The organism is Deinococcus misasensis DSM 22328, assembly GCF_000745915.1.
GTDB classification, from domain to species: domain Bacteria; phylum Deinococcota; class Deinococci; order Deinococcales; family Deinococcaceae; genus Deinococcus_C; species Deinococcus_C misasensis.
On record NZ_JQKG01000026.1, the window covers coordinates 1 to 57,608 of the forward strand.

Sequence of the window (57,608 nt, forward strand, 5' to 3'; positions counted from 1 at the left end):
TGGGCTTTCATGCGTCTCTCCTCCAGTACAGCAAAGATGTGGATGTTCTTTCATTGTGCAGCAAGAGGGAAGCGAATAAAAGGTGCATGGACGCAACCAGATAGGGTCAGCCTAAAGTCTGACTTTTGGCATGTCACTTGAAGAAGCGTTCAGCCATCAGCCATCAGCTTTCAGGAAAAAGCTCACCAAAAGGCTTTTGCGAACAGCAAAGTAAAAAGACACAAACGGAAAGCCACTCAGACTTTCCGTTCAAAAGGCAGCCAGAAAACTGTCCTGATTGCTGACGGCTGATCGCTGACGGCTGATGGCTCTTGGTGTTGGCATGGCCTGACAGCGACTTTGCGCTTACCCTGTGCAAACAGAGAACCCATCCTTACACCTGAAACACCCCGGTTTTGAATTCTCCAATCGGGGCTCCAGAGCAGGCTTCGAGGGTGCGGATCAGGCGTTCGCGGGTGGTCTCTGGCCTGATCACCTCATCCACCCAGAGGCGGGCTGCGGCATATCTGGGGTCCAGTTCCTGATCGTACTTGGCTTTCACCTGTTCAAAAAGCGAAGCCAGATCTTCATCGGTGGGTTCCTGTCCCTGACGCTTGAGGGCCTGAAGCTGGATGTCCAGCAGGGTTTTGGCAGCGGCATTTCCGCTCATCACGGCGTATTTTGCGCTGGGCCAAGCGAACAGAAACCTCGGGCTGTAGGCTTTGCCATTCATGGCGTAGTTTCCGGCCCCATAACTGCCTCCGGTGATCAGGGTGATTTTGGGAACCACCGTGTTGGACACCGCGTTGACCATTTTGGCCCCTTTGCGGATGATGCCTTCGTACTCGCTGTCTTTGCCCACCATGAATCCGGTCACATCAGACAAAAAGATCAGGGGAATGCCCATCTGGTTGACTTCCATGATGAAACGGGCCGATTTGTCGGCGCTGTCCCCGTAAATCACCCCTCCCACCTCGATGCGGGTTTGCAGACCGGGCACATCCGATTTCAGTTTCTTGCGGATCACCTGACGGTCGTTGGCCACCACCCCCACCGGATACCCTCCAAGCCATCCCAGAGCGCACACGATGCTCTGGCCGTAATCCGGTTTGTACTCCTCAAAATGGCTGTCGTCGAGGAGGGCTCTCAGCACCTCCCGCACGTTGTAGGTTTTGCTGCCGTCCAGACTGACCAGTTCGGTGAAGTCCTGCTGGCTCTGGGGGGCCTTGGGGGCTTTGCGTTTCTGTGCCCACGGTGCGGTGTATTTGCGGGTTTGCATTTCGGCCAGAGCACGGATCCTCTGGATGGCGCTCAGGTCGTCTTTTTCTTTGTAGTCCACCGTGCCAGAGATTTCAGCGTGAACGGCTGCCCCGCCCAGACTTTCGGAATCGATGTTCTGTCCGATGGCGGCCTTCACCAGTGCAGGTCCGGCCAGATACAGCCCTGAGCCTTCGGTCATGATCAGGGTGTCGCACATGACCGGAAGGTAAGCCCCACCTGCCACGCAGTTCCCCATGATGGCAGCAATCTGGGGAATGCCCAGAGCGCTCATGCGGGCATTCAGGTAGAACACCCGTCCAAAATCGTCCTGATCCGGGAAAATCTCGTCTTGCATGGGCAGGTAAACCCCTGCGGAATCCACCAGATAGACCACTGGAATGTGGTTTTCCAGAGCGATGGTCTGTGCCCGGATCACTTTTTTGGCGGTGATGGGAAAGAAAGCCCCGGCTTTCACGGTGGCGTCGTTGGCGATGATCATCCACGGTCTGCCCTGAATGGATCCGATGCCTGCAACCGTTCCTCCAGAGGGGCATCCACCCACGTCCTGATACATTTCAAACCCAGCAAGGGTCATCAGTTCATCAAAGACGGTCCCCTCGTCGATCAGGTGGGCAATGCGTTCTCGGGCAGTGAGACGGTTTTTCTGGTGTTGCCGCTCAATGGCTTTTTTTCCACCGCCCAGATGGGTTTGGGACACCGTTTGCTGCAACAGTTCAAGGGCCTCGGGCCAGTTCTTCGGTTGTGAAGTCATGCTTAAAGTATGACAGATTTTGTGTCTGTCGTGAAGAAAATGTCATGGATTTGAGCCTGCGGTTTGCCGAGGGCCGAGCGCAGAAGGCAAAACCATGGATCCCTCCGCAACACGCTTGTTTCACCCTCGGGACTCCCGATGATCTTCATGCCCCTCTGTCACCATCTGTAAAAACACTTTTGCCACCTCAGGATCAAAATGGGTGCCAATGCCCTGCTGGATGATCTGAAGGGCCTCTGGGACCGTCATGGCCTTGCGGTAAGGGCGGTCACTGGTCAGGGCGTCGTACACATCGGCCAGAGCGAAAATCCGGGCATACAAAGGAATGTTTTCGCCTTTGAGACCTGCGGGATATCCCGAGCCGTCCCATTTCTCGTGGTGGTGGTAAGGGATGTCTCGGGCCTCGCCCAGAAAACCGACATGCTCCAGCCAGCGTCGGGCATAGACAGGGTGCTGCTGCATGGTTTGGAATTCCTCTGGGGTCAATTTGTCGGGCTTGAGCAGGATGCTGTCAGGAACAGCCATTTTCCCGATGTCGTGCAACAATCCACCCCAGTAAATCTGCTGGAGTTGTTTTTCGTCCAACCCGAGTTTCTGGCCCAGCTTCACACTGATTTCGGTCACCCGGCGCGTGTGTTCATGGGTTTCATCGTCACGCAGTTCCAGCGCATGGGTCCAGCCTTCCACCGCAGCCGTGTAGGTTTCTGCCAGTTGCTGTTGCTGTTCTTGCAAAGTGCTCAGGGAAACGGACAACTCCTGATTGGCATGGGTGAGTTTGTGCGTGGCCTGCTGAACCAGCACAAAAATCAATCCTGCGGATGCCAGCACAAAAAAGATCCCTTTGGCGGTGCTGACCTGTTCCAGAAAACCCTTGAAAGCAGGAATTTCGTACAACAGGTGATCGGTCACCAGAATCCACAACACCGACACCAGCAGATACACCCCAGCAACCCTTGCTGCTGGTCGCCAATTGGGGGTGCCAGAGGGGACTTTGACGGGCCTCTGCATGTCCGGTTGTTCCACTTCGGGGGGATGCACCATGTCAATTCCCTTCGTGTTTCTGAAGTCTGGATCACATTGTTTCATCAGCATAATTCAGAAACCCTCACACAAAGGTGATTGCCCCTGTTGAAGCCAGGGTCAACCCAAAATCTGACCTCTGGCATGTCATCGGAAAAAGCATTCAGCTTTCAGCAAAAAGCTCACCTTCAGGCTTTTGACAACATCAACACATCAAGACTCAAAATGAAATCCCATCAGATTGAAGCTCAAAAGGCAGCAAGAAAACTTTCCTGCGGGCTGACCGCTGATCGCTGACGGCTGATGGCTCTCTGTTTGTATTGCCCGAACATCAACTTTGCGTTGACCCTGCTGTTGAAGCTCGGCATTCCAGCAAGCCTCACCGTGTGGAACGTGCAAATGGGTTAGACTCTGCCTATGACAGAGGCCCGTACCGAAACGCGGACCCAGACCCAGCGTCCGCCCCTGTACAAAGTGATTTTGCTCAATGATGATTACACGCCCATGGATTACGTGGTGCGCGTCCTGATTGACTTTTTTCGCAAGAGCCCGGCGCAGGCCACCCGAATCATGATGGCGGTCCATCAGGAAGGCTCGGGGGTGTGTGGGGTGTATCCCTTTGAAGTGGCAGAAACCAAAGTGCATCAGGTGAATTCCGATGCCCGTCAGCATGGCTTTCCCCTCAAATGCATCATGGAGGCAGAATGATCACCGAAACCCTTGAACAGAGCATCCAGAGGGCGGTGCAACTGGCCCACAGTTATGGCCATGAGTACATTACCTTGGAGCACATGCTCTATGCCCTGATGGACGACGAAGATGCCCGTCCGGTGTTGCTGGCCTGCGGCATCGACCTGTCCATTCTGGAAGACGCTCTGGAAACCGAGTTCGACAACATGGAAGGCTTCGACGATGCCCGTCCGACATCCACGCTGGCCTTTGACCGGGTGCTGCAAAGGGCTTTGCGCCAGATGCGCTCTGCCCAGCAGGAACAGGTGACGGGGGCACAGGTGCTGGTGGCCCTGCTCGATGAAGACACCTCGGTGGCCCGGTTTCTGCTGGAAGAACAGGGCATGACCCGTCTGGATGCCATCGAGTTCATTTCACATGGCAAGCGCAAGCACCAGGTCACCACCGAACAACCCGGAATGCCCACCCAACTGCCTTTGGGCAATCCAGAGAATGACCCTCTGAAGCTGTACTGCGTGGACCTCACCGAAAAAGCCAGAGACGGTCAGATTGACCCGATGATTGGCCGGGATGCCGAAGTGGAGCGCACCATGCAGGTGCTGGCAAGGCGCACCAAAAACAACCCGGTGCTGGTTGGGGAACCCGGTGTGGGAAAAACCGCGATTGTTGAAGGATTGGCCCGCAAAATTGCCCTGGGGGAAGTGCCCGAGTTGCTTTCCGACATGACCCTGTATTCTTTGGACATGGGGGCGTTGCTGGCCGGAACCCGTTACCGTGGGGATTTCGAAGAACGCCTGAAAGCCGTGATTGCTGCTCTGGAAGGGCGCAAGGTGATCCTGTTCATTGATGAGATCCACACCATTGTGCGGGCTGGAGCCGTGGAAGGTGGGGCGATGGACGCCAGCAACCTGCTGAAGCCTGCCCTCAGCAAAGGGCATTTGCGCACCATCGGGGCCACCACCTACGAGGAGTACAAGCACCTTGAAAAAGACCGTGCCCTCGGGCGACGATTCCAGAAAATTGATGTTCCAGAACCCTCTCAGGAGGATGCAGTCAAAATTCTGGAGGGCATCGCCCCTTATTATGAAAAGCACCACAACCTGAAATTCACCCGGGCCGCTTTGCGTGCTGCTGTTGAACTCAGTTCCCAGTACATCACCGACCGGCGTTTGCCAGACAAAGCCATCGATGTCATCGATGAAGCGGGGGCTCTGGAAATCCTCAAGCCCCCCTCCAAACGGGCCAAAACCATCACGCCAAAACACATGGAAGCGGTGGTGGCCAAGATTGCCCGCCTGCCTCTGGGGGCCATCCAGAAAACCGAGCAGACCAAATTGCAGGACCTCGAAGCTGAACTCTTGCAGGTGGTTTACGGTCAGGATCAGGCCGTCAAAGAGGTCTCCGACACTGTGAAACTGGCCCGAGCAGGCCTCCGTCAGGAAGGCAAACCTGTGGGTGCTTTCCTGTTCGCAGGCCCCACTGGAGTGGGCAAAACCGAACTGGCCAAACAACTGGCCAAAGTGCTCGGGGCGGAATTTCTGCGCTTCGACATGTCCGAGTACATGGAAAAACACAGTGTGGCCCGCCTGATTGGTGCTCCTCCCGGCTATGTGGGCTTCGATCAGGGAGGTCTCCTGACCGATCAGGTGATGCGCTATCCCCAGAGCGTGGTCCTGCTGGACGAGATCGAAAAAGCCCACCCTGACGTGTACAACATCCTCTTACAGGTCATGGATTACGGCAAACTCACCGATCACAACGGCAAACACATCGATTTCCGTGGTGTGGTTCTGATCCTGACCACCAACGCTGGGGCAGAGGAGAGCGCAAAAAGCCCGGTGGGTTTTGGGCGCACCCTTCGGGTTGGCGAGGACATCGAAGCCATCAAACGCACCTTCACCCCTGAGTTCCGCAACCGACTGGACGCCATCGTGTCCTTCAAACCTCTGGCCCGCGAAACCATGGGTCTGGTGGTCAACAAGTTCCTGCGTGAACTTCAGGGCCAACTGAAAGCCAAAAACGTGGTTCTGAACGTGAATGAACTGGCTGTTCAGTGGTTCTCTGAAAAAGGCTACGATCCAGCCATGGGTGCCCGTCCTCTGGCACGGGTCATTCAGGAGCACCTCAAAAAACCTCTGGCAGATGCCATTTTGTTTGGCAAGTTGAACAAAGGTGGAGAGGTGCAGGTGACGGTGAAAGAGGGAAAATTGTCGTTGGACATTGCTGAAAATTGACCTTCAGCAATGGTTTTGCTCTGGCAGATGTCAAGACCATTCTGCACATCCCTCAAGTCCGTCACACTTTTCAGGCTGCAAACCCAGCAAACTGAAGGTGGGCAGTTGTGGCCATTCGCAGAAGTGCATGGTGCACATTGAAGATGTTCTGAATTTCATGGACATGGGGTTCGCCTCATGTCCATCTGACTGAAGTCCTGCCAAACCCCTAGAGGTGGAACGCTCTGGAATGCTGATTGACCGATTGATCCGCCAACTCAAAACCGACCCACAACACAAGGTGTCGCGTCCACGCATGTATGAACTGTTCATGATGCGGGGTGAAGTGCTGCCTTACGATTTGCGGTGGTTTTACAACCAGTGCGGAGAGGTTCGTTTGTTTTTCAGGCAAGAGCGGTATTTGACTCTGCTGGAACCCACAGATCTGGTGCAGGCCAACCTGAAAATCACCGGCAAGGACTATGAATACGACATCTCCTCTTACTGGTATGTGTTCGCACAGGATGCAGATGGAGAGTACCTGTCCATTGACCTGCACCCCGAGCGTCTGGGGCACATTTACGACACCAACCATGTGAACCACGCTCTGGAGGGTTACACCCCGATCATTGCCCTGTCGTTCAGTGAATTTCTGGAGCGCACTCTGGAATCCCGCCCCAATTATTACTGGCTGAATCGGGAATTCAGGGGGTATGGGGATGCTTATGACAACATCGAAGAAGAATGGGATGAAGACGCCATTTATTGAGAAATGGGACCCAAAAAGAAATCAAGGGCTGAAATTTTAAGAGAAATCGAAAGATCAATGACACTTGAACTTCGCCATGAGCATTTTCTGGCCTTTTGTAACAATTTGATGTATGAAGTGATATAGATGTGTGAATTCTCCTCCCCAATGGTTTTAGCGATTGAAGCGTCAAACTCCACCAGACATCAAGCTAGACAAATTCAGGTCTGGAAAACATCCCACCCTGCCCTTAGATTGTGGAAATGTCTCCCCTTCATTTTCCCAAACGGCTTTTCCTGATGGTCTCTGCAAGCGCTCTGGTTTTTGGACTGGCGACTGCCCAAAATGTTTCTGCCTTGGAAGACCGGATTCTGGGCATGGCCACCGAGCCCCAGAAATTCAACGCTTCTGCACCTTCAGAAGTCAGCAACATCACCGCCACCGCCAGAGGGGTGTCTTACAGCTTTGAAGAAGCTGGAGATTTTGGATATGCAGAATTGCAGGTGCTGGAGCAGGACCCTACCGCATGGAAACTGGATTTGCTGGAAGCCACTCTGGACAACCTGAAATTTGCCAGTGCCCCAGAGTTGCTGTTCACCCTCAAGGATGCAGAAGGGGATGAGACCCTCGAAGGCTTTGCTTTTTCCAGTGGTCCACTCAAAGATGTGGTTCTGCTGCGCAAAAATGAAGGCACCTCAAAGGGATATCCTCAGTTCGCAACAGTTGCTTATTTCAAAGCAGTGGCGAATGATCCTCAGGAAAGGGACCTCCTGTACGACGAATTGCAAGAATACAAGCTGGCTCCGTTCTACTTTTATGGCAAGAACAAAGCCGATTTTTGCCAGAAGTCCTTCGTGACCTGCGCGAAATAAACCAATTGAAACAAATCTGACCCTGCCATTGGCAGGGTTTTTTGCTGTCCCCTCCCGAGTTCACCCTTTTCTTTGAATAATCGTATACGATTATATCAACACTTGAGCTTCCCCACGGAGGAACCATGACCCGGAAATCCCTGCAAAGCCTGACCCAGCAAGACGACTTCATCTCGCGCCACCTTGGCCCCAGTGAACACGAAATTCAAGAGATGCTTTCCACCCTCGGGGTGAACAGCCTTGAAGAACTGGTGGATTCCACCCTGCCAGAGAGCATCCGCTTCAACGGCGAATTGAAAGTGGGCCGCACCTTCACCGAAGTGGAGGCCCTCGCAGACCTGAAAAGCAAGGCCAGCAAAAACAAAGTCTTCAAAAGCTACATCGGCATGGGATATTACGGAACCCTGGTTCCCAACGTGATTTTGCGCAACATCCTGGAAAATCCCGGCTGGTACACCGCCTACACCCCTTATCAGGCAGAGATTTCTCAGGGCCGTCTGGAAATGCTGCTGAATTACCAGCAAGTGGTGATGGACCTGACCGCCATGGAAGTGGCGAACGCGAGCCTTCTGGACGAGGCCACCGCTGCCGCAGAAGCCATGACCCTTGCCAAACGCTCCAACAAAAAGAGCAAGAGCAACACCTACTTCGTGGCCAGTGATGTGCACCCCCAGACGCTGGACGTGATCCAGACCCGTGCACAGTATTTCGGCTTTGACGTGGTGGTGGGCAACCCCGAGACCGACCTCCAGAACCATGATGTGTTCGGGGTGCAACTGCAATATCCCAACACCTACGGCGAAGTGAAAGACCTGACAGGCGTCATTGAAGCGGCCCACAAAAAAGGCGCTCTGGTGACGGTGGCCACCGACCTGATGGCCCTCACGGTGCTCAAAGCCCCCGGCGAAATGGGCGCAGATGTGGTCATTGGCAACTCCCAGCGCTTCGGGGTGCCCATGGGCTTTGGTGGTCCCCACGCTGCCTTCATGGCCTGCCGTGACGAGTACAAACGCAGTGCCCCCGGACGCATCATCGGGGTGTCCAGAGACACCAGAGGCAACACCGCCTACCGCATGGCCATGCAAACCCGTGAGCAGCACATCCGCCGTGAGAAAGCCACCAGCAACATCTGCACCGCTCAGGCTTTGCTGGCCAACATGGCTGCCGCTTATGCTGTGTACCACGGTCCTGAAACCCTGAAAACCATCGCTGAACGCATTGAGCGCTTCACCTCTCTGGTGCGCGTGGCCTTGCAGGAAGCCGGGTTTCAGCCCAACACCACCTACTTTGACACCCTCACCTTCGAAGGCAACTCCACAGAAATCCAGAGCCGTGCTCTGGCCGCCGAAATCAACCTGCGTTATGAAAACGGCAAAGTGGGCCTCTCCCTTGATGAGACGGTCACCCTGCAAGACCTTGCTGTGCTGATTGAAGTGCTGACCGGCAAACCCGCAGACCTGAATGCACTGGATCAAAAAGTGGTCTCAGAGGACATCTCGGGCATTCCTGCAAGCTTGGTTCGCACCAGCAGTTACCTGCAACACCCCGTCTTCAACACCCACCACAGCGAACACGGCATGCTGCGTTACCTCAAGCACCTGGAGAACAAAGACTACAGCCTCGTGCACGGCATGATTCCTCTGGGCTCCTGCACCATGAAGCTGAACGCCACCGCCGAAATGATCCCTGTGACGTGGCCCGAGTTCGGCAACATTCACCCCTTTGCCCCCGTAGACCAGACCGAAGGTTATCTGGAGATGATCACCGAACTGGAAAACTGGCTGGCCGATGTGACCGGCTACGACGCGGTTTCCATGCAGCCCAACAGCGGTGCTCAGGGTGAATACGCTGGCCTCTTGGTCATCAAGAAGTACCACGAAGCCAGAGGAGAAGGCCACCGCAACATCTGCCTGATTCCCTCCAGTGCCCACGGCACCAACCCCGCCACCGCCAGCATGATGGGCATGGACGTGGTGGTCGTGAAGTGCGACGACAACGGCAACGTGGACCTTGAGGACCTGAAAGCCAAAACCGAGAAACACAGTGCCAACCTTGCTGCATTGATGGTGACTTACCCCTCCACCCACGGGGTCTACGAAGAGGCCATCACCGAAATCTGTGACCTGATCCACCAGCACGGCGGTCAGGTGTACATGGACGGGGCCAACATGAACGCTCAGGTGGGCCTTGCCAAACCCGGTCTCATCGGGTCAGACGTGAGCCACCTCAACCTCCACAAGACCTTCGCCATTCCCCACGGTGGTGGTGGCCCCGGCATGGGACCCATCGGCGTGAAAGCCCATCTTGCCCCCTACCTGCCCAACCACAAGGTGCGCCCTGTGAACGCCAGCAGCACCGGAGCGGTCAGTGCAGCCCCTTACGGCAGCGGAGCCATCCTGCCGATCAGCTGGATGTACATCAAGATGCTGGGCAACGAAGGCCTCAAAAAATCCACAGAAGTGGCCCTGCTGAACGCCAACTACATCGCCCGCAAACTCTCTGGACACTACCCTGTGCTGTACACCGGACGGCATGACCGGGTGGCCCACGAATGCATCATCGACATCCGTCCGCTCAAGGAAGCCACTGGCATCACCGAAGAGGACATCGCCAAGCGCCTGATGGACTACGGATTCCACGCCCCCACCATGAGTTTCCCTGTGCCCGGAACCCTGATGATCGAGCCCACCGAGTCCGAGCCCAAAGCCGAACTGGACCGCTTCATTGAGGCGATGGTCAGCATCCGTCAGGAAATCCGCGAAGTGGAAGACGGCCTGATCAAAGCCGAAGAGACCGCCCTGCACAACGCCCCCCACACCATGGCCGACCTGACCGACGCAAACTGGGACCGAGCCTACACTCGGGAAACCGCTGTGTTCCCCAGCCGTCACACCAGAGCCAGCAAATACTGGCCCAGCGTGAACCGCGTGGACAACGTGTACGGAGACCGCAACTTCGTGTGTGCCTGCCCACCCATCAGCGAATACGAAGAAGAGGACCTCACCCCGTCCCTCTCCTGACAGATGGGGATTAACCTTCACTGCGAGCTGTGCTCGATCCTCTCCCTGTCAGGGAGAGGATTTTTTTGCTCTGGCCCGAGCTTCCCACCCTCTCCCAAAATGGGAGAGGGACGGGGTGAGGGTACCCTGCTACTGCTCTGGCTTCCCAGCAATCTCCTGACGAATTTGTTCCAGCACCCCTTCCAGATTGCGGTGAACTTCCCAGTTCTGAAATCGGAGCACCTTGCACCCCCTTTGCTCCAATTGCTGGGTTCTCCAGAGGTCGTATCCTTCACGCCCCAGGTGGCTGCTGCCGTCCAGTTCGATCACCAGCAGGTGTTCTGCACAGAAAAAGTCAGCATAAAAGGGTGGCAGGGGATGTTGTCGCCTGAATTTGGCTCCCAGTTGTCGGTTGCGCAGGTGTTGCCAGAGGGTTTCCTCGGCAGGTGTGCTCTTATGTCTGAGGGTTCTGGCCCTCTGCGTCTGAAGGGATGACATGAAGGTGTTTTACTGGACCACCCGCACAACACGCATCTGGAGGATGCCTGAGGTGTTTCTCATGGAAATGGTCAGGAAAAGCTTAAGTGTAAACCTCTCCCGCCCCCAGAGCCCCTGAAACCGTCACCCGATTGCGCCCCTCTTTCTTGGAGGTGTACAGCGCTTCGTCGGCCTTGCCAATCAACTCATCCAGAGATTTCGCGGCCCCCTGCACTGCCACGCCCAGACTGGCCGTGATGGAGATGTGCTGGTCTGGCAGCAGGATGGGGGTTTCCTCCAGAGCCTGACGCAGTTTCTCAGCAATGTGCTGGGTGTCAGAGGCATCCTCGCCTTGCACCAGACAGATGAACTCCTCGCCCCCGTAACGGGCAAAGAGGTCGGTCTGGCGCAGGTTGTTTTTGCACACTTTTGCCACGTGCCTCAGCACCTCGTCGCCAATCTGGTGGCCGTAGGTGTCGTTGATTTTTTTGAAGTAATCCACATCCAGCATGACCACACCCAGTTGCCCACCCAACCCTCGGGCTTTCTGGAACTCGGGTTCGGCCAGTTCAAAGAAGTGACGGCGGTTGGTGACCTGTGTGAGGGCATCGGTCCGGGCGATGTGGGCCAGTTGCATCTCAGCCTGCTTGCGTGCGGTGATGTCAAAGAGCACCAGCACATGTCCGGCCACCTGTCCACGCTGTTCGCGGATGGGAGAATACTGCACAGAGAAACAGGCGTCCTGATCCCCTTGTTTTAAAGTGACTTCCTCTGGAATGCTGTCCAGAGACTGGATTTGCAGCCGTTCGCCCAGAATCTCTCTGGGGGTTTTGCCGATGCTGTCCTGCGCCTCAGGCCCCACCAGTTTCTGTGCGTAGGGATTGAGGTCCACGATTCGGCCCATCAGGTCCAGCACCACGATGGCTGCGTTGATGTTTTTCACCACCAGATGGTGGGCAATCGGCACCAGTTTAAGGGCCCCATACCTGAAAAGCGCCAGTGCAAAGAACACCCCAGAGAACAGGAAGAAGAAAATCACCTCGTCGATTTTGGGAATCAGGTCCATCCCGAACACATCCTCGGTCATGCGTCCGGCCAGAGGAATGAACCCGCCCAGCAGCAACCAGAGGGCCTGTTTTTTGAAGAAGGGGGAAGTGGTGCGGTAAAAATTGAAGTACACCACCACGCTGGACAGGATCCCGAGGTAGCAGGTGGCAGCGTAAATCCAGAAGTAAAACCCGTGTCCGCTCTGGGTTTCAGGGAAGCCGGGTTTTGTTTCGATGAAGGTCCACATCCAGTTGTGCAGTCCGTGGGTGAACACCACGCCCCAGGTGGTCAGCACCGAAAGCACCATCAGGGGGGTCAGGGCGGTTTTGAGGAGGTGCTGCTGGTTGCTCATCACCAGTGAGAACACGAGCCACAGGAGGGGGGCCGTGGCACTGCCCAGGTATTTGATTTTCAGCCAGAAAATTTTGCCTTCCAAGGTCACGCTGGAGAGTTCCATCAGGTAGCAGAACGTCCAGATGCCCAGAGAGGCCATCACCAGTGCAAAAAGCCGTGCTGCCGTGTTGGCTTTGGGCAGGGCATAAAGGGCCAGTCCGACCATGATGCACAGGGAAAAGACAAAAGGCAGGATGTATGGGGTGTATTCCAACTGCATGTCCACCTCGTGGGGTCAGAAAATTAGACTCATGGTAGCACTGCTTACGATTTGAGGGCAGAAGGCGTTCAATTGAAGATGTTCAAGGCAGTTCAGGCCAGCTTGGAAGAAGCCAAAGCATGAAGCACAAGCTTTGCAGCTGGCCTTCTGCTTTCTGCCTTCTGCCCTCAGCCCACACTGTCACCCCCCTGTTTCTGGGTATCATCAACCATGTCACGATTCAGAGCGGTCTGGATTGCCATTTTCTTTCATTCAAGTGCGCTGGCGGCAGGTCCGTTCGAGCCCCTCTCTGGCAGTGAGATCAGCACTGCGGTCAATGTCCTGAAGCTGTATGGCAAAGCCTATTCCTCCACCCGGTTTTCCCTGATCACCCTGCAAGAACCCGAGAAAACCGAAGTGTACCAGAACAAAACCTCCTTCAGAAAAGCCAGAGTGGTGCTTTACGAGCGCAGCAAGAACCTGACGGCAGAAGCCACCATCGATTTGCAAAAGAAAACCATCCTGAGTTTCACAGAGCTTCCGGGCACGCAGCCGGGTTTCATGACCGATGATTTTGTGATTGCGCAGCAACTGGTGGGCCGCGATCCACGCTGGTTGGAAGCCATGCGCAAAAGGGGCATTTCTCCGGCTCAGGCGATGCTGGAAACCGCTGGAGGCCGGGTCTATGAAGACGATGGAGATGCCAGAGTGCTGGTGGTCACCTCGTACCTGCGTGCAGGCGCATGGAATGGTTATGCGAGGCCCATTGAAGGGGTGGTGGCCCGTGTGGATGTCGCCAGACGGGTGGTTCTTTCGGTGACCGACTCGGGAGAGGTGCCCATTTCCAGAGACCGTGGCGAGGTGACCCCTGCTGGAACCCCCCTGAAGCCGCTGGTGGTCAAACAGCCCTCTGGGAGCAGTTTCACTTTAAATGGCCATGAAGTGCGCTGGGACAAATGGAAACTCAGTTATGCCCTGCATGCCCGAGAAGGTCTGGTGATCCATCAGGCTGGGTGGATGGAAGGGAAAACCTTTAGGCCCATCCTGTACCGGGGCTCTCTGGCTGAAATGGTGGTGCCTTACGGGGACGCAGACCCCAACCACAACTGGAGGCAGCCTTTTGACGCTGCCGAGTATGGTCTCGGGAGCACCGCTTCACCTTTGACACTGGGCGCAGATGTGCCCGAGCATGCCCTTTTGCGCAACGAAACCCTGTTTTCCCAGACAGGTGCCCCACAACAGATGCCCAGAGCCGTTGCCATCTACGAACGGGATGGGGGAGTGCTGTACCGCCACATGGACCCTGCCACAAAGAAAGTGATTTCCAGAAGGGCCAGAGAGTTGTGTCTCTCTGCGGTTTCCACGGTGGGCAATTACGATTACCTGCTGACGTGGGTGTTCCGACAGGATGGCACCATCAAAGTGGAAATCCACCTGACCGGCATCATGGCCGCCAAAGGCAGTGCACAGCCTGAGATGTCTGGCATGAAGGTCGCAGAGGGGGTGGTGGCCCTGCACCACCAGCATTTCTTCAATTTCCGTCTGGATCTGGATGTGGACGGGATCAAAAACACCCCTCTGGAAATGAACACCATGGCTCTGGATTTCTCTCCTGAAACCAATTCCACAGGAAATGCCATGCATGCCATGCTTGACTCCATTTCCAGCGAGTTGAATGGCATTCGGGAGACCAGTTCGGACACGGCCCGCAACTGGGTGGTCCAGAGCAACCGCAAGAATGCTCTGGGAGACCTGACCGGTTATGCCCTGATGCCCGGCAAAAGCTCCCCTTTGATCGCTGCACCAGAGGCCCCTCTGCGCACACGGGCTGCTTTTCTGGAGCACAGCCTGTGGATCACCCGATTCAATCCTCAAGAGCGTTATCCAGCAGGGGAGTACCCCACCAACAACCCTGATCCCGGTGGTTTAAAAGATTACGTCCAGAACGATGAACCCTTGCAGAATCAGGATGTGGTGCTCTGGTACACCCTCGGGGTGACGCACATTCCAAGGCCAGAGGAGTGGCCGATCATGAACAGCCATGTGGCAGGTTTCAGCTTGGAACCTCTGGGCTTTTTCTCGCAAAATCCGATGGTCAAGTGATGACGCTGGGATCCAGCGTGTAGAATTTGAGGAACACAAGGACCTGCAATGTCAAAACGCCGCATCACCATCAAAGATGTTTCCGCTCTGGCCGGGGTTTCGGTCTCCACCGTTTCACGGGTGCTCAATGCCAGTGGCCCCATCTCCGAAGACACCCGCAAGGTCGTCGAGGAGGCCGCAGCCCAACTCAAATACCAGCCGAACCCTCTGGCCCGAGGTCTGGTCAAAAACCAGCTTGGTGGGGTGGGGGTGCTGATCCCGTGGTTGGCTGGCCCTTACTTCGGAGGCTTTCTGGAAGGGGTTCAGGGGGTGGTGCGCACCACATCTTTCCGTCTGGTGGTGTCCAGCGAGGAGGCCATCAAAGAGCGTGAACACGCTGCCATGGCTTACCTGCTGGAAAATGACGCGGATGGGGTCATCTATTATGGGGACTCTTTGCGCCCATCAGACATCGCTGAAATCAACCCTTTTGGGAAGCCTGTGGTTCTGATCGGACAACCTGCCACAGATGCCCACCCTTGCGTCTCCATCAACGATGAGATGGGGGCTTTTCTGGCCACCCGTTACCTGATTGAAAACGGACACCGCCACATCGCCCACATGACCGGGCACCCGGACGCCCACGTGACCCGCACCCGCATTTTGGGGTACAAAAAGGCTCTGGAACAGGCCGGTTTGCCTTTCGATCCAGAGCGAATCGTGCATTACCACTACAGCGAAGAAGGCGGATACCGCTGCGTGCAGGAATTGATGGGCAGGGGCGTGGAATTCACCGCCATTTTCTGTGCCAACGACCAGATGGCCATTGGAGCCTACCAGAGCCTGCGAGAATTCAACAAGCGCATTCCAGAGGATGTGTCTCTGGTGGGTTTTGATGACATCATGTTCACCCGTTACATGGACCCTCCCTTGACCAGCATCCGGGTGCCGATTGTGGACATGGGCGCACAGGCAGCCCGCAAATTGATTGCCCTGATTGAAGGTCGCGAGATGGCCCTTCCAGACGTGCCCACTGAACTGGTGGTCCGTCAATCGGTGCGCAGGTTGCCCCACTGATTCAGTGATTTAAGCCAGCCAATGCCAGACCAGAGGGGCAAGCAGGGCTGTCAGGGCTCCATTCAGGCCCATCCCGAGGCTGCTGGCAGCGGTGTTCAAGGGGCCTTCTTGCACCATGCGGGCGGTTCCAAGGCCGTGGGACAACAAGCCCATGGTCAGCCCGCGCACCAGAGGAGAACGAACCCCCAACCATGACAGCCAAGGGGGCAAGAAAACCGCTCCCAGAATGCCAGTCCAGATGCTCACAATCGCGGAAAGGCTGCCGGAAAATCCCTGTTTCTGGGCAATCGCCAGAGAGATCGGTGAAGTGCTGCTCATGGTGCTGAACGCCAGCCTGAGCTCTGGGGTTAGGTGCAGCCATTTGCCCAGCACAAAGCCCAATCCCAAGGCCACACCACCGCCCACCAGCAAACCCAGCACAATGGTCAGCAAATGGGTTTTCAGGATGTGCCGTTGCAGGTACAGGGGAACGGCCAGAGCGACCACCGCAGGTCCCAGCAAATATTGCAGGAAGTGTGTGTGGCTCTGGTACTCGGGGTAGGGAAGCCGGGTCAGGCCCAGATACAGCACCACCAGCACGATGCTGATCAGGGTGGGATTGACCAGAGGGTGAGGGAAGCGTTTTTGCAGTTCCAGACCCAACAGAAACCCTCCGATGGTCACCAGCAAAGAGGCTTCATTCATGGGGCTTTTCCAGTCTGGAAGTGGTTTTGCCCACCAGAAAAGAAGTCAGGAGCAGCACAACCATCACGCCCAGCAGGACCATGCCCAGAGGGGCCAGATCCCTCTGGTACAGCACAATCCCTACTCCTGCAGGCACAAAAAGCAAGCCCAGCACCGAAAGCAAATGCTGGCTGGTTTGCTGCACCCATTCCAGACGGATCAGGCCGGTCCCAAGGGCAGCCCAGAGCATCAACATGCCCACAATGGATCCGGGAATGGAGAGGTTCAGCCCATGGGTGATGGCCTCTCCCAGAGCATAAAAGCCCAGCAGAATGCAAAATCCCCTCAGCAGGCCAAACATGCTTGCTCTGGGTTCACATGCGTTGCAGCATGCCGCGCACCACGCTCTTGGCCCGGATGGCCACCAGAGGCATGAAGGAGCGGTAATCCACGTTGGCTTCTCCATCTGCGGTGTCGCTGAGGCTGCGGATCACCACAAAAGGGACGCCCCATTTGCTGGCCACCTGTGCCACAGCAGCCCCTTCCATTTCTGCTGCAGCAATCTGGAAGGTTTCGAACAGCCAACGCACCTTGTCTTTGCTGGCAATGAATTGGTCTCCGCTGGCAATGCGCCCCTTGACTGCATGGATGCCTTCAATCTGGCTGGCACTTTCCAGTGCAAGGGTTTGCAGGGTTTCATCGGCGGTCCAGCTGAAGCTTTCATCGGGAATCAGGCCAAGCTGGTAATCCAGAGGGGTCACGTCCACATCGTGCTGCATCAGGTCGGTGCTGATCACGATGTCTCCAACCTGCAAGCCGGGTTGTACCCCTCCGGCCACTCCGGTGAAAATGACTCTGGACACGCCCAGAGACAGCAGGGCCTGTGTGGTCATCGCAGCATTCACTTTGCCAATCCCGCATTTGGTGATGAGCACCTGTTGTCCGAACAGTTTGCCCTGATGGAAGGTGCTTCCCTGATGGCTGAAGGTTTGGCCGTCCAGCAAATCGGCGGTCAGTTGGCGGATTTCTTCATCCATCGCACCAATGATGCCGATGGTGTTGTGTTGGGTGGTTGGGTCAGCGGTCATGCCTAAGATCATAGCGAACTTCTTGGCCCCTTCCCCTGAACGGTCTGAGAGACAAAAAAGAAGCCCCCCAATTGGGGGGATTGCTTTGCCGGTACAGGGTAGAAGGTGTTGGCAAGTTGATGCACGACGCTGGCAAGAAGTTGGAGAAGATGTCAGCACATTGAAGACGTTGCTAAGAAGTCGTACCGAACTGTGTTTAGTATACTGTGTTGCTGGAAGCGTTTCAAGAGGGTGGAAACAGCAAGTTGTGTAAATCACTCCTTCATGATGTGCGAAAAAGGCATGAACACTCACCCAGAGCGATTTACTGTAAATATGCTTCATGAAAGTGCATTTGTTTCTGAAGGAACAACAGTTGCAAACCGTTTACAATTGTTCACTTTGTTTAGCAGTGTTGTTTACAAATGCTCAAAGCTTTTCACGGCTGCGGTGCTGGTAGCCTGAGGGGGTGTCTCCAGCCTCAGAGAACAGGGTGGTGCTCAGGTAACGGGCACCTGTGTCACAGGCAATGGTCACCACCCGTTTGCCCGGCCCCAACCTGCGGGCCACCTCCAGAGCCGCCAGCACCATCCCACCAGAGGACATGCCCACAAACAGGCCTTCATGCTGGGCCAGTTCTCTCGCCAGAGGGAAAGCGTCTTCCTCCCACACCTGAATGATGTCATCCAGCAAAGCAAGGTCCATGTTGCCCGGCACAAAACCCGGACCCATGCCCTGAAAACCGTGCTCTCCGCGCTGCCCCCCAGAGAGCACATTGCTTCGGGCAGGTTCGGCTGCGATCAGCAACAAATTCGGATTTTGCTCTTTCAGAAAGCGTCCGGTGCCCATGATGGTTCCCCCCGTGCCAGAGCCGTACACGAAAGCATCCACCCGACCTTCCATCTGCGCCCAGATCTCTGGACCGGTGGTGCGGTAGTGGGTGAGGGGGTTGGCTGGGTTGTTGAACTGGTTGGGCATCCATGCCCCGGTTTCCCGTGCGATGCGCTCGGCCTCTTCAATGGCCCCCTGCATGCGGGTTTGCGGATCGGTGAGGATCAGTTCGGCCCCGTAAGCCCGGAGGGTCCGTTTGCGTTCTTCGGACATCTGGGCAGGCATGGTCAGGGTGAGGTGGTACCCTCGGGCGGCTGCCACCTGTGCCAGACCGATTCCAGTGTTGCCACTGGTCGGCTCCACAATCCGGCCACCCGGTTGGAGCAGGCCTTTTTCTTCGGCGTCCAGCACCATGCCCAGAGCGGTGCGGTCTTTGATGGAGCCTCCGGGATTCAGGCCCTCCAGTTTGACGTGCACTTCGGCCATCTCGGGGGTGACGTGGTGACGCAGTTGCAAAATCGGGGTGTTTCCGATGAGGCGGTCAATCATAACAGGGGTATTCTAACCGCTTTCCCTGAAATGAAAGGGAATCCCGGCCAGCATCAACACTTCATGCTTTTGAAGGCACAAACCCGAAGGACAGACTGAACCACAGGACATCAAAGGCATTTCAGGAGTGGCTGTCTGTTTGAGCCACATGAACCAGAGGTTGGAGGCCATGGCTTTCACGCTTCAGCGTGTTTGTTCCTGGATCTCCTCTGATGAAACCCGATATGCATGTTTGCTGCCTTCATGGAAAACCCGGAAAACATCAGAGGTGACTTCGTAGATGCTCAGTTTGTAATGGATGCACTGTCGTACACCATCTGGCACCCCGGTCAGCAGCAAGGGAAAGTCCAGTTGCAGGTCTTTTTTGTCCCTTTCCATCTTCAAGCCTTCTTGCAACAACTGGGCGCACCGGAAGGCCCTCTGGTCGGCCACTTTCAAATCCGCTTCTGTGGCAGCAATGCCCATGCCCAGTGCATCTGCTTCATGCTCGGGCATGGTGTAGATGGTTTTGCCAGCAACTTCAATTTCCTGTCCCATCACAAAAAAGAGGGTGGGGCTGCGAGGATCATTCACTTGCACGTGCAAGGTGGGGCTGGGCTGGTCCTGCCCGGAGAACAAAGCCCTGGTGGTCCCACAGGCTCCTGTCCACAGGTGGCTGTTGTAAGCCTGTGACATGGAGGGAAAACCCTGCTCAGGGTGTCGCAATTTCAGGGCATGGGCTGCGCGCTGGAGGGCTTTTGCACATTCCAGACTCATGGCATCAATCAATTGCAAGATGGTTTGGTGGTCTGGAGAAGGTCTGTTGGCATGGGCCAACTTTTGTTGTCTTTCAAAAACTCCCTGTGGCCGAACCTCAAAAGTTCGGTGGCCCTGTGCATGATGCACGGAATACAGGTAATCTCCAGGCATGTTTCCTTTGCCCTGCAAAACGATGTCTTCTCCATTGCATGCTGAAAACTCTGGATGGGATTGAGCAGGGTATTGTGCTGCAAGCAGCAGCTGGACAGCTTCAGGATAATCAGCGACGTCAAAGTTCTGGATCCTCCACCACCGGACGATGGTGGGCAGCATTTTGGCGCACTTCAAAGCCTCTTGGTCCGGGGTGGATTGTATGGTGACTGGTGAAGAGACCTTTGGGGAAGTCTGCTTCACCTGTTGAACGCTTTGTGGTGTGACCAGCAACTTGAAGTCCAGAGCTTCGTGCTTCAGGGTGTACTCAAAGGGGGTGTCAGCCCCCACTTTGCTGGTGATGCTGAGATGGTAACTCAGACAGGACATTCCTTCCGGTGTGCTGGCGAGCAAAGCCAGATGGGGGTAGCCTTGACCATTGGAATCCAGGGTTTGCCACTGCAGGGCTGTTTTGTGCAGGAGCCCGGCACAGTTGCGGGTGAAGGTTTCCGCAGCCTGTTTTTCCTCTGCAGAAGGGTCAAGCTGGCGGGCCAGACGTTCTCCTTCGTGCTCTGGCATCTGGTACACCGTGTTGAACCCACTGCGTATGGTTGTGGAGGTGACCGTGTAGCGTTTGCTTCCTTCAGGAGCCCACACCTCCAGACGCATGTTGCCAGACTGGTAGGCTTCTTGGATGCGGACATCAGGATGAAAGCACAACACAATCTGGTAATACTCGTCCCCAAGCTGCAGGGTCTGGTACTGGGGGCTTTGCTTGGCTGTAGGATTTTGCAATTTCCAGATCTGGTGGGCCCGGATCAGGGATTTGCCACACTCCAGAGCCAGACGGTCCATCACCTGTGTCATTTGTTCAGCACTGGGCACCTCACCTGTGGTTTTTTCCAAGAACCTTCCATCCTGACGGATGTTCTCTGGAGTCACTTCAAATGTTTTTTTCCCCAGTGCATGCTTGATGGTGTAGGTGTAAGGTCCTTGTGTGGCGGCACCTGTGAAGGTCAGATTGTTGTTGTTGCAGGGATGGTTGGCTGTTTTCCATGCCCCCACCATCAGGGTGGACAAAGCTGGATAACCGCGGGCTGTGGGATTGCGCATTTTCCACAGGTGGGCCATTTGCGGAAGGATCCGGGCACAGCTCAGTGCCTCTGGATCGGCATTGGATGCAGCTTGCACAGGTAGAACAGGGGTGGTTTCTGTTGGTGAAGGAAGGTTTTCTGCTTGGTTTGGGGCGCTTGACGGAGCTTTCTGGTGGGTCAAGGTGAATCCCAGACCAATCAACAAGAATCCCAGTCCCAATCCCAGCAAGGTCCATTTGGGCCTTGGTCGAGCAGGGGAAGGCTGAAGACCATGAGGGGTTTTCTGTGCTGCCATTGGTTTTTCGAATTTCAAAGGCTTTTGATCATTTTTTTGAGGATCCATTTCATTTCCCATTGTGCCTCATGGAGGATTTGGGGATGTGATTTTTCGTGTTTTTGATCTGAAGTCTTGCGTGCAAGCATGAAGATTGATTTTGAACCAGGTTGAGACTTGTTCTCACCTCTGAAAAGGAAAAGGGCATGAAGAAGAGGAAAGTGCATTTTTTAAACTTCGTGTGGGCTTACGGAATTGAATTGGTGAATAAAAACAACCCAAACCATAAATGGATTAAAATAATTTACCAAATTTATAAAAGTGGTTTTGATTGTTGACAAATGTCCCGATTTTGGTTAAAAATCTGTATACACTTATGCAACTCGATGAACTGGATCGCAAGATCCTGGATCTTTTACAGCAAGATGCAAGGAACACCTTGCAAGACATCGCCCGTCAGGTGGGACTCAGTGCACCCGGACTGCAGAAACGCCTGACCAAACTGGAAAACTCTGGCCTGATCCTCGGGCACCACACCCTCCTCAACCGCGAAATTCTGGGCTACGACCTGATGTGCTTTGTGCAAGTCCACCTCAGTCACCACGAACTTTCACGGGTGCACCAGTTCAGGGAAGCCGTGCAGCACATGTCTCAGGTGCTGGAGTGTTACCACCTGACCGGAGACACCGACTACCTGCTGAAGGTGGTCGCCCGCAACCGCAAAGACCTTGAGCATTTTCTGGTGGAGGTGCTCACCCCGGCCCCCGGCGTGGACCGCATCCGCACCAGTCTGGTCCTGAACGAAGTGAAAGCCACCACTGCACTGCCTCTGGACCCCGAGAAACCCTGAAGCACACACCACGCACACCGCTGCCCCCCAAGGCAGCTTTTCAAGGAGGAGCACCATGACCCAAATTGCCAACCGTCCCATGAACGAGGAAGCCGATTTCCTCAAATTGAAAAACGTTGACCACGTCCATTTCTGGGTGGGCAACGCCAAACAGGCCATGTTCTACTACTGGAAGGGCTTTGGATTCAAACCCATCGCTTACAGCGGTCTGGAAACCGGAAACCGTGAATACGCCAGCTACGTGCTGGAAAGCGGAAAAATCCGTCTGGTGGTCAGTGCCCCTTACGGCCCCACCAGCGAAATTGCTGCCCACCAGCACCTGCACGGCGACGGCGTGAAAACCATCGCTCTGGGTGTAGACGATGTGGAACAGGCCTACAAAGTCACCACCGAACGCGGAGCCAAATCTGCATGGGCACCCCGCACCGAAAAAGACGAGCACGGCGAGTACCGCACCGCTGCCATCTACACCTACGGCGAAACCCTGCACGTTTTTGTGGACCGCAAAGACTATCAGGGAGCCTTCGCCCCCGGTTACAAAGCCCTGACAGAGATGCCCTTTGAACCCACCGGTCTTGCTGCCGTGGATCACATCGTGGGCAACGTGCAACTCGGGAAAATGGAGCACTGGGTCAAGTACTACCACCATGTGATGGGTTTCCGCCAACTGATGCACTTCGATGATGAGGACATCTCCACGGAATACAGCGCCCTGATGAGCAAAGTCATGAGCGATGGGCGCATCAAATTCCCCATCAATGAACCCGCCGATGGGAAACGCAAAAGCCAGATTGAGGAGTACCTCGATTACTACATGACCCCCGGCGTGCAGCACCTCGCCCTGATCACCAAAGACATTTTGGGCACCGTGCGAAAACTCCGCGAAAACGGCATTGAGTTCCTGCGTGTTCCAGACGCCTATTACGATGCCCTTCCAGAGCGGGTCGGCCAGATCAAAGAAGACATGGACACCATCCGCGAACTCGGGATTCTGGTGGACCGCGACGACGAAGGTTACCTGCTGCAAATCTTCTCGAAGCCTGTGCAGGACCGTCCCACCGTGTTCTTCGAGATCATCCAGCGTCACGGGTCCAGAGGGTTCGGCAAAGGCAATTTTCAGGCCCTGTTTGAAGCCCTTGAAATCGAGCAGGAACGACGCGGAAACTTGTAAGGAGGGGTCATGGCCTACTACCACAAAATGGGGCAGATTCCCCACAAGCGCCACACCCAGTTCAGAAAACCGGACGGCAAACTGTACCGCGAGGAGGTGATGGGTCTGGAGGGCTTCAGTGGCCTCCAGAGCATCCTTTACCACCACTTCCTCCCTCCCAGAATCAAAGAGACCGAATACCTCGGGGACATGCAGGTGGAGTACGTGCCTTACGGTGCGATCCGCCACCGGGCGTTCCAGACCAAAACCTTTGAGGCGGGCGGAGACGCCCTGTCTTCCCGCAAAGTCCTGATGGGGAACCGGGATGTGACCCTCAGCGTGGCCCGTCCCACCGAATCGATGTCGTACTTTTACCGCAACGCGCAGGCTTACGAGGTCTGGTACACCCACGAAGGGGAAGGGGTGCTGGAAAGCCAGTTCGGGAACCTCTCGTTCTCTGGTGGAGACTATCTGGTGATTCCTTTTGGCACCACCTGGCGGATGCAGCTTGCTTCCAAAGAAGCCCGTTTCTTTGTGATCGAGTCTCCCTCGCAGATTGTGCCCCCCAGACGGTACCGCAACGAGTACGGCCAGCTTCTGGAGCATGCCCCTTTCTGTGAAAGGGACTTGCGTGCCCCCGAAGAACTCATCACCCACACTGAAAAAGGCGAATTCGAGGTGCGTGTGAAGGTGCGGGATGGCCTGACCCGCCATGTGCTGGACCACCACCCTCTGGATGTGGTCGGCTGGGATGGCTACCTGTTCCCTTATGCCTTCTCGATCCACGATTTTGAACCGATCACTGGGCGCATCCATCAACCCCCACCGGTCCACCAGACCTTTCAGGCAGATGCTTTTGTGGTGTGCTCGTTCGTCCCGAGGCTCTTTGACTACCACCCAGAGGGCATCCCGGCCCCGTACAACCACAGCAATGTCAACAGCGACGAAGTGATCTACTACTGCGACGGCAATTTCATGAGCCGCAAAGGCATTGACCGCTACGACCTGACCTTGCACCCGAGTGGGTTGCCCCACGGTCCCCAGCCCGGAGCCACCGAAGGTTCCATCGGGGTCAAAGAAACACTGGAACTTGCGGTCATGGTGGACACTTTCCGCCCTCTGGACATCGCTAAAGATGCCATTGACTTTGAGAAGTCTGCATATCAGGCTTCATGGTTGGAGGGGGACGGGGAGTGACTTCCCTGCACACTTTGCTTGGGCATGTGGTGGATTATGCCGGGCTGTACCCTCCTGCAGCCCTGCCCCTGCCCGAGGTCCTGCGCAATTACGCCAAATACCAGCACTCAGAAGGAAAATGGATGCTTGGGCGTCTGGTGGTGAACAGCAGTCATCTGCCTGCGTTTCAAAACTTGCGTCCGGGCTTGCCTCCCTGCAAATGGCCCCTGAGTGTGCTGGTCAACACCCCCGAGGACTGGGCTCTGGTGTCCAGAGGCCTGAACAGCAGTTTGCCCATCCGGGCCATTGAAACCCGTGCGCAAAGTTTAGAAGATGTGCAAAGCATTGCGGACCACAGCCAGAAACTGCACCTCCGGGATGTGTACATCGAAGTGCCTCTGGACCGCAAAGACCTGCTGGAGGCCATCAAAGGGCAGGGTTTTTACGCCAAAGCCCGCACGGGAGGTTTGGTCCAGAGCGCTTTTCCCGGCCCAGAGTCTCTCCTCCAATTCATTCAGGACTGTGTGGACCTGGAATTGCCTTTCAAGCTGACTGCGGGTTTGCACCATCCGGTCAGGGGCCAGTACCGTTTGACCTACCAGAAGGACAGCGAAAAGGGCACCATGTACGGCTACCTGAATGTGCTGCTGGCCACCGCTTTCACCTTGCAGAACCAGCCCTCTCTGGCGCTCCAAGCCCTTCTGGAGCAGGACCAGAGCAAGATCCTCTGGACCCTTGAGGGTGTCCAGTATGCTGGAGTGGCATTGAATTCATCGGAATTGGGCCGGACCCGTGCGTTTCTGCACAGTTTCGGTTCCTGTTCTTTCACGGAGCCCCATGACGAACTTTTACCCCTTGCCCATCAATGAAACCCACGATCCCCATTTGCGCTCGTGGGTGCAGTCTGCCAACAACCACCCGGATTTTCCCATTCAGAACCTGCCTTTCGGGGTGTTCACGTTGGGTCGGGAGGCCAGACGCATTGGGGTGGCGATTGGGGATTTTGTGCTGGATGTCTCCCGTCTGGAAGGTTTTTTTTCTCCAGAGGTGCAGGATGCTTTTCTGCGTTCCCACCTGAATGCTTTCATGGGAATGGGTCGCACCGTCTGGCAGGAGGTTCGCCTCACACTCAGTCAAATGCTGCGCGAAGGTTTTACAGATCAGGACCGCCTGCAAAACCACCTTTATTCCAGAGACCGGGTTCAGATGCACCTGCCTTTTCACGTTGGAGATTACACCGACTTTTACGCAGGCATCCACCATGCCACTCGGGTGGGAAGCCTGTTCAGGCCGGACAACCCTTTGATGACCAACTACAAACATGTGCCCATCGGGTATCATGGACGGTCCTCCAGCATTGTGGTGTCTGGAACGCCCATCCACAGGCCAAAAGGTCAGATTCTGCCAGATCCCCAGTCCGGACCGGTTTTTGCACCCAGCAAGCGTCTGGATTACGAACTGGAACTCGGGTTTGTGGTCGGCTCAGGCAACCCTCTGGGACAGCCCATCTCCATCGAGGACGCCCGAGAACACCTGTTCGGGGTGGTCTTGCTCAACGACTGGAGCGCCAGAGACATTCAGGCATGGGAATACCAACCCCTTGGGCCTTTTCTGGCCAAGAACTTTGCCACCAGCATTGGCCCTTGGGTGGTGACTCTGGAGGCCCTTGCTCCCTTCAGGGTTTCAGCTTTTGAACGTGCATCAAACGATCCCAGACCTCTGGAATATTTGCACGATGAGCGTGATCAATCCCTTGGAGGGCTGGACATCCGCCTGAGTGTGGCCTTGCAAACCGTAAGCATGGACCGGCCAGAGGTCATTTCTGAAAACAGTGCCCGTGACCTGTACTGGACCCCTGCACAACTGCTGGCCCACCACGCCTCTGGAGGATGCAATTTGAGGGCCGGTGACTTGCTGGGCAGTGGCACCATCTCTGGGCCGGAGCAGCATCAGGCCGGGTGCCTTCTGGAAATCACCATGGGCGGAAAACATCCACTGCAACTGTCTTCAGGCGAGGTCCGGCGTTTTCTGGAAGATGGGGACACGGTGCAGTTCTCTGGGCACTGTGAAAAAGAAGGGTTTGCGCGGATTGGGTTTGGGGTGTGCTCTGGTACAGTTGCAGAAGGCTGAAAGCAGAAGGCGGAAGGCAAAAAGCTTTTGCCAGAGCATCAGTTGCCTTCTGTCTTGACTCTGACTGCGTGCTTGCGGAGTGGCCCGCGCCGCACTGAGTCGCTGCCTTCTGCCTTTGACCTTCTGCTTTACCTCAAACTTGATATGATCAACCCAACATGACCCACCACTCCCTGAAACCTGTGCCCCCACCCTGGCATCTGACCGGGAGGGGGTTTGTCTTTGTCTACCGTTTCTCCGATGAATTTGTGCAATCTTCAGGCTGGGTTCCTGCGCCCCTCCAGAGCCGCTTTTCAGGAGGTCTCGGGACGGTGATGCTGGTGGATTATGCCCGTTCTCCTGCCGGTCCTTATCAGGAGTTGTTGTTCATTCCGGGGATGTTCTCGGGTCAGGACAACCGCACCCACTTCTCGATCACCAAGATTTACGTGTCCACGCTGGAAAGTGTGGTTTCAGGATGGCACAACTGGGGCATTCCCAAAGAGCGTGCCGATTTCCAGTTTGCCAAAGATCAGGTTCAGGTGCACCTCGGGCAGGAGCACATTGCAGACTTTTATGTGAAGTCGGAGGGGCCTTTTTTGCCGGTTTCCACTGCGCCTGTTCCTCCTGACATGAGGACCTTGCTCCAGATGTACGGCAGGCAACACATCCTGACCACCCTCTCTGGCAATGGTTGGGTTCGGCCTGCCCGCTTGATGGCATTCAAAGGCAACAGCGAACTGTTCCCTGACCTTTCCCACCAGAGGCCTCTGGCAGGCTTCGAGGTGCGTTCCTTCAATTTGAATTTTCCGGTGCCGCAAAGAAAAGTCCTCTGAAGCTTACATACAGGGCAAACAGGTACAGCAAAAATGCCCAGAACACCGCCACATTGGCAATGGCATCGTCCTGCTGCAAGCGGTTCAGGATCAGGAGGATGTTCCACCAGTCGTGGGTGTCCGGGTCATCGGTGATGAGGGGCAGTGACCTGCTGCTGGCATCCCGGATGTACACACTGACATTGATCAGGCTCTGGGTGGCCCACAGCAAAGTCAAACCAGAGGCGTAAAGGTCTTTCTGGTAAGCGAAAACCCCGGCGCACACCAGAGGGACCAGCACCTGCATGATGGACCCTCCCAGAAACATCATCAGTTCTCCAAAGGGTTGAAACAGGATGTGCCCTGCCTCATGGAAAATCAAATTGACGTAATCCAGCAGCAGGTAGGTCTCAGGCCTGAAGAAACAGAACAGCACCAGAGCTGCCATGAAGACCAGACCCAACCACCTGAGGTAGTACATGGGTTCATGGTACTGGATGCTGTGTACTGAAAAGGTTTTATTCGGTGGTGGCGGTTGGACGCAGGCTGAGTTTGCGAAGCTCTGGAACCAGAGCTGCTGTGCCCAGAACCACCAGCAAAGTCACGATGCCACCCATCCACACCGAGGCCACGGTTCCCAGCAGGTGGGCGGCCATTCCGCTCTCAAAAGCCCCAATTTCATTGGAAGACCCGATGAACAGCAAACTCACCGAGGCGACCCGTCCACGCAAATGGTCCGGGGTTCTCAGGCGCAAAATGGCCCGGCGGATCACCATGCTCACCCCATCGAAAGCCCCGCTGAACATCAAGGCCACCAGAGACAGGTAAAAATTCTTGGACAGGGCAAACACAATGATGCTGATGCCAAACCCGGCAATGCACAGCAAGAGGGTGCGTCCAGCATGGTCCACAGGAGGCCGTTTGGTGGCCCACAGCATCACCAGCAAAGCCCCCACCGATGGGGCTGCCACCAGAAATCCAAGCCCTTTTGCCCCCACATGCAGAATGTCGTTGGCAAAAACTGGAAGCAAAGCCACTGCTCCGCCGAACAGCACGGCAAACAAATCCAGAGCCATCGATCCCACCAGCACCTTGTCGTTCCACACGAACCGCACCCCGCTTTTGATGCTCTGTCCCATCGGTTCACGGGCCCTCGGGGCAGGTTTCAGGGTGGGTTTGAGGAGCAGGAAGCTGATCCACGACATCAGATACAGTCCGGCAATCAGCAGGTACGTGCCCTTGGGCCCAAGCCAGTCGTAAGCCAGACCTCCTAAAGCTGGACCAATGATCGAGCAGGCCTGCCACGCGCTTCCCAGCCATGAAGAAGCGTTGAGGTAAGCCTGCATGGGCACCACCTGCGTTTCAAAGGCGTTGCTGGCAGGATCGCCAAAACCTCTGGCGATCCCGGCAACGAACACCAGAGCGTACAGTCCGGCCAGTCCCATGGTCTGGATGTTGTCGGAGAACACCGCAAACAGCAACGCACACACCACCGAGACCCCTCGGGTCACCAGCAGGATTTTGCGCCGGTCGTGCTGGTCTGCAAAGTAACCTCCAAAGAGGGCGAGTCCCAGTGCAGGGAGGGCTTCCCAGAGCCCCAACCAGCCCAGAGCCAGTGGGCTTTTGGTGATCTGGTAAATCTGGAAGCCAATCACCACGGCAAGGGCACGTCCAGCCAGAGAGGAACCCACAGTGGCGAGCATCAGGTAACGGAAGGCAGGATATCGGAAGGCGTTTTCTTGGGTGTGGGTCATGGTGGGTTCCGGATGAATGGATTTTACAGGGGATTGGCGCGGGCCAGACGTTTTTCAAGCCGATGTTGCAAAGCCCCAAATGAGGCACTGAGCACCCAGTAAATCAGGGCGGCGCTTAAAAAATAGGCGCGGCCATCAAAGGTGCGGGAGTAATTTTCGTAAGCCACCTTCATCAGCTCTGGAATGGTGATCACGCTGAGCAGACTGGTGTCTTTGAGGAGGCCCACAAAGCTGTTTCCCATGCTGGGCAAAGCGGTGCGGATGGCTTGCGGCAGGATGATGGTGGTCATGGTCTGAAAAGAGGTCAGGCCCAGAGAACGGGCTGCCTCCCACTGCCCTTTTCCAATCCCTTCGATGGAACCGCGGATGGTCTCGCTCATGTAGGCCCCGACATTCAGACCCAGAGCGAGGGTGCCAGCCAGCCACACGGGAAAATCGATCAACAGGTCCGGGACCAGTTTTGGATACTGGGCGTCGATGGTCTGCCAGAAGGAGGGCACCCCGTAGTAGGTCATGTAAATTTGCACCAGCAGGGGAGTGCCCCGGATCACACTGACGTACAGGCGGGCCAGAGGGTCCAGCACCGGGGTTTTGTTGACCCTCAAAATGGCCACCACAAAAGCGATGAAGACGCCCAGCAGCATGCTTCCCACGGCGTAGGCCAGCGTGTAACGGGTGGCCAGCACCATGGCAGGGAAAGCCTGCACAGCGTTCTGGTACAGGCCTTTCAGGTCGGTGAAGAGGGTTTCAAGAAGTTCCATCAAAGATCAATGCCCCCCTTCTGCAAGGGAGGCCTGAATCTGTGGGAGGTTACTGGTCTTTGGGGGCTTTGGAGACATCTTTGCCAAACCACTTTTTGCTGATTTTCAGGTAGGTGCCATCGTTTTTCATGTCGTCCAGGGCTTTGTTGATGGCGGCGGCAAATTTGGGGTTGTTTTTCTGGAAAGGGATCCCCATCGAGGTGGCTTCCCCGATCTGGGCTCCACCTTTGACGGGCAGACGGGTTTTGACGGTCAGGTAGGCCATCAGCAAACTGTCGTTCAGGGCAGCGTCAATGCGGCCCAGACTCAGGTCACGCAGGGTGTCAGGAGCGGCCTGATAGGTTTTCAGTTCGATGCCAGCCACCGATTTGGCCATGTCGTAGTAGTTGCTGCCCAACCCCACCCCGAGTTTTTTGCCCTTCAGGTCGTTCAGGGTTTTGAATTTGCGGGGCTCGCCTTTGCGCACAATCAGTTGTGCACTGGAGAAAATGTAGGGTTTGGAGAAGTCCAGAATTTTCTGACGCTCACTGGTGATCGACACCTGATTGACGATCACATCGTATTTCCCGGCTTGCAGACCAGCAATGATGCCGCTCCACTCGGTGGTGATGAACTCGGGTTTGACCCCCAGACGCTCGGCCAGTTCACGGGCGATGTCCACATCGAAGCCCACCAGTTGGTTTTTCTCATCGCGGTAGTTGAAGGGAGGGTAGGTGCCCTCCAGAGCAATTTTGAGGGTTCCACGGCTTTTGACCGTGTCCAGAAGTTCAGCTTGGGCTGCACCCAGCAGGAGCAGGGTCAGGGGAATCAGGATTTTTTTCACGGGTTGTTGTCCTTTCAGTGCGAACAGTTTCCGCAGTCGATGCCATCATAAGATTATTGACAGAAGATGTCAACTATTCCAAATGGCTTAGGCTTGGGGTCACGACAGGGAAGACGCTGGCAAACAACTTGCCAGACAACGATTCTAGAAGCTTCCTGCCTCAAACACACTGAAATCGGGTACAAATCCTGACCGCTTTCTGTGTTTCTTCAATGCTGTTCACCTCTCACCCGCCTTCAGCTTCTGGCTGTATGCTGCCCATATGCGCGTTTTGATGACCGGTTTTGAACCTTTCGGCGGAGAACAGATCAACCCCTCATGGATGGCGGTCCAGAGGGTGGCCGAACAGTTGCCTGATCTGGTGGTGTGCCACCAGCTTCCCACCGTTTTTGGTGCTGCTCTGGAAGAACTGCGGGTGGCCATCGAAGACCACCGTCCTCAAGTGGTGATCTGCACCGGACAGGCCGGAGGTCGCCCCTCGATCAGTCTGGAACGGGTCGCCATCAACCTGATGGATGCCCGCATTCCTGACAATGCAGGCCAGCAACCCATCGACGAGCCCATTTTTGAAGGTGCCCCGAGTGCCTATTTCACCACCTTGCCTGTGAAGCGCTTGCGCCAGCAACTCACAGCACAGGGTGTCCCTTCTGACATCAGTTACACCGCAGGCACATTCGTGTGCAACGATGTGTTTTATGGCCTGATGCACGACCTCAGCACCCGCCATACCGGCATCAAGGGTGGTTTTGTGCATGTGCCCTACCTGCCAGAGCAGGTCTCTGGTCGCGGATGGGAGCCCAGCATGGCTCTGGAAACCATCGTGCGAGGACTGGTCATTGTGGCTCAGGAATGTGCCCAGAACCCGGCTGAAATTGTGGCTGTGGGTGGCAACATCTGCTGAAGCACCACCAAAAATCCCCCTTGAAATCAAGGGGGACCATCCTGAGCGAAGGATCGGGGGTTGGGGTCTCAATCCCAGTTGATTTCAGGCATGGTGAGGATCTGCTCTGGTGACAGGTCCGAGAAAATCTGGTACTGGATGGTGTACTCTCCGGGCTGCACATCCCCGAGCCTGAAGGTGTTTCCGCTGAGTTGGGCGTTCAGGCCCTTGCTGGTCAGGTTGCTGCGGGCGGTGAAGGTGTCGCTTTTGGGCAGGTTGTCCACCACCGTCAGGTTCTTGACGGCTTTTTCCACGCTCAGGTTCAGGGTGATGTTGTAGGCCTTGCCGTCAAAGCTCAGGGCTTTTTTGACGCGCACATGGCTGTTTTCTTCTTTGATGCCACTGATCACCAGACTGAGGGGGCGCACCTGCACGTTGTTGGTGGTGCTGAGGCCACTGATGTCCAGCGTGCCCGTGATGTCTCCATTGGCGCAGGCTTTGCCCACAAAAGACACGGTCAGGGGGCTGCCATCGGCAAGGTTCCCGGAGGTCTGGGTGGGCACATTTGCAGTGATGCCCTGAGGCAAAGTCACGCTCAAGGTGCTCTTGATGGGGTAGGGGAACTGGGTCCGGGCAATGGCATTCACAGAGGTGTTGCCGCAGAAATCCACCACATCTGGGCTGGTGGACACGATCACTTCGGTTTTGACCCGGTATTCCAGAGTGACGGTGTTTTCCTGCTCCACGACCACCACGCCGGTTTCGGTTCCGGTGCTGGAACCAGGAATTTCGGTGGGAATCACGGTGTAGCTTCCGGGGGGCAGGCTCAGGCTGATCGGGGTTCTGGCCGTGATGGGACTTCCAGAGGCCGATCCGGTCACCTGAAAGGGAATGCTGTTCAGGGGGATGCGGTTGTTGCCCAGCACAGCCACGGCATTCACACGCAGTTTGCCTTCATTCAGGCGGGCCACAAACCGGATTTTGGAGGGGGCGTCGGTCACGCAGGCGGAGGTGTTGCTCTGCACGTTGCCTTTGCCTTCCACGATGCTGGAAGACACCGGAATGTAACTCTTGGGCAGCACCGGAACGGCGCACCAGTCTTTGTTGTTGGTGAGGGTGTAACTGGCATTCGGAATGGGTTTGCCCTGCGTGTCCACCACTTCCACGGTCACGGTGGGGGTGAGTTTGACGCCCACTGGTGTGGCAAACGGAGGCACAATCCCATTGAACGGCTCGTTGTTGACGGTCAATTTCAAATTGAAGGCGTTGGAATACTGGCTGGGCTTCTCGGGGATGCGGGCATAGATGTTCCAGAGGCCCAGCAGGTCTTCGGTCACCTTGAAGCGGTCAATGGCGGTTTTTCCGTTGTCGGAGGTGGTCAGTCGGTAGCGCTTGCCGTCCGGAGCATCGGCGTACAGTTCCAGATCGGCGACCCCATCCCCATCGTAGTTGTGAAGCTGGATTTCTTTGCCCAGCATGAAGTCCGGGACGTTCAGTTGGGCGGCCAGCATGTACTGGTCGGGCTTGCCTCTGGCATTGATGCTGAACTGGTCAGACAGCAAATTGATGCCGTTCCCGAGCCTCAGGGCGTAAGCATTCTTGCCTTTGCCTTCACTGCTGACTTTCAGGGTGTACGTTCCAGCAGGCAGTGGAGTGCTGATGAGACGTTCCCAGGTGTGGGCCAGCGTGTTTTCGTACCTGCGTTCAAACACCTTGCCGTTGGGACCTGTCAGGGTGATGATCGAGGCGAAAGGCAAATCCTTGCCGTAAATTTCATCGCCGTAGTAACCGGTGGTGGCCCGGCCATTCACGTAATCGTTCAGGTTGAGGCCTGGAGAGAACACCTCCAGGTTGATGGGCAGGTTCTTCTGCTCTTCCAGAATGGTGAAGGTGTATGTCTCGCCCTTGGTGACCCAGCCGAATGCATCTCCCACATTCACCAGAGGCAAGGTGCCCCCCGTCTGGGCCAGAGCACTGGATGTCAAAATCAAGCTGCCGATCAAAATCGAGTTCAGTCGCATATGCACCCATCTTAAGGGCCACGGTTTGTTCCTTTGTAAAGGAAACATTAACAAATCGGTCATGGTTGCTCCTGCCTCATGCGACCTCCAGCAGACAGAATCAGTTTCAGGGTGCGGTTCTGGTTGTTCAATTCCAGAGTGCCTGCTGCAAATCCGGTTCCGGTTTGTTTGGGAAAGCCCTCAGGGTTCCAGAGCAGGTTGCTGGGAAAATTGTGTGTGTAGGTGAGGCGTTTTTCGGGAATTTTGACTTCACGCAAAAGGGACTGGTCTTGGCATGTGCTCTGGTTTTGCAGAGGGACACAACTTTCGATGCGCTCGGGTTCGAAGGCGACAAGGACTGGAACACCCCGTTTGATGGCTTCCAGACGGGCATGTACAAAAAGCAGTTGCACTTCACGCGCCGTTTGACGCAGCAACAGGTCATCGGGTCGGTGCTGGGCGGCCACCAGCAACAGGGCCACCGAGAGCACCCCCAGCACGATCAACATTTCCAGCAAAGTCACACCACAAGCATTCAAGGTTTTCACCCCTCCAGCCTGTCAGACCAGAGGGGTGAATGTTGTGCCGATGGGCAATTTTAAGGGTTTCTCCGGCTCAGAAGGAGGATTTCACTTACCAAAGAACTCGGGAAGGTCATCTCTGGAAATCAGGATGTCGCGGGGCTTGGAACCCTGATGTTTGCTGACGATACCCATGGCTTCCAGCATGTCCATCAATTTCCCTGCACGGGCATGCCCGACGCTCAGACGGCGTTGCAAACGGGAAACGCTGCCTTGTCCTTCTTCGATGCAAATCTCTGCTGCCTGACGGAGCAAGGGGTCAGAGAAATCCATGGGGCCACTCGCTTTGGGACCTGCTCCGGCTTCATCTACACCATCGAAGTCGGTGCCGTAAGACTCGCCAAACCAGTCTTCGAAGAACTGACGGCGCAAGAAGTCGTTGATGCGCACGGTTTCCCCTTCGGAGATGTAGGGGCCTTGCAAACGCACGGGTTTCACCAGACCGGGCTGGTAAAACAGCATGTCGCCCTGACCGGTCAGGCGTTCTGCGCCGGTGTTGTCCAGAATGGTGCGGGAATCGTGGCTGCTGGACACCGCAAAAGCGATGCGGGCAGGCACGTTCACCTTGATCAAGCTGGTCAGGATGTCCACACTCGGGCGCTGGGTGGCCAGAACCAAGTGCATCCCGGTGGCCCGGGCCATCTGGGCCAGACGCATGATCGCGCTTTCCACTTCTTTGGGACTGGTGATCATCAGGTCGGCAAGCTCGTCAATGATGATCACCATGTAAGGCAACTCGGGGTCGCCAATCTGGCGCATCTTGGCGTTGAACTGCTCAAGGTTTTTCGCGCCCACCTGACTCATCATCTTGTAACGCCGTTCCATGTGCGCCACCGTCCCGAGCAGCACTCCGGCCGCATCGGCAGGGTTGGTCACCACTGGACGGATCAGGTGGGGGATGCCGTCGTAGGGGGTCAGTTCCACCATTTTGGGGTCGATCATCACAAACCGCAGTTCCTGAGGCAGGTAACGGTACAGCAGGCTCACGATCAGGGTGTTCACACACACCGATTTCCCCGAGCCCGTGGAACCTGCAATCAGCAGGTGGGGCATGCGGGCCAGATCGCCCACGTACATTTCCCCGTCAATGCTTTTTCCAAGCACGATGGGCAGTTTCGCTTTGGAATCTCCAAAAGCTTTGGAGGCAATCGCAGCATGGAAGGTGATGGGTTCACGCTCGGCGTTGGGAACCTCCAGACCGATCACGCTCTTGCCGGGAACGGGAGCTTCCACGCGCACCCCACCCACGGCAAGCGCACGGGCAAGGTCATTGCTGAGGCCCGAGATCCTGGAGATTTTCTCGCCGGGGGCAGGCTCAATTTCATAACGGGTGACCGTGGGACCTCTGGCAAAATCGGTCACACGGGCCTGCACCTTGAATTCAGAAAGGGTCTGGTTGATCAGGTCGGCCCGTTCGCGGGCCATCTGGTCCAGAATGCGCCGGTCCTGCGTGGTGTTGGGGATGGGGTCCAGCAAGTCCATTTCGGGTTTGGTGGCTGGAATGGCCCCCACAGAAGGCAGCGGATCTTTCAGGTTGGGCTTGGGCCGCTCGGGTTCCAGAGGATTGGTGCCTTCTCTGGCGGCTTTTTCTGAGGCATTTTCAGGTTCCATCCAAGGGGCAGGATCAGGCTCTGGGGCCTGAAAAGTGGATGGGGCAGGGGTGGGGATGGGCTCGGGTTTGGTTTCAGGTTTGGGTTCCTCAAAGCTGAAATCCAGACTGCTGAAATCCAGATCAAACTCCACATTCTCTGGGACTTCATGTTTGGCCGCTGGAACCGCTGGAGCCCCTTGCAGGTTCTCCAGACTTTTTTGCCACCAGCCCAATTCACGCAGGGTTTTCTTGAAGTTCTGGGACAGTTTCTTGGCCAGTTCGCTGTCCAGCACCAGACCCTGAGAATGGGCAGCCACCTCCACAAGAAAATCCATCCATGGAACGAACACATCCACCTGCTGTTGCCAGAGGGTCACAGATTTGGTGGTCTGTTTCCATGACGAAGTGCGACTTTCTTGCAAGGTCAGCACCTGACGCAACTGTGCAGCTTTCACCTGACCAGAGAGGGTTTTGATGTTCTGCTCCCGCTCACGGCCCATTTTGCGGATGGTGCCCACCAGATCGTTGTACTCCCGAACCAGCAAAGAACGGTGCCCTTCCATCAACTGGGCGCTTTGCAACTCCAGTTTGAGGGGGCGTTCCAGTTCGTGGGGCAGCTCTGGGAGGGGGTAATCCTCGTCTTGCAATTGCTCGGTGATCTCGAAGGCTTTCTTGCTGGAAAAATCCTTCAGCAGGTCGTGCGTGTTGCTGAGTTCTTCCTCCAGTTGGAGTTTCTCCTCTGGGGTGAAGTCAGGGATGTTCACTTTGGCTTTGCGCAGGGTGGTCAGCCAGACTTTCAGTTCCTGCGCAGAGGGATACAGGGACATCAGGGCTTCAAGTTCCTGTTCCTGTGCCCGCAATTTGCCGTACAGTTTGCGTTGCTGGGAATTCAGTTCGGTGGTCTGGGCAATGCCCACCACTTTTTCGCTGATCAGACGGAAAAAGGCAATCAAGAGGCTGAATGGAGGCAGTTGCAACAGCACTTCCGCCCCGAGGGTCAGGCCGATCAGGGGCAGGATCAGGCCACCATAGCTGATGAGTTGGCGGATGGGTTCGGTGATGTATCCCAGCCATGCTCCGCCAGAGAGGGGCTCGATGATGTTGCTGGCCAGCAAACCTGAAACGATCAGGATGCCGCTGGCAATCACCGGCCGGGCGATGGATTTGGGGTCTTTTTCCATGAAGGCAAGCACGCCATACACAATCGGATACAGGGGAGTGGCATAGGCACCCCACCCGAGACTGTTCAACAGGTAATCCCGGACGGAAGTTCCCAGCCCTCCGGTGTACTGACTGGGAGCATAAATGCACAGCATGCAGAACAGGGCAACAGCGAACAGCACCAACCCGTAAACCTCATGGTTGCCGGGATTGTTGACAGGCGCTTTTTTGCTTTTGCTGGCGTTTTTTATGCGTTTGGTCACGCTTTTCAGGATAGCATGTACAGGAAGTGTATGGATTTGAGGGTGATGCTCATTGGAGTAAATGCATCAACGTGAAGATTCGGGCTTCATGTTGAAGAACATGGAGTTGAGATCAGCAAAAAAACCGCGGGTTGAATTTTAAACCTCAAGACATCATAGATTGACCCACTGGGCGTAAAGGAGGCCTGAGATTTCTGCCAGTTGGGTGAGGCATGCTTCTTGTGCAGAACAGTTCACCACATGTTGGTGAACTTGCCCGCCTCGCCCTACACGAGATCCCCTTGACGAGTTTTTGTACGTATTGCACGATGCTCTCGGCTCTCGGCTCTCGGCTCTCGGCTCTCGGCTCTGTCTTGGCCCTACTACGCGCTCACTGGACGGCCAGTTTCTTGCCTCTGACCACGTGCCTTCTTGACCCGACTGCGCCGATCAAAGCGGTTTGATCGGCTGGGTCGCTCGGGGGCGGCCCCGTCGGCACTGAGGCGCTTCGCGCTGGGCCGCCGGCTCTCAGCACGTTGTCCCCCTCACCATTGCACCAGAGACCCTTCTGCTAAACTCAAACTGTGAAAGAGTTGTTCAGTGACCTGTGGCGCATCTTCAAGCTGATTCTCGGGGTGGTGGCCATTCCGCTCTTGCTGTACGGGATTCTGCTCTGGATGGGTGTGTTGCAGTAGCCCCAGAGTCCAACAAAGTTCAAGCGCCAAGCTCCACCCCTTCAAAGTCCTGTGACAGATTCCATTGGACTTTGTGCCAATCGTGTCACAAGTTAAGGAAAACGACAGGATTTTTCGTGCACAATGGAATCAACCGTGTGTTCTGAGGAGGTGGACGTGTGATCCTGCGCATTCCCGAGGTTTTGTGGAAACAATTGTGGGCCCATGCATTCAGGGATGCTCCATGCGAATGCGTGGGGGTGCTTGCTGGTGTGGGCAATCTGGTGCAAGCCGTTTATCCTCTGGTCAATGTGGCCCCAGACCCGACCCGTCAGTATTTTGCGGATCCAGCACGTCTGATCCGGGCTTTGAAAGTCATGGACGCAGAAGGCATGCAACTGCTCGGGATTTACCACTCCCACCCCAATGGCCCGAGCACCCCCAGCATGACCGACGTTCGAAACGCCGAATACGACGTGCCACACCTGATCCTCAACCTGCGCGACGGAGAAGTGGGGGCCTACCTGCTGCCTTCCCGTGAACAGGTGGACGTGCAGGTGGCCTGAACTCTGGTGTGTTGATGTTGCCGCTCAGCGTTGAGCGGTGGTCAGCGGAGCCAGCACCCGTTTCACACCCACCACGCGCTTGGCATAGTAGTTGTTGGTGATGTCATCGATGGACACCCGTTCCAGATAACTGTTGGCATGAATGAACTGGTTGTCTCCCAGATAGATGCCCACGTGCGACACCCCATGCCCGAGGGTGTCAAAGAAGATCAGGTCCCCTTCTTGCAGTTCTTGCAGGTCCACATCCTCACCGACCCGTGACTGTTCCAGACTGGTTCTGGGCAGTTTGACTCCGGCTTGCTGCATCACCAGCAAAGTGAAACCGCTGCAATCCAGACCTTTTTCCGGGTTGGTGCCCCCGTACACGTAGGGGATGTTCATCAGGCTCATGGCGTAATCGCGCCACGGATTGGGTGTGGTGGAGACGATGTTGATCAGGTTGGAAGGCTCTGGAATGTTCTTGAGGCTGTTGGGCAAAATCAAAACCTGCCCGACCTGCAAACGGGTGTCCAGCAGGTTGTTGGCTTCCTGAATGGCACTGACGGTGGTGGAGTACTTGCGGGCCAGCACGCTTAACGTGTCACCTTTTTGCACCACATGCCGCTCTGGAACGCTGGAAGGGGTCAGGGTGACCGCATTGTCCACCACCTGCACAGGCTGAATGGTGACTTTTTCTTGCTCAGCAGAGGGCTTGACCGTTGAGGTCACCCGCACAGGTTCCTGAACAGGCTCTTTCAAGGAGGCTTTGAGTTCCTCTTTGACCTCTGGCTTGACTTCAGGGGCAGGTTGCACCCTGGCGATCAATTGCAGGTTCTGGCCCACATCCAGACTGTGGGTGTCCAGAGCATTCCAGTCCATGAGCTCATCCACTGTCACACCGAATTTGCGGGCAAGGTTGTAAAGGTTGTCCCCTTTTTGCACCACATAGGTGGTGGCCCCGGTCAGGACAGGTTTGACTTTGGCGGCTTTGGGAGCTTCCTTGCTGTCTTTGTTGCTGTCCTTGTTGGAAGTTGCACTGCTTGCAGCAACAGGTTCGGTTTTGACGGTGGCTGTTTGAGCAGGCTCTTTTTTGGTGGCCTCGGTTTTGGCCACCTCTGGGGTTTTGGCAGGGGTGGTTTTGGCTTCAGGGGCCTTGGTGGTGTCTGTTTTGTTGGCCGTTCCAGAAGCCGTTTTGGTGTCCGTTTTTGCGGTGGTGGTGCTGGTCGTTGGTTTGGCCGGCAAAGGGGTAACCGCCACGGTTTTGGCTTCGGCAGGTTTGCTCTCTGGTTTGACAGGGGCCTTGCTGGATTCGGTTTTGGTGCCGGTTGCAGCAGGTGCAGGCTTGGATTCTGCTTTGGGAGCAGGGGTTTTGGCCGATGGGGTCTCTTTGGACACAGGCTTGCTGGCGGTGGCCTCAGGGTGCAACTTCAAAACCTGACCCACTGCCAGGTCATTGCTGGTCAGGCCATTGTATTTTTTGAGGTCCTCGGTTTTCAGGCCGTACTTTTTGGCAATGCCAAAAAGGGTTTCCTTTTGACCCACCACATGCTCTCTGGGCAGGGCAGATGCAGGTTTGACCGCTGGTTTTGCCACGGGCTTGGCATCGGGAACCTTGAGGGTTTGCCCGAGGGTCAGTTTGGGCTCTTTCATCCCATTGAGCTTCAGCAGTTCTTCAATGGTGATGTCGAAGCGTTTTGCGAGGCTGTAAAGCGTATCGTTCTTCTGAACGGTATAACTTCCTGCCTGGGCGGCAGAAACCAGTAAAAACACACCCAAAACCCTGAGATTGGAACGCATGACTTTTCCATCATACGCAGACAAAGATGTTGAGAAGATGTGAGCCTTTCATGAAACCTCACTTGATGAAGATCTGGATCACAAATCCTCAGTTGCAGGATGGGGAGATCCTGTAGTGCACCAAGGTTTCATGAGTCCGGGTTTCTCAGGGAAAGGACTCTTCTCAGAAGCTTCATTCATGTGGGTGCCCCGTACAGTTTAAGCCAGCATGCTTAGTCAAAATGCCCTTCAGGGAGGCTTATGATGACCCCATGAATGGCTTGCGACAGTGGCAACAACGCACCTTCCAGGCCCTGATCCACACCGATTTCAGGGTGTACTGGTACTCTCAAATCCTCAGCCTGCTTGCGAGCTGGATCCAGACCACAGCACTTTCTTATCTGGTGCTGGAACTCACCCCTTCAAGCCAAATCCTGGGATGGGTCAACGTGGTGCAGTTCACCCCGACCTTGCTGTTCTCGCTCTTTGCCGGAGCGCTTCTGGACCGCATTTCCAAAAAAGCCGTCTTGCAGGGAACGCAAGTGGCTTTCATGCTGATTGCCCTGACCTCGGGTGTGCTGATTCACACCGGGCACATCAACCTGACCCTGATCTTTGTGATGTCTGCCCTGAGTGGACTTGCCAATGCATTCAACATGCCAGCCCGCCAGTCTTTGCTGGCCGAGTTCGTTCCCAGAGAATCCCTGCCCAATGCGGTGGCCCTGAACAGTCTGGCTTTCAACACCTCCAGAACCATCGGTCAGGCCTTGTTTGGTCTGGTGGTGCCTCTGGGCGTGTATTTGCTGGCCGGAGGCAACGAAGACGCCCTCAGCCGACTGGCCTTCCCGTTTTACCTGAATGCAGTCACCTTTCTGGCTGTGATGTTCATTCAGGCCCAACTGCACTGGAAAGACCCCGAGCCCCAGATCCAGCAGGGCATGCTGGGCCGCATCGCTGAGGGTTTGCGGTACGTGAAATCCACCCCCAAAGTGAAATTCATCATGCTGCTGATTGGTGTGGTGTCCATCACCGTCATCAACTTCAACATCCTGATTCCGTACTTCGCCAAACAGGTGTTCATGCTCAAAGAAGCTGCCTTTGGCGGACTCAGTGCTGCTTTTGGTCTGGGCTGCATGATTGGCGCACTCAGACAGGCCAGTTCACCCAAGCCAGAGCGCAACCTGCGTTTGGCCGCTCTGGCCCTGCCCATCACCAACGTGATGTTCGCCATGAGCCCCAACATGTATGTGGGTGCAGGGGCTCTGGTGGTGTGCGGTTTCGCCATGATGAGTTGCCTGGTCAGTGCCAACAGCCTGATCCAACTGTCCATTCCCAACGAACTGCGTGGCCGGGTGATGAGCCTCTACACCACCGTTCTGGTGGGCAGTGCCCCCATTGGTGCTGCTCTGGAAGGTTATGCGATTTCCAGCCACGGTCCATTTGGACCCCAGATGGGAGTGGTGGTGCTCAGTGCTCTGGGATTTGTGGTGGTGGGATGGTTGCTGTACGTGTACCGCAACGCACTGAAGTGAAACCAGAAAACAGCAGCAAAAAGAATAAAGCCCCCGATCTCGGGGGCAAACGATGATTGGCTCAAACGAATAAAGGGTTGTCGTTTTCGTCCAGATCCACGTCGTTGCCATGCTTTTTCTTCAAAAAGAACAGCGCGACAATCACTCCTGCAATCACACCCAGCACCACGGCGGTCACGACAGAGCCCGTGTAATTGCGTTTGCGTGCAGGAACAGCACGGGTTTCGGTGTTTTCTGTCATGCCTTCATTTTAACAGGTGAGCATGAAAGGAGGCAAAGATCTGGGGAAGAGGCAGAAGGCAGCGACCCCGCGCCGACCGAACCGCTTCGGAGGCGCATCTTGGGGTCAAGAAGAAGGCAGAAGGCAGAAGGCAGAAGGCAGAAGGCAGAAGGCAGAAGGCAGAAGGCAGAAGGCAGAAGGGTTTGCGAGTTGCCGAGGGCCGAGAGCAAAAAGGGCTTTTGCTAAAGCATGCAGGGCGAGGCATGCCTCGCCCCTACAGATGCCCTTGATGATTTCTGCTACGGATTACATGAGGCCCTCGGCCATCAAAACGGCCACTTCCACGGAATGATCAGCATCCCGAGCACAAAGGCCAGCACGGTCAGGGGCATGCCAACCTTGATGAAATCCAGAAACTTGTAGCGTCCCGGTCCAAACACCAGCAAACTGGCCGGTTCCAGAGGGGTGATGAAACTGTTGCTGGCAGCCACGGTGATGGCCACTGCAAAAGTGCGCGGATTGTACCCGAGTTCGTTGGCCACACCAATGGCCAAAGGCAACACCACCAGTGCAGCAGCCTGATTGGACATGGGTTGGGTCAGGATCACGGTCAAAATGTAGAAAGCTGCCAGAATCCCATAAGGCCCGAGGGGTTTGACCCAGTCTGCCATGTAGCCAGCCACGGCTTTGGCGGTTCCGGTTTCCTGAAAGGCCATTCCAAAGGCCAGCATGGCTGCAATGAGGGCCAGCACAGGCCATTCGATGGTGCTGTAGCTTTCCTCTGGAGAGACCACCCGGAAAATCAGCATCATCACCACACTGAGCAGAATGGCCGAAGAAAAAGGCATCAAACCCGTCGCTCCCATCACGATGGGGAACAGGAATCCCAGCACCGCCAGAGGGGCTTTGCGGTGTTCACGGACGGCCTCGGAGACATCGTCGATCAGGACGAAGCTGGATTTCAGGCGTTCGGTTTGCTCGGGAGTGCCTTGCACCAGCAGCACATCCCCGATCTGGAACCGGGTTTTGGCGACAGGGGCAATCACGGTTTTTTGCAAGCGGTGGAAGCCTAGCACCGTGCAACCGTATTTTTCACGGAAACCGTACTCTTTGAGGGTGCGTCCCAGCAGGGGAGAGCGGGGCATGATCAACAACTCCACCAGTTTGAGTTGTGCGGGGGCAATCTGGTCTTCGGCCTTGGTGATCAGGCCCAGAGCGGATTTGACCCGGATCAGGTTGGCACTGCTGCCTTCCAGCAAAAGGGTGTCCCCAGAGAGCACGATGAAGTCTGCGCCCGGTGCCTGAATCACCTTGTCCCCTCGACGGACTGCCAGAACCCAGAGCTGGTACACCTCGCCCAACTGGGTTTCTTTCAGGGTTTTCTGATGGAAATTGTGCCCTTCTGGCAGGGTGAGGTCTGCCAGATAATCCCTGAGCTGGTAGTTGGTGCCAATGTCGGTGCTGCGCTCTGGAAGCAGGCGAGGGGCCACAAACCACAGGTACAGCAAGCCAAACAGGGTCATGGGAACCCCAATCCACGCCAGTTCAAAAAAGCCAAAAGAGGGCTGTTCAAATTTGGGCAGGATGCCCGAGACCACCAGATTGGTGCTGGTTCCGATCACGGTGATGGTTCCACCCAGAATGCTGGCAAAGGCCAGAGGCATCAGGGTTTTGGAGGGGTTCAAATTGAGCCTGCGGGTCAGGCTCAGCATGAAAGGCAAAAACACGGCTGCCGTGGCGGTGTTGCTGACAAAGCCTGACACCCCGGCGATGACTGCCAGCATCATCCGCATCACCCATTTGACTTTTTTGCCCAAGGATTTTTGCAATGCTGCCCCAATGCCCTCGATCACTCCGGTTTTCAGGAGGGCTCGGGTCAGCACAAACAGACCTGCAATCACCACCACCGTTTCTGAGCCAAAAGTCTGGAAGGCTTCTTCGGGTTTGATCAGACCAAACAGAATCAACAAAGCGAGAATCAGCAGGGCAGTGACGTCCACCGCCAGAATTTCAATCGAGAAAAAAACCAGTGCCACCACCAGCAGCACCAGCATCAGAATTTGCTCTGTGCCCATGACCATCCTTTCTGAATTTCCTGCAAAATGGCCTGAAGTTTTGATCTTCAGGCCACTCTGGTTCGAGGATGCGGGTTCAGGCACCCACCAGTTTGATCAGTGCCCTTTTCAACACCTCGATTGCCTTCTCGTATTCTGCGAGTTCAAGGTGCTCGAAGGGTGTGTGATCCAATGCAGAATCTCCAGGACCGTAAGCCACCATGGGGGCATCCCAGTGTGGGGCCACCACGTTCATGTCACTGGTTCCGGTTTTGACTTTGAATTTGGGGGTTCCGCCCACTTCACGGATGGCCAGACGCAAGGCCCGGCTGATCGGGGTGTCTTTTTCGCCACGGTAAGGCACTTCATGACTCACAAATTGCAGGTGCATGCCGGGCAGTTTCAACTGGAAAATTTCTTTCTGGGCTGCACTCGGGTGCATGCCGGGTGGCAGCCTGAGGCCCACACTGGCTTTGGCCACCTGTTGCATGCCGTCTGCATCCCCATGGATGCTCTGGACCATCACCTGAATGGTGTTGAAGGCCCCGGTGGCGTTGTGTTTCTCGGCGTGTTCCTGTGCCCATTTCTTGACGCGGGTGCAGAACTCCACCACATCGTCTGAAGCACTTGTGCCTTCTCCAGCAGTGTGGAAATTGTCTTTGACCATTTCCGCTTTGACAATCAAACGCCCTTTGTATCCGAGGGTGATGGCATCCCAACTGCTGGGCTCACCAATGAAGATGTAATTGGGCGTGTACTTGGTGACAGCGTGTCTGGCCCCTCTTGAGGTGGGGGCTTCTTCTTCGGTGGCCCCGATGCACACAAAACGGGCTTTTTGCAAGGCGGACTCTGGAAGCTGCTGCACCGCGCTCACAAAAGTGCAGAAGCTGCCTTTGGCATCCACAGAGCCCCGTCCGTACAGTTTGCCGTCTTCGATGCGCACCTGAATGTCTCCCGGCACTGTGTCAATGTGCCCGAGGAGCACCACCGTCAGGGGTCCGTTGCCCCGCTCACCGATGGCACTGCCAGAGACGTCCACGTGGGCGTTTTCAAAACCGTGTTTGCCCATGTAGCCCGCAAGGTATTTGGCCACGTCGGCTTCATGGTAAGAGACACTGGGAATGGCCACGGCCTGTCTGAGAAGTTCAATGCTCACGGTTTTCTCTCCTGCTGGTCAATCAAAACCCTCAACACTTCACTGAGCACCAGCACCACGAGGGCAAGGAAAATGCTGGACACAAACATCCACGCTGCCTGAATCAGGGCTTTGGGATCGTCGGTGTATTGCAAGCCACCAAACACCGCGCCCACCAGCACAATCAACAAAGACAGCAACTTGAATCTGCCAATCAAACCTCTGGACTCTGCCTGCAACGAAGACCGCACGGGTTCAGACGCTTCTTCAGAGGCCTCAGGTTCAGGGTCTGCACTTTTGGGTGCAGGTTGAGGTCTGGGCTGCGCTTGAGGGGCAGGACGCACAGGTCTGGGTTTGGGCGCAGGCTTGGATGCACTCTGGGCTGCCTGAGCGCTCTGGACCGCTTTCTGCTTGGCTTCGGAAACCAGAGGCTTGAGCCCTTCGAAGAAGTGTTTCAGGTCGGTGGCCTGAAAGCCCTGCACCGACACCGAAAGGGCATCTTTGCCTCCCACCTGAATGGTCAGCAAGCCTTTGGAATCAATGTTGATTTTGTTGATTTTCGACAATGGAATGCGCTGTGACCTGCGCTCATCCAGGTAAGCAAGTTCATCCGACGAGGCCACCAGAGCCGCCTGTGGGCCATCTGCCCTCAGAACCGGGTCCAGTCCTTCGCTTTTGAAACGTTCGTCCCAATTCATGTGACCTCCACAACAATGAACAGCATAGTGCATCTGCCTGTGTTTGCCAGCGAAAAAACCTGACAAATCCTCTGCTGTTGTTCGCAGGGTATCTTACAAGGAACAAATCTGTGGATGTTATAACCTTTCCCATGCAACGCCTTGGACACCGTGGCACCCCGAGAACCCATCAAGAAAACACCCTTGCAGGATTTCAAAATGCCTTCGAGGTGGGCTTGGACGGCATCGAACTGGACACCCAACCCACCCGAGATGACCAGATGGTGCTTTTTCACGATGAGCACCTTCCAGATGGACGCCTGATTGCTGCCCTCACCGTGCAGGAAATCCAGCAGGATTACCCTTTTGTGCCTTTGCTCTCTGACCTGCTCGATTGGGTCAGAGACAAACCCCAGTTTTTGCTCAACATCGAACTCAAAAACGACTCCAATGTCTCCGATGGCCGTGAAAAGCTGCTGGTGGACCTCCTCAAAAAACAGGGCATCCACGACCAGATCGTGATCAGCAGCTTCAACCCCATCAGTCTGGGCCGCATTTATGCTCTGGACAGCAGCTGGCGTCTGGGCTTTCTCTATGATGGCAACACCGGACTGGAATGGCTCGCCAAGGTGGGTTTGCACCTGCCCCTCTACAGCCTGCACCCCCACCACTCCAAACTGAGTGAAGAACTGGTGCTGGATGCCCACAAAAAGAACAAAAAAATCTTCACCTGGACGGTGAATGACCGGGCTCTGGTGGAGCAGTTCAGGGCCTGGGGTGTGGATGGCGTGATTTCGGATGTGCCAGAGGTGTTTTAGATCCCCCGTTGCTTGTTCTACTTGCAAGCGACCCCTTAAGGAAGGGGTAAAAAGCTCAAGCCAAAGCAAAAAGTCCCCCTTTGTTAAGGGGGACAGCTTCGAACTTGCGAGAAGCAGGGGGATCGAGAAGCAGGGATTTAAGGGTACAACCCGCGCAGTGCTCTGGCTTCCAGCACACGGGCACAGGCCACGATGTAAGCAGCGGTTCTCAGGGTCACATTGTGGCGCTCTTTGACATCCCAGAGGCTGTCGAAGGCTTCACGCATGATGCGGTCCAGTCGGGCGTTGATTTCGTCTTCGGTCCAGAAGTAACTGGAGAAGTCCTGCACCCACTCGAAGTAACTGACCGTCACACCCCCGGCGTTGGCCAGCACGTCTGGCACAATCAGCACGCCTTTGTCGGACAGGATGTCATCGGCGACAGGGATGGTGGGACCGTTTGCCCCTTCCACGATGACTCTGGTTTTGATGCGGTTGGCGTTCTCTTCGGTGATTTGTTTTTCCAGAGCGGCAGGGATCAAGACTTCGCATTCCACGTCCCAGAAGCTGGAGGGATCGATGGTTTCGGTGCCGGGCATGCCTTTGAGGGTGCTGTGTTCTTTCAGGTGGTTCAGGGCGTCGTAAGGGTTGATGCCCGCTTCGCTGTAGATGGTGCCGGTGATGTCCTGAATGGCCACCACTTTGGCCCCGTGGTCATGGAAAATGCGTGCAGCAGCGTTCCCCACGTTGCCGAAGCCCTGCACAGTCACTCTGGCCCCTTCCAGAGGGATGCCCAGTTTTTGCATGGCCCGTGCTCCAGCCACAAACACCCCACGTCCAGTGGCGTCATTGCGACCCAGAGAGCCCCCCAAGGCGATGGGTTTACCTGTCACCACACCGGTGGCGGTTTTGCCTTCGTTCATGGAGTAGGTGTCCATCATCCACGCCATGACCTGAGGATTGGTGTTCACATCGGGGGCAGGGATGTCCCGGTCTGGTCCGATGATGATGCCAATTTCGGTGGTGTAACGGCGGGTCAGGCGCTCCAGTTCACCCATCGACAGTTTTCTGGGGTCCACGCGGATGCCCCCTTTGCCCCCACCGTAAGGCAGGCCCACCACAGCATTTTTGATGGTCATCCATGCGCTTAAGGCCATCACTTCACTTAAAGTCACGTCCTGGTGGTAACGGATGCCCCCTTTGGCTGGACCTCTGGAGGTGTTGTGCTGCACCCGGTACCCTTCAAAGTGGGCCACTGAACCGTCATCAAGGTGGATGGGGACATCCACCACCAGAATGCGTTTGGGGCGCTTGAGGGTTTCCACCCAGTAGGCCAGTTTCCCGAGGTAAGGGGTGACACGCTCGACCTGTTCAAGGTAAATCTCAAAAGGGCCGATGTTGTTTTTGTCCAGATAGCTGGGGATCTCGAAATTCATGGATACACTCCTCTGAGGGCAGTGGCGTTGTGCAGGCGGTTCAAAGCAATCACGTAGGCGGCGGTTCTCAGGTCGATGCCCTGTTTGTAGGCAATTTGCAGGATCTGTCCGACGGCTTCTCGCATGTGTTTTTCCAGCGCGTCGCGAATTTCGCCTTCGGTCCAGAAGAACTGGTTGGAGTCTTGCACCCATTCGAAGTAACTGACTGTCACCCCTCCACCGTTGGAAACGATGTCTGGAATCACGATGGTGCCTTTTTTGCGCAGGACCTCATCTGCTGCGAGGGTCACGGCAAAGTTGGCCCCTTCCAGCACAAATTTGGCACACACTTTTTGCACGTTTCCAGAGTGGATGGCTCCAGCGTCCACGGCGGGCAGCAAGATGGTGACATCCAGCTTGAACAGGTCATCGTGGGGGAGGCTTCGCCCACCTTCAAAACCCTGAATGCTGCCGGTTTCTTCTTTGTGGCGAATGAGGGCCGGAATGTCCAGCCCTGAGGGTTGGTACAAACCACCCGAAGAGTCGCTCACTGCGATCACTTTGGCTCCAAGTTCATGGAAGGCGAGGGCAGCGTAACGCCCCACCATGCCAAAGCCCTGAACCGCCACAGAGGAGCGGTGGAGGTCGTAGCCGTAGGCAGGCAGCACGCGTGCAGCTGCGTATGCCGCACCACGCCCTGCGCCTTCTTTGCGCCCCACAGAGCCACCCAGAGAAACAGGTTTGCCTGTCACCACACCGGGAATGGTGCTGCCGTGGTTTTCGCTGTAGGTGTCCATGATCCACGCCATGATCTGCTCATCGGTCCCGAGGTCCGGTGCAGGAATGTCCTGCATGGGTCCAATCAGGTCCACCAGTTCGCTGGTGTAACGGCGGGTCAGACGTTCCAGCTCCTTGTGGGAGAGTTCCTTGGGATTGACGTCAATCCCTCCTTTGGAACCGCCCAGTGGCAGGCCCATCACGGCGCATTTGACGGTCATCAGGGCAGAGAGGGTTTCGACTTCTTCTTGTGACAGTCCGGCCTTGTACCGGATGCCGCCTTTGGCCGGGCCAAGGGCAATCGAGTGCACGCACCGGTAACCCTTGAACACCCGCACGGTTCCATCGTCCATCACCACAGGCATGGAGAGGGTGACCGAGCGTTTGGGATAGCGCATGAAGGCCATTGAAGCGCTGTTGGCTTCGGAATGGGGCAATGCGCGGTCAACTTGTTGAGTGATGTTTTGCCAACTCAGTGGGTTGGTCATCCAGACCTCCGAAATTTTCCCTGAGCAGTCTGCTTCAGGCCCGTGTGGGACCTGAGGACATGGCGGTTCAAGGTGCTTTGTCGGTTGGATTATACCTGTCTAGGAGGGTTGTCAAGTGTCCCGGTGCTTTTGTCCCAGAAATCCTGAATGACAAACAAAAAATCCCACACGGAATTTTGATGTCGCAGACGTGTTTAACTCGGGTGAAATATTTCCATTTTTGGAAATTTTGGATGAAGTTCAGCTTTTGAATTGTTGTCCAAAGTACACGAAACTTTCTCGGGTCAAAAGATGGTTTTGAATTAGAACAAAGTTCAAAATAGAATTCTCGGGGAATAAATATACGGAAAAATCTTAAAATGGGGAAAATAAATAAAGGCAGACATGTGTTCCATGTCTGGTGACAATGGTGGAATGCATCCAATATACAAAAAATTGCAAGTGGACAACTTGCCGAGAGCCGAGGGCCAAGGGCTAGAAAAGCTTTGGTTAAAGCTTTCAAGGCGCAGCACGCTTCTTGTACAAAACAGGAGACCCCATGTTGGTCTCATTGACAGTTGCGCCCCTACAAAATCCCCTTGACCATTTTTTGTACGTATTGCAGGATGCTCTCGGCTCTCGGCTCTCGGCTCTCGGCTCTCGGCTCTCGGCTCTCGGCTCTCGGCCTTTACAATGCCCGTTCAGCCTCAGCCAGAGCCAGATTTTCCAGTGCCTGACGGGCTGGACTGCTGGGCAAGATTTGCAGGGCTTCCACGGCCCGATGCACACGTTCTGCAATTTCGCGTCTGGATTTCTGGATCACGCCCATTTGCTGGGCCAGCAGGCGCACCCGTTCCACATCTCCGGGTTCAGATGCCCGACGGGCCAGAATTTCACGGACCTCAGGGCCATGTTCGGTTTCCATCAGGTACAGCACAGGCAGGGTGGCTTTGCCTTCTTTCAGGTCTCCGCCAATGGGTTTTCCGAGTTTGCTTGCATCTGCAGTCAGGTCCAGCAAATCGTCTTGAATCTGGAAGGCGCGTCCATATTCCAGACCATAGGTGGTCAGGGCCTCGACCACATTCTCTGGAGCGCCAATCATCAGCGCAGGTGCACGAACAGCGGTGGCCATCAGAACGGCTGTTTTTGCGGTGATGATTTCCAGATAATTTTCGATGCTGTAATCCCGATAAGAGGCGACCTGAAACTGCAGCACTTCACCTTCGCAGATCCGCATGCTGGTCTCGGCAAATTCGGCGGTCAGGGTGGCTGGATGCTCAGAAAGGATCTTCAGCACCCTTGAGAGCATGAAATCTCCAGAGAGCACGGATACAGCATTGCCATACTTGCGGAATGCGGCTTCCATGCCCCTGCGGGTGTCTGCATCGTCGATCAGGTCATCGTGGAGCAAGGTGGCAGAGTGGAGCAACTCCACGGCCACGGCAAGGTCCAGTTCGCGCAAATCTTGAATGCCCAGAGCCCGGGCAGACAGCATCACCAGTGCAGGACGAAAGCGTTTCCCGCCGGCACCCACCAGATCTCCGTTGATCAGTTGAATAAATTCCACTCTGGAAGTCAGCACCTCGCGGATGCGTTCTTCAAAAGCTTGCAGGGCGGGCTGAATCAGAGACAGGGTGTGGCTACCTAACACATGGGTAGTATAGCGTCTTTTGTTTCAGAAGTATGGGATGCTTGTAGAAAATCTCACTTTCTAATGGTGTGGTGAAGCCAAAATGCCTTTGTATGAAACCATTGTCAGCAAGCCAATGGTTTTCTTAATCACAAAACCGCTAAGCTGGAATACAGCATGATGAGGCCCAAATTTCTCAGTTTACTGATGCTCGGGTTGGTGGCGTGTGCCCCCACAGCCACACAGACCACTTCAACGTCTGCAGTAGCCACACCTGTGCCCATGTGGTATGAGGGACAGTGGACCGCTTCAGGTGTGCAACTGAACCTGAGCTCTGGCACAGAGGGTGCCATTGGAACGTTGGTCCGTCCAGAGCTGCAATGTGCAGCCAACCTGACGGTCCTGACCCGTCAGGAGAACCAGTTGGTTGCCCGTCAAGACCCCCTTTATGGTGGCACCAATTGCAACAGCACCCAACTGGTGGTCCTCCGCAGAAACGGCAGCCAGACCTCCATCAACTTTGGAGCGAACCAATCTGATTTGCCTCTGGTTTTTGCTGAAGGCTCAGGGAGCACGCTGATCAAAAGCGGGGTGTACAACGCTCTGGCGGTTCAGCGCAATCCAGCCGGGTCTTTCTCTGTGCAACTGGTGGTGTCTTCCACCTCCAAAGGGATGCTGGTTTCGGCGATTTATCCCGAGCAAGGGTGTGCTTCCCGCCTTCAATTTGTGCGCAACGAAGGCAATCAGGCCCGCTACACCGAAAAAATGGTGCATGGCACCTGTCTGGATGGAGGCACCATCCGTCTGGATGTTCAGGCAGGGACCGGAAACCTCAGGTACCTCTGGAGCAAGGATCAGGTGCCTGCCACGGTGGAAGCGTTCTTCCGGCCCGGAGCTTTGCCCAAAAAGTAAAATCCATCAACCAAAACATCCAGCAAAAAGCCGCCTTTGATTTGGGCGGCTTCCGTGTTTTCAGGATGCTTTTGATTCAGGGGTTGCTCAGAGGTCCACTTCAGGAAGGTCCTCAAAGGGTGCAGCAGGCACTTTCGCTGCCAGAGCGATGGGTTTGGGACCCAGAATGCCTTGCAGGTGGTTGATCAGGTCTCCGACCACGCCACTGGCAGTGACTGCGCCACCTGCTCCACCCCCTGCCACAAAGATTTCTCCGCACTCCTCGCCAAAAAACACCATGGCATTGCGTCCAGAGGCTGCCCGTGCGATGGGGTGGTCCATGGGCAGCAGTCTGGGGGCCACTCTGGCTTTCCATTGGCCGTTCTCAGGGTAAATGCTGCCAATCAGGCGGATGCGCTGGTCATTGGCCAGAGCGTCACGCACAGCATGTTCGGGAATGGTGTCAATGCCACGCACGGTGACATCTGCATAAGGGTAATCCGGGTCAAAGGCCAGACGGGCCAGCACAGTCAGTTTGTGGGCTGCATCAAAACCGCCCACATCCAGTGTGGGGTCAGCCTCGGCATAACCAAGGTCTTGCGCTTCCTTCAGGGCTTCATCATAGCCTTTGCCCTGCTCCATTTGGGTTAGGATGTAATTGCAGGTGCCGTTCAGGATGGCCTGCAGGGCAATGGGCTGACTGGAGCGCAAAATGCCCGAGAGGGGATCAATCACTGGGGTTCCAGCCATCACGGCAGCTTCGTAGTACAGTTGGCCGGTTTTGGCGTAGGCTTTCAGCTCGCTCCAGCGCTCGGCCAGCATGGCTTTGTTGGCTGTGATCACCACTTTGCCGGCTTTCAGGGCAGGCAGCACCAGATCCAGAGGCTTCTGAACCCCACCCATCACCTCAATGACCACATCCACCCCGGTCAGGAAACCGGGATCGGTGACCAAGGGAGCACTGGGAAAGCAGGTTTCTCTGGGCTTGCTGGCGTCCCGGACCAGCACCCCCGCCAGTTGAACGTCGAAGCCGAGGGCTTCAAACTGGGCTTTTTGTCGGTGGAGGATGTCCAACACTCCGGTTCCCACCGTGCCACACCCGATCATGCCAATCCGCAACGTTTGCATGCAGGGAGTATACGTGTGGATGGGGGTCCACCCAAAAGCATTTGCTTAATTCACTTTAGACAGCAAACGCACTTCCAGAGATGTTCCGGCCTTGACGGCATTCAGAATGACCACCCGCAGGTACTTCCATCCCTTCAGTGTTTTCTGAAAGGTTTTGCCGTCCTGACTGTATTCCAGCCGGAAGTTGTATCCTTTCACCTGGGTGCGCTCTGGAAGCAAGGTGGCCCCCTGAGGTGCCATCAATTTGAGTCCCAGCCGTCCTGCTGGAAAATCCACTCTGGTGGACACACCCACCAGATACACCAGCACCTGCCCTTTTTTCACCAGCGTCACATCCTGCAGCTTGTTCCCTTCCAGCTTTTTGACGGTCACGGACGTTTGGATGTCTTCAGGTCGCAAAGCCTCTGGAGAAGCAGTTTGAGGGGCTTGCTGGGCCAGTCCCAGACCCAACAGGCCAACAAGCAGAAGGGGTGGCATCTTCATGGTGAGGTCATTTTACCTGTCTGGGCAACACAACCCCAAACCGCATGCAAGGTCCGCCTGTGGGATTTGCTGTTTTCAACAAACTTCAAAGTTTTGTGATGAATTTGTATGAATTTGGGTCACGGCTCTGATGTGATTTTGATGATCAACACGCAGGATTTTCTGAGCTCTGGTGCAAGCTGAATGAAGCAAACTTCTCACTTGGGATTCACTTTGATTCGGAAAAAAGCGCGTATGATGCCTTTGTTTGAGATGCTGACTCGTTTTGTTCTGTCAGCGTGGCAGATCTCCCGGAGGTTTAATTCAGTGAAGCGTTTAATGACTCTTGGTTTGTGCCTGCTGGCGCCCATCTCCAGTGGAGTGGCGTTTGCGCAGAACAACACGCAAAGCACCCCTGCCAAAAAAAGCACCGCAACCACCCCAACGGCCCAGAACTACCTTGCCCTCGGGAAGTATTACTACAACTCTGGACGTTATGATGCGGCTTATGCGGCATTCCGTACTGCCATCGAACTTGACAGAAAAAACAAAGACGCCCTGCTGTACCTCGGGCGCACCCAGATTCAACTGAAGCTGTATTCTGCGTCTCAGGAAAGCTTCAAGCAACTGATTGCTCTGGATGCCCGCAACATCAGCGCTTACATCGGTCTGGCCCAGACGTACCGTTACCAGTACATCAGTGCCAAAGACCTCAGCAGCGTCAAAAACAACCTTGATGAGGCCCTCAAAATCCTCGACGATGCCGAAAACGTCAACCCCAAAAGCGCATCGGTCTTCAATGAGCGTGCTCTGGTTTACAACCTCAAAGGTGATGATTCCAAAGCTCTGGAAAATGCCCGCAAGGCTTCCGAACTTTCCAAAGAAGATCCCATCATTCTGGCCAACTATGCCCGCTTGCAATACGAGGCAGGCAACCTGAATGGTGCTCTGGACACCATGCAACAGGCCGTGATCTCTGATCCCACCGACCCCATCAACCGCGCTTTGTATGGCCGGATGCTGGCCGAAAAAGGCGACATCAAAGCCGCCAATCTGGAGATTGCACAGGCACTGCGCTTCAAGCCCCAGACTGCAACGGTGCTCGGTTACGCTGGAATCGTGAACTACTTGGGCAAAGACATGAACAGTGCCAAAAACAACCTGACCCAGGCTGTTCAGAAAGAAGCAGTGCGCTTCCCAGAGTTCTACTTCTACCTCGGCAGAATTGCCCTGGACGGTGGAAACAGCAAAGAAGCCCACGCCAACTTCACCAAGGCGGTCACCCTGAACGGCACCAATGCTGAATTCCGCTTCTACTTCGCCAAGTCTCTGGAAGCCATCGGAGACAAAGCCAATGCCCGCATCCAGTACCAGAAAACCCTGGAGCTGAACAAAGGATACAAAGAAGCACAAGACGCTCTGGACCGTCTGAAGTAAAGTTCGATCATCCAGAAACCGCCCGCTGGGGCGGTTTTTCCTTGTGTTCTGCCAGAGGTTCATGCAGAGGTGAAGTGAAAAGTGTCGAACAAAATATCAAAGGTCAAGCACAACCTCAAAATGCTTTTGTTCGGGTTGCTGGTTTTGGGTGCTCTGGTGTATTTGCTGGTGGCCCTGTTCTTGGCCTCACAGGTGAACCGGGACACCCGCAGGCAAACCGATGCCATTCTGGTGTTGGGCGCAAGGGTGAATTTCAAAAATGGCATCAACCCCTGTTTGAAAGCCAGAGTGGATCATGGGGTGCATCTCTGGAGGCAAACGTATGCCCCTTTGTTGATCATGAGTGGGGGAGACGACATCGAAGATGGAACCAATGAAGCCGATGCCATGCAAAAACTGGCCGTCAGTGCAGGGGTCCCAGAGGCCTCCATCCTGAAGGAACGCGAGTCCCACTCCACCTATGAAAACCTGTTGTTCACCCGAAACATCATGCAGAAGCGCAACTTGAAAACCCTGCTGATCGTGACCGAACCGTACCACATGCCCAGAGCAGCCTTGATCGCACGTGAAATGGGTCTGGATTTTGCAGTCTCTCCAGCACCCAACAGCCCTTGCTGGAATCGCTGGAAATTTCTGTCCCGATATTTTTTAAGGGAGCCTCTGGGCCTGATCAAAAACAAAATGCTGGGCAGGTGGTGACTCTGGCAGGTGAAAGGTGCCTTCTTTCCATTCCAGAGGCAAAACCTGCACCACTGCTGACAGGGGCAAAGGTCCATAAAGATGGGGAAAATCCTGTCCATAGCCATACAGATCTTCTGAGCGCAACTCGTGCAAACCTGCTGTCGCCATTTTGAGCAGCAACATGTTTTCCTGTTCTGCTGCAATGAAGTTGGCGACTTCAATCACTTGATGCAAACAAGACAGGTGAACAAAACCATCGGTTTTCAATTCCTCTGGGAGATAAAATTCTTGAGATTGAATGGTGTGCCACTCTTCTTTTGACATGATCCGATAAACAAACGCAGCCATGATCTACAAAGTACAGCATGTGTGGGTGGAGGTTCTTCTAAAATCAGACCATGCGCTATGCGTCGATATGGAAAAGGACACTGGCTTTCTTGATGGATGCAGTTTTGGTTCTGGGAGCAATGTATGGCTTGACTGTTTTGCTGGAGGGTTTTCAGCCCAGGGAAGACCTTGCACGGGTTGTTCGTTTGCCTGTGGCCTTTTTGCCTCTGGTTGTGGGATGGCTTTATTTTGCTGTGCTTGAATCTTCCCCTACAGGCCAGACCCTTGGCAAAAAGGGAATGAACATTCAAGTCAAGCACACCACTGGCCTGAGGTTGACGTTCGAACAGGCCAGTTTGCGCTGGAAATTGAGGTTTTATCTGGTGTTGTGGCTGTTCAGTGGGGTGTTTGTGCCACCCCTCTGGATGAACCCTCGCAGACAGTTTTTGCACGATACAGCTTCAGAAAGTCTGGTGCTGGAAAAACCCCGAGGTGAAGCATGAACCCCAGTTACCTGTACCTGTTTCTGGCCATTCTGTCCGAAGTGATCGGCACCAGTGCCCTCAAAGCATCGGTGGGTTTCACCAAATGGCTGCCCAGCACCATTGTTTTGCTGGGTTATGGAACAGCTTTTTATTTTCTGTCGCTCAGTTTGAAAAACATTCCCATTGGCACAGCCTATGCCATCTGGTCTGGCCTTGGAACGGCGGGCATTGTTCTGATTGGCACGGTGTTTCTCAAAGAAAGCATTGACCTGCCCAAAATCATTGGGATTGTGTTGATTGTGGCTGGAGTGGTGGTTTTGAACGTGTTTTCCAGAGCGCACTGACACAGCAAAACCCCAAAAAATTGTGCTAGCCTTGAATCAACTATGCAACTGACCGACCTTTACCAGCAGGCTCTGGTGTTTGCGTTTGTTCACCACCAGCATCACGAAAGGAAAGGGAGCGGCATCCCCTACATGGCGCACCTGCTCAGTGTTTCCAGTCTGGTGCTGGAGCATGGAGGCACCGAGAAAGAAGCCATTGCCGCTTTGCTGCACGATGTCCTTGAAGATGTCGGCGACCACCTCAAAACTGAGATTCAAGACAAGTTTGGTGAGGAGGTCTTGCAGGTGGTCCTCGCTTGCACCGACGGAACCCACCTTGAAAAACGCAATGCCCGTCACCCTCTGGAGCACTGGTTGGCCCGCAAAACCTTTTATGTGCAGAACCTCCACCACAAGAGCTTTTCTGCCCGTCTGGTGGGCCTTGCCGACAAAGTGCACAACGCCAGAGCCATTCTGGAAGATTACACCCACCTGAACGATGAAACATGGAAGCGCTTCAAAACAGGCAAATGGGGAACCCTCTGGTACTACCGCGCCCTCAGGGATGGCTATTCCCCCACCCCTCAGGACCCCGAAGGATACTGCCACCTGTACCAGCTTTTCGAGGATGTCACCTACACTCTGGAGCACCTGACCGGGGTGGAACACCTGTCCACCGAAGATTTGCGAGGAAGGGTGTTGGTTTAATGGCCGAGGGCACAGAGCTCAGGGCCGAGGGAAAAAAAGGGCTCTAGTGCATGATCACGAAAGAGGTTGTGCAAGGGGCTCCAATTTTGGACACGCATAATAAGCGCAGACCCGAGACTCCAATTCCTTCGCCGAAAGCAAGCCCTGAGCAGGTATCACCGCCCGTTTGCCATGTAGCCATTTCGGTTCGATGGGATTCAGCCAGGGGCTTCTTTTCGGCAGCAAACCACTCAAAATCCGCACTCCACCTGATGCTTTTGCCTCACGGTTGTACTGCTTGATCCAGAAGATGACCTGTTTGCTGATATGCCAACTGGCGTTGTCCCACACCAGCAACAAAGCCTTTTTACCCTGCTTGCCCAGTTCCTGAGTGACCCACT

52 protein-coding genes are annotated in these 57,608 nt (G+C 55.3%); 24 read left to right on the top strand and 28 right to left on the bottom strand.

Features of this window, described 5'->3' with window-relative positions:
* Positions 1–373: 373 nt before the first annotated feature.
* Entirely contained in the window at positions 374–2,011 is a 1,638-nt protein-coding gene (locus Q371_RS15280; protein ID WP_034341910.1) for an acyl-CoA carboxylase subunit beta, read from the bottom strand.
* Between the two features lie 120 nt (positions 2,012–2,131).
* On the bottom strand, positions 2,132–3,052 hold the full coding sequence (locus Q371_RS25850) for an HD-GYP domain-containing protein (protein WP_169743868.1): 921 nt from the start codon (positions 3,050–3,052) through the stop codon (positions 2,132–2,134).
* Between the two features lie 123 nt (positions 3,053–3,175).
* Here Q371_RS25850 and Q371_RS15290 point away from each other — a divergent pair, with 123 nt between their 5' ends.
* From Q371_RS15290 to gcvP, 6 genes are all read left to right on the top strand, one after another.
* Positions 3,176–3,328 carry a hypothetical protein gene (locus Q371_RS15290; RefSeq protein ID WP_157442738.1) on the top strand — a complete coding sequence of 51 codons (153 nt, stop codon included), beginning with the start codon at positions 3,176–3,178 and terminating at the stop codon, positions 3,326–3,328.
* A 120-nt stretch (positions 3,329–3,448) separates the two neighbouring features.
* Positions 3,449–3,739, top strand: a complete 291-nt coding sequence (gene clpS / locus Q371_RS15295) for an ATP-dependent Clp protease adapter ClpS (RefSeq protein ID WP_051964532.1) — start codon at positions 3,449–3,451, stop codon at positions 3,737–3,739.
* Positions 3,736–5,955 carry an ATP-dependent Clp protease ATP-binding subunit ClpA gene (gene clpA / locus Q371_RS15300; protein WP_051964534.1) on the top strand — a complete coding sequence of 740 codons (2,220 nt, stop codon included), beginning with the start codon at positions 3,736–3,738 and terminating at the stop codon, positions 5,953–5,955. The genes clpS and clpA overlap by 4 nt, the downstream gene beginning before the upstream one ends.
* Positions 5,956–6,184: 229 nt before the next feature.
* A complete protein-coding gene (locus Q371_RS15305; RefSeq protein ID WP_034341913.1) occupies positions 6,185–6,703 on the top strand; it encodes an SMI1/KNR4 family protein in 519 nt (172 codons plus the stop codon).
* A gap of 242 nt (positions 6,704–6,945) precedes the next feature.
* Positions 6,946–7,554, top strand: coding sequence for a hypothetical protein (locus Q371_RS15310; RefSeq protein ID WP_034341914.1), 609 nt, complete (start codon positions 6,946–6,948; stop codon positions 7,552–7,554).
* A gap of 125 nt (positions 7,555–7,679) precedes the next feature.
* Positions 7,680–10,574, top strand: a complete 2,895-nt coding sequence (gene gcvP / locus Q371_RS15315) for an aminomethyl-transferring glycine dehydrogenase (protein ID WP_034341915.1) — start codon at positions 7,680–7,682, stop codon at positions 10,572–10,574.
* A gap of 129 nt (positions 10,575–10,703) precedes the next feature.
* Here gcvP and Q371_RS15320 read toward each other — a convergent pair whose 3' ends face one another.
* The gene (locus Q371_RS15320) at positions 10,704–11,051 is read right to left on the bottom strand and encodes an endonuclease domain-containing protein (protein ID WP_034341916.1); all 348 of its coding nucleotides are present in this window, start codon (positions 11,049–11,051) and stop codon (positions 10,704–10,706) included.
* Between the two features lie 82 nt (positions 11,052–11,133).
* A complete protein-coding gene (locus Q371_RS15325; protein WP_034341917.1) occupies positions 11,134–12,690 on the bottom strand; it encodes a histidine kinase N-terminal 7TM domain-containing diguanylate cyclase in 1,557 nt (518 codons plus the stop codon).
* Positions 12,691–12,900: 210 nt separating this feature from the next.
* Between Q371_RS15325 and Q371_RS15330 the strand changes: the two genes are divergently transcribed.
* A complete protein-coding gene (locus Q371_RS15330) occupies positions 12,901–14,772 on the top strand; it encodes a primary-amine oxidase (RefSeq protein ID WP_034341918.1) in 1,872 nt (623 codons plus the stop codon).
* 48 nt (positions 14,773–14,820) lie between these two features.
* Positions 14,821–15,828 (top strand): LacI family DNA-binding transcriptional regulator, encoded by a 1,008-nt coding sequence (locus tag Q371_RS15335; protein WP_034341919.1) that lies wholly within the window; start codon positions 14,821–14,823, stop codon positions 15,826–15,828.
* A 9-nt stretch (positions 15,829–15,837) separates the two neighbouring features.
* Here Q371_RS15335 and Q371_RS15340 read toward each other — a convergent pair whose 3' ends face one another.
* The 5 genes from Q371_RS15340 to Q371_RS15360 all read right to left on the bottom strand — a co-directional run bounded on the left by Q371_RS15340 (position 15,838) and on the right by Q371_RS15360 (position 21,215).
* Positions 15,838–16,512, bottom strand: coding sequence for an LrgB family protein (locus tag Q371_RS15340; RefSeq protein ID WP_034341920.1), 675 nt, complete (start codon positions 16,510–16,512; stop codon positions 15,838–15,840).
* Complete coding sequence (locus Q371_RS15345; protein WP_034341921.1) at positions 16,505–16,852, bottom strand: CidA/LrgA family protein; 348 nt, start codon at positions 16,850–16,852, stop codon at positions 16,505–16,507. The genes Q371_RS15340 and Q371_RS15345 overlap by 8 nt, the downstream gene beginning before the upstream one ends.
* Before the next feature lie 13 nt (positions 16,853–16,865).
* Positions 16,866–17,579 (bottom strand): 5'-methylthioadenosine/adenosylhomocysteine nucleosidase, encoded by a 714-nt coding sequence (locus Q371_RS15350; RefSeq protein WP_034341952.1) that lies wholly within the window; start codon positions 17,577–17,579, stop codon positions 16,866–16,868.
* 408 nt (positions 17,580–17,987) lie between these two features.
* The gene (cysK, locus tag Q371_RS15355; RefSeq protein WP_034341922.1) at positions 17,988–18,938 is read right to left on the bottom strand and encodes a cysteine synthase A; all 951 of its coding nucleotides are present in this window, start codon (positions 18,936–18,938) and stop codon (positions 17,988–17,990) included.
* Positions 18,939–19,121: 183 nt separating this feature from the next.
* On the bottom strand, positions 19,122–21,215 hold the full coding sequence (locus Q371_RS15360) for a hypothetical protein (protein ID WP_157442739.1): 2,094 nt from the start codon (positions 21,213–21,215) through the stop codon (positions 19,122–19,124).
* Between the two features lie 355 nt (positions 21,216–21,570).
* Here Q371_RS15360 and Q371_RS15365 point away from each other — a divergent pair, with 355 nt between their 5' ends.
* The 6 genes from Q371_RS15365 to Q371_RS25855 all read left to right on the top strand — a co-directional run bounded on the left by Q371_RS15365 (position 21,571) and on the right by Q371_RS25855 (position 27,315).
* The gene (locus tag Q371_RS15365; protein ID WP_034341924.1) at positions 21,571–22,044 is read left to right on the top strand and encodes an Lrp/AsnC family transcriptional regulator; all 474 of its coding nucleotides are present in this window, start codon (positions 21,571–21,573) and stop codon (positions 22,042–22,044) included.
* Positions 22,045–22,099: 55 nt separating this feature from the next.
* Complete coding sequence (gene hppD / locus Q371_RS15370) at positions 22,100–23,215, top strand: 4-hydroxyphenylpyruvate dioxygenase (RefSeq protein ID WP_034341925.1); 1,116 nt, start codon at positions 22,100–22,102, stop codon at positions 23,213–23,215.
* A gap of 9 nt (positions 23,216–23,224) precedes the next feature.
* Positions 23,225–24,391: a homogentisate 1,2-dioxygenase gene (locus tag Q371_RS15375; RefSeq protein ID WP_034341926.1), complete on the top strand. Its 1,167-nt coding sequence runs from the start codon at positions 23,225–23,227 to the stop codon at positions 24,389–24,391.
* A complete protein-coding gene (locus Q371_RS15380) occupies positions 24,388–25,239 on the top strand; it encodes a hypothetical protein (RefSeq protein WP_157442740.1) in 852 nt (283 codons plus the stop codon). Before Q371_RS15375 ends, Q371_RS15380 begins: the two co-directional genes overlap by 4 nt.
* Positions 25,208–26,500, top strand: a complete 1,293-nt coding sequence (fahA, locus tag Q371_RS15385) for a fumarylacetoacetase (protein ID WP_034341928.1) — start codon at positions 25,208–25,210, stop codon at positions 26,498–26,500. Before Q371_RS15380 ends, fahA begins: the two co-directional genes overlap by 32 nt.
* Before the next feature lie 158 nt (positions 26,501–26,658).
* The gene (locus Q371_RS25855; RefSeq protein ID WP_051964536.1) at positions 26,659–27,315 is read left to right on the top strand and encodes an acetoacetate decarboxylase family protein; all 657 of its coding nucleotides are present in this window, start codon (positions 26,659–26,661) and stop codon (positions 27,313–27,315) included.
* Here the strand turns inward: Q371_RS25855 and Q371_RS15395 are convergent.
* From Q371_RS15395 to Q371_RS15410, 4 genes are read right to left on the bottom strand one after another with little or no spacing between them, the layout of a single operon-like run.
* Positions 27,275–27,775, bottom strand: a complete 501-nt coding sequence (locus Q371_RS15395; protein WP_051964538.1) for a hypothetical protein — start codon at positions 27,773–27,775, stop codon at positions 27,275–27,277. The genes Q371_RS25855 and Q371_RS15395 overlap by 41 nt on opposite strands.
* Positions 27,776–27,812: 37 nt before the next feature.
* Entirely contained in the window at positions 27,813–29,048 is a 1,236-nt protein-coding gene (locus Q371_RS15400) for an MFS transporter (protein WP_034341929.1), read from the bottom strand.
* A 23-nt stretch (positions 29,049–29,071) separates the two neighbouring features.
* Positions 29,072–29,809: an amino acid ABC transporter permease gene (locus Q371_RS15405; RefSeq protein ID WP_034341930.1), complete on the bottom strand. Its 738-nt coding sequence runs from the start codon at positions 29,807–29,809 to the stop codon at positions 29,072–29,074.
* Between the two features lie 49 nt (positions 29,810–29,858).
* Entirely contained in the window at positions 29,859–30,632 is a 774-nt protein-coding gene (locus Q371_RS15410) for a transporter substrate-binding domain-containing protein (RefSeq protein ID WP_034341931.1), read from the bottom strand.
* A gap of 262 nt (positions 30,633–30,894) precedes the next feature.
* Between Q371_RS15410 and pcp the strand changes: the two genes are divergently transcribed.
* On the top strand, positions 30,895–31,533 hold the full coding sequence (gene pcp / locus Q371_RS15415; RefSeq protein WP_034341932.1) for a pyroglutamyl-peptidase I: 639 nt from the start codon (positions 30,895–30,897) through the stop codon (positions 31,531–31,533).
* Between the two features lie 68 nt (positions 31,534–31,601).
* On the opposite strand, the gene Q371_RS15420 is transcribed toward pcp, so the two are convergent.
* From Q371_RS15420 to Q371_RS15430, 3 genes are all read right to left on the bottom strand, one after another.
* On the bottom strand, positions 31,602–33,533 hold the full coding sequence (locus tag Q371_RS15420; RefSeq protein ID WP_034341933.1) for a hypothetical protein: 1,932 nt from the start codon (positions 33,531–33,533) through the stop codon (positions 31,602–31,604).
* A gap of 59 nt (positions 33,534–33,592) precedes the next feature.
* A complete protein-coding gene (locus Q371_RS15425; protein WP_034341934.1) occupies positions 33,593–34,060 on the bottom strand; it encodes a GspH/FimT family pseudopilin in 468 nt (155 codons plus the stop codon).
* Positions 34,061–34,141: 81 nt separating this feature from the next.
* Positions 34,142–37,108, bottom strand: coding sequence for an FtsK/SpoIIIE family DNA translocase (locus Q371_RS15430; protein ID WP_034341935.1), 2,967 nt, complete (start codon positions 37,106–37,108; stop codon positions 34,142–34,144).
* 832 nt (positions 37,109–37,940) lie between these two features.
* Here Q371_RS15430 and Q371_RS15435 point away from each other — a divergent pair.
* Complete coding sequence (locus Q371_RS15435) at positions 37,941–38,327, top strand: M67 family metallopeptidase (RefSeq protein WP_034341936.1); 387 nt, start codon at positions 37,941–37,943, stop codon at positions 38,325–38,327.
* A 24-nt stretch (positions 38,328–38,351) separates the two neighbouring features.
* Here the strand turns inward: Q371_RS15435 and Q371_RS25860 are convergent, their stop codons facing one another.
* Positions 38,352–40,103: a LysM peptidoglycan-binding domain-containing protein gene (locus Q371_RS25860; RefSeq protein WP_051964540.1), complete on the bottom strand. Its 1,752-nt coding sequence runs from the start codon at positions 40,101–40,103 to the stop codon at positions 38,352–38,354.
* A 251-nt stretch (positions 40,104–40,354) separates the two neighbouring features.
* Here Q371_RS25860 and Q371_RS15445 point away from each other — a divergent pair, with 251 nt between their 5' ends.
* The gene (locus Q371_RS15445; RefSeq protein WP_034341937.1) at positions 40,355–41,614 is read left to right on the top strand and encodes an MFS transporter; all 1,260 of its coding nucleotides are present in this window, start codon (positions 40,355–40,357) and stop codon (positions 41,612–41,614) included.
* Positions 41,615–41,675: 61 nt separating this feature from the next.
* Here Q371_RS15445 and Q371_RS15450 read toward each other — a convergent pair whose 3' ends face one another.
* The 4 genes from Q371_RS15450 to Q371_RS15470 form a co-directional block, all read right to left on the bottom strand.
* Positions 41,676–41,855, bottom strand: a complete 180-nt coding sequence (locus Q371_RS15450) for a hypothetical protein (RefSeq protein WP_034341938.1) — start codon at positions 41,853–41,855, stop codon at positions 41,676–41,678.
* Positions 41,856–42,160: 305 nt separating this feature from the next.
* Entirely contained in the window at positions 42,161–43,909 is a 1,749-nt protein-coding gene (locus Q371_RS15460) for an SLC13 family permease (RefSeq protein ID WP_034341956.1), read from the bottom strand.
* Between the two features lie 76 nt (positions 43,910–43,985).
* Positions 43,986–45,044, bottom strand: coding sequence for a [LysW]-lysine hydrolase (locus Q371_RS15465; protein WP_034341940.1), 1,059 nt, complete (start codon positions 45,042–45,044; stop codon positions 43,986–43,988).
* Complete coding sequence (locus Q371_RS15470; protein WP_034341941.1) at positions 45,041–45,721, bottom strand: hypothetical protein; 681 nt, start codon at positions 45,719–45,721, stop codon at positions 45,041–45,043. Before Q371_RS15470 ends, Q371_RS15465 begins: the two co-directional genes overlap by 4 nt.
* A gap of 131 nt (positions 45,722–45,852) precedes the next feature.
* On the opposite strand from Q371_RS15470, the gene Q371_RS15475 reads away from it, so the two are divergent.
* Positions 45,853–46,518: a glycerophosphodiester phosphodiesterase gene (locus tag Q371_RS15475; RefSeq protein ID WP_034341942.1), complete on the top strand. Its 666-nt coding sequence runs from the start codon at positions 45,853–45,855 to the stop codon at positions 46,516–46,518.
* 137 nt (positions 46,519–46,655) lie between these two features.
* Here the strand turns inward: Q371_RS15475 and Q371_RS15480 are convergent, their stop codons facing one another.
* The 3 genes from Q371_RS15480 to Q371_RS15490 form a co-directional block, all read right to left on the bottom strand.
* The gene (locus tag Q371_RS15480; protein WP_034341943.1) at positions 46,656–47,933 is read right to left on the bottom strand and encodes a Glu/Leu/Phe/Val family dehydrogenase; all 1,278 of its coding nucleotides are present in this window, start codon (positions 47,931–47,933) and stop codon (positions 46,656–46,658) included.
* Entirely contained in the window at positions 47,930–49,177 is a 1,248-nt protein-coding gene (locus Q371_RS15485) for a Glu/Leu/Phe/Val family dehydrogenase (RefSeq protein ID WP_034341944.1), read from the bottom strand. Before Q371_RS15485 ends, Q371_RS15480 begins: the two co-directional genes overlap by 4 nt.
* Positions 49,178–49,844: 667 nt before the next feature.
* Entirely contained in the window at positions 49,845–50,807 is a 963-nt protein-coding gene (locus tag Q371_RS15490) for a polyprenyl synthetase family protein (RefSeq protein ID WP_245618359.1), read from the bottom strand.
* A 156-nt stretch (positions 50,808–50,963) separates the two neighbouring features.
* Here Q371_RS15490 and Q371_RS15495 point away from each other — a divergent pair, with 156 nt between their 5' ends.
* Positions 50,964–51,698 (top strand): hypothetical protein, encoded by a 735-nt coding sequence (locus Q371_RS15495; protein ID WP_034341945.1) that lies wholly within the window; start codon positions 50,964–50,966, stop codon positions 51,696–51,698.
* Between the two features lie 87 nt (positions 51,699–51,785).
* Here the strand turns inward: Q371_RS15495 and Q371_RS15500 are convergent, their stop codons facing one another.
* Both Q371_RS15500 and Q371_RS15505 read right to left on the bottom strand, forming a co-directional pair.
* On the bottom strand, positions 51,786–52,805 hold the full coding sequence (locus Q371_RS15500; RefSeq protein WP_051964544.1) for a homoserine dehydrogenase: 1,020 nt from the start codon (positions 52,803–52,805) through the stop codon (positions 51,786–51,788).
* Positions 52,806–52,850: 45 nt separating this feature from the next.
* Positions 52,851–53,288, bottom strand: a complete 438-nt coding sequence (locus Q371_RS15505) for a hypothetical protein (protein ID WP_157442742.1) — start codon at positions 53,286–53,288, stop codon at positions 52,851–52,853.
* 318 nt (positions 53,289–53,606) lie between these two features.
* Here Q371_RS15505 and Q371_RS15510 point away from each other — a divergent pair, with 318 nt between their 5' ends.
* Positions 53,607–54,704 (top strand): tetratricopeptide repeat protein, encoded by a 1,098-nt coding sequence (locus Q371_RS15510; protein ID WP_051964545.1) that lies wholly within the window; start codon positions 53,607–53,609, stop codon positions 54,702–54,704.
* Positions 54,705–54,785: 81 nt separating this feature from the next.
* Positions 54,786–55,403, top strand: coding sequence for a YdcF family protein (locus Q371_RS15515; RefSeq protein WP_157442743.1), 618 nt, complete (start codon positions 54,786–54,788; stop codon positions 55,401–55,403).
* Here the strand turns inward: Q371_RS15515 and Q371_RS15520 are convergent.
* Positions 55,353–55,733, bottom strand: coding sequence for a DUF952 domain-containing protein (locus Q371_RS15520; protein WP_051964547.1), 381 nt, complete (start codon positions 55,731–55,733; stop codon positions 55,353–55,355). The two genes, Q371_RS15515 and Q371_RS15520, sit on opposite strands and share 51 nt — an antisense overlap.
* Before the next feature lie 50 nt (positions 55,734–55,783).
* On the opposite strand from Q371_RS15520, the gene Q371_RS15525 reads away from it, so the two are divergent.
* The 3 genes from Q371_RS15525 to Q371_RS15535 are packed head-to-tail and all read left to right on the top strand — an operon-like array spanning position 55,784 to position 57,228.
* Entirely contained in the window at positions 55,784–56,215 is a 432-nt protein-coding gene (locus Q371_RS15525; RefSeq protein ID WP_084571461.1) for an RDD family protein, read from the top strand.
* Positions 56,212–56,541: a DMT family transporter gene (locus Q371_RS15530; protein ID WP_034341949.1), complete on the top strand. Its 330-nt coding sequence runs from the start codon at positions 56,212–56,214 to the stop codon at positions 56,539–56,541. Before Q371_RS15525 ends, Q371_RS15530 begins: the two co-directional genes overlap by 4 nt.
* Positions 56,542–56,583: 42 nt before the next feature.
* The gene (locus Q371_RS15535; RefSeq protein WP_051964548.1) at positions 56,584–57,228 is read left to right on the top strand and encodes an HD domain-containing protein; all 645 of its coding nucleotides are present in this window, start codon (positions 56,584–56,586) and stop codon (positions 57,226–57,228) included.
* 54 nt (positions 57,229–57,282) lie between these two features.
* Here the strand turns inward: Q371_RS15535 and Q371_RS15540 are convergent.
* Positions 57,283–57,608 (bottom strand): transposase (locus Q371_RS15540; protein WP_034339278.1); only part of this gene is annotated, 326 nt, incomplete at its 5' end.

Excerpts from the sequence above, each read along its gene's own strand:
- Q371_RS15280 (WP_034341910.1), bottom strand. The coding sequence starts at position 2,011 with ATGACTTCACAACCGAAGAACTGGCCCGAGGCCCTTGAACTGTTGCAG.
- Q371_RS25850 (WP_169743868.1), bottom strand. The coding sequence starts at position 3,052 with ATGGTGCATCCCCCCGAAGTGGAACAACCGGACATGCAGAGGCCCGTC.
- Q371_RS15290 (WP_157442738.1), top strand. The coding sequence starts at position 3,176 with ATGTCATCGGAAAAAGCATTCAGCTTTCAGCAAAAAGCTCACCTTCAG.
- clpS (WP_051964532.1), top strand. The coding sequence starts at position 3,449 with ATGACAGAGGCCCGTACCGAAACGCGGACCCAGACCCAGCGTCCGCCC.
- clpA (WP_051964534.1), top strand. The coding sequence starts at position 3,736 with ATGATCACCGAAACCCTTGAACAGAGCATCCAGAGGGCGGTGCAACTG.
- Q371_RS15305 (WP_034341913.1), top strand. The coding sequence starts at position 6,185 with ATGCTGATTGACCGATTGATCCGCCAACTCAAAACCGACCCACAACAC.
- Q371_RS15310 (WP_034341914.1), top strand. The coding sequence starts at position 6,946 with ATGTCTCCCCTTCATTTTCCCAAACGGCTTTTCCTGATGGTCTCTGCA.
- gcvP (WP_034341915.1), top strand. The coding sequence starts at position 7,680 with ATGACCCGGAAATCCCTGCAAAGCCTGACCCAGCAAGACGACTTCATC.
- Q371_RS15320 (WP_034341916.1), bottom strand. The coding sequence starts at position 11,051 with ATGTCATCCCTTCAGACGCAGAGGGCCAGAACCCTCAGACATAAGAGC.
- Q371_RS15325 (WP_034341917.1), bottom strand. The coding sequence starts at position 12,690 with ATGCAGTTGGAATACACCCCATACATCCTGCCTTTTGTCTTTTCCCTG.
- Q371_RS15330 (WP_034341918.1), top strand. The coding sequence starts at position 12,901 with ATGTCACGATTCAGAGCGGTCTGGATTGCCATTTTCTTTCATTCAAGT.
- Q371_RS15335 (WP_034341919.1), top strand. The coding sequence starts at position 14,821 with ATGTCAAAACGCCGCATCACCATCAAAGATGTTTCCGCTCTGGCCGGG.
- Q371_RS15340 (WP_034341920.1), bottom strand. The coding sequence starts at position 16,512 with ATGAATGAAGCCTCTTTGCTGGTGACCATCGGAGGGTTTCTGTTGGGT.
- Q371_RS15345 (WP_034341921.1), bottom strand. The coding sequence starts at position 16,852 with ATGTTTGGCCTGCTGAGGGGATTTTGCATTCTGCTGGGCTTTTATGCT.
- Q371_RS15350 (WP_034341952.1), bottom strand. The coding sequence starts at position 17,579 with ATGACCGCTGACCCAACCACCCAACACAACACCATCGGCATCATTGGT.
- cysK (WP_034341922.1), bottom strand. The coding sequence starts at position 18,938 with ATGATTGACCGCCTCATCGGAAACACCCCGATTTTGCAACTGCGTCAC.
- Q371_RS15360 (WP_157442739.1), bottom strand. The coding sequence starts at position 21,215 with ATGGCAGCACAGAAAACCCCTCATGGTCTTCAGCCTTCCCCTGCTCGA.
- Q371_RS15365 (WP_034341924.1), top strand. The coding sequence starts at position 21,571 with ATGCAACTCGATGAACTGGATCGCAAGATCCTGGATCTTTTACAGCAA.
- hppD (WP_034341925.1), top strand. The coding sequence starts at position 22,100 with ATGACCCAAATTGCCAACCGTCCCATGAACGAGGAAGCCGATTTCCTC.
- Q371_RS15375 (WP_034341926.1), top strand. The coding sequence starts at position 23,225 with ATGGCCTACTACCACAAAATGGGGCAGATTCCCCACAAGCGCCACACC.
- fahA (WP_034341928.1), top strand. The coding sequence starts at position 25,208 with ATGACGAACTTTTACCCCTTGCCCATCAATGAAACCCACGATCCCCAT.
- Q371_RS25855 (WP_051964536.1), top strand. The coding sequence starts at position 26,659 with ATGACCCACCACTCCCTGAAACCTGTGCCCCCACCCTGGCATCTGACC.
- Q371_RS15395 (WP_051964538.1), bottom strand. The coding sequence starts at position 27,775 with ATGTACTACCTCAGGTGGTTGGGTCTGGTCTTCATGGCAGCTCTGGTG.
- Q371_RS15400 (WP_034341929.1), bottom strand. The coding sequence starts at position 29,048 with ATGACCCACACCCAAGAAAACGCCTTCCGATATCCTGCCTTCCGTTAC.
- Q371_RS15405 (WP_034341930.1), bottom strand. The coding sequence starts at position 29,809 with ATGGAACTTCTTGAAACCCTCTTCACCGACCTGAAAGGCCTGTACCAG.
- pcp (WP_034341932.1), top strand. The coding sequence starts at position 30,895 with ATGCGCGTTTTGATGACCGGTTTTGAACCTTTCGGCGGAGAACAGATC.
- Q371_RS15420 (WP_034341933.1), bottom strand. The coding sequence starts at position 33,533 with ATGCGACTGAACTCGATTTTGATCGGCAGCTTGATTTTGACATCCAGT.
- Q371_RS25860 (WP_051964540.1), bottom strand. The coding sequence starts at position 40,103 with ATGCGTTCCAATCTCAGGGTTTTGGGTGTGTTTTTACTGGTTTCTGCC.
- Q371_RS15445 (WP_034341937.1), top strand. The coding sequence starts at position 40,355 with ATGAATGGCTTGCGACAGTGGCAACAACGCACCTTCCAGGCCCTGATC.
- Q371_RS15450 (WP_034341938.1), bottom strand. The coding sequence starts at position 41,855 with ATGACAGAAAACACCGAAACCCGTGCTGTTCCTGCACGCAAACGCAAT.
- Q371_RS15460 (WP_034341956.1), bottom strand. The coding sequence starts at position 43,909 with ATGGGCACAGAGCAAATTCTGATGCTGGTGCTGCTGGTGGTGGCACTG.
- Q371_RS15470 (WP_034341941.1), bottom strand. The coding sequence starts at position 45,721 with ATGAATTGGGACGAACGTTTCAAAAGCGAAGGACTGGACCCGGTTCTG.
- Q371_RS15475 (WP_034341942.1), top strand. The coding sequence starts at position 45,853 with ATGCAACGCCTTGGACACCGTGGCACCCCGAGAACCCATCAAGAAAAC.
- Q371_RS15480 (WP_034341943.1), bottom strand. The coding sequence starts at position 47,933 with ATGAATTTCGAGATCCCCAGCTATCTGGACAAAAACAACATCGGCCCT.
- Q371_RS15485 (WP_034341944.1), bottom strand. The coding sequence starts at position 49,177 with ATGACCAACCCACTGAGTTGGCAAAACATCACTCAACAAGTTGACCGC.
- Q371_RS15495 (WP_034341945.1), top strand. The coding sequence starts at position 50,964 with ATGATGAGGCCCAAATTTCTCAGTTTACTGATGCTCGGGTTGGTGGCG.
- Q371_RS15500 (WP_051964544.1), bottom strand. The coding sequence starts at position 52,805 with ATGCAAACGTTGCGGATTGGCATGATCGGGTGTGGCACGGTGGGAACC.
- Q371_RS15505 (WP_157442742.1), bottom strand. The coding sequence starts at position 53,288 with ATGAAGATGCCACCCCTTCTGCTTGTTGGCCTGTTGGGTCTGGGACTG.
- Q371_RS15510 (WP_051964545.1), top strand. The coding sequence starts at position 53,607 with ATGACTCTTGGTTTGTGCCTGCTGGCGCCCATCTCCAGTGGAGTGGCG.
- Q371_RS15520 (WP_051964547.1), bottom strand. The coding sequence starts at position 55,733 with ATGGCTGCGTTTGTTTATCGGATCATGTCAAAAGAAGAGTGGCACACC.
- Q371_RS15525 (WP_084571461.1), top strand. The coding sequence starts at position 55,784 with ATGCGCTATGCGTCGATATGGAAAAGGACACTGGCTTTCTTGATGGAT.
- Q371_RS15530 (WP_034341949.1), top strand. The coding sequence starts at position 56,212 with ATGAACCCCAGTTACCTGTACCTGTTTCTGGCCATTCTGTCCGAAGTG.
- Q371_RS15535 (WP_051964548.1), top strand. The coding sequence starts at position 56,584 with ATGCAACTGACCGACCTTTACCAGCAGGCTCTGGTGTTTGCGTTTGTT.